Below are 57,671 nucleotides of genomic sequence, written 5' to 3'. Positions count from 1 at the left end.
CGTTCGCTCTGCAAGGCCACGATAGTCTCAGTAAAATGCAATTCAAAAGTTTCAGGGTGCGTCGCCTGCCAGACGATGCCCGTTCGAGCCTGGCTGCTCCGGTATTGGGTGCCTGGCATGACAGCCTCGTAGTGCTACAGGGCCGTCAGTTTGCTTTTATTGATTTAAATCCAAAGACCACTTTATCAGCAAAAGAACTTGCGGACTACTTTTATACTACCGGCATCAATGTTTCATTGGTAAGAAATCCTGCATCTGCCAAAGAACTTGCAGCAGCTAAAAGTCTCCCCCTTTTTACTGGCATAAAAGTGAATGCTACAAACCAGGCAACGGCTCAGTCATCAGCTGCTGATTATATTGTTGGCGAAAGCACTGATTTAAAGACGGCGCAAGCATTGCTTGGCGGAAATAAAATCAATATCTGGTCTGATAAGGGTAGAACGCTCAACAACCGTATGGCCGCAGAGCTTTTAGACCTGGCAAAGCAAAACAATATTGCTATAGAAATTGACAATGTGAGCCATAGTCCGTCACTGGAAATTATAAAGATGGCAAAAGCCAAAGGCTGCAAATTCACATTCGCAGGATTGGTGCCCGCTTCAAACATGCAAAAATCAATGTATGTGATGGAGGCTATAAAAGAAGCAGATCTCACTTATAAAGACCTTTATATTCCGAAATGGTAGAACTTTTTTTACTCGGCTTAATTCAAAGATTGGTTGTCAAGGTAAGTTTATAAATTCTCAAGCATCCAGCAACTGAACCCCAACCTTAGATTGTAGTTAGGGTAAATTAAAAAACATTATGGTGTGATGCGCATCAAATACCAGCACTAAATAAACACACATCATCCTGGCTCTTTATTAAACATAATTAGGCTTATAGGCCGAAGGGGCCCGTTGCTATTTGTTGCCTCTCCTTTGGCAACGGCTGTTGCCCTTGGCTACTGAGTGGCGTTGAGCTGTTGTCCTATAAATGATGCTTTGGGGCAACAGCTTAATGAAACTCAACGGTTTTCAACTGGTGTGCAAACGGTTTGCACATCATGCTAATGTTAACCCCTTTTGTATTCAGTTTATAAAGTTCTCTGACTTACTACAGGTTAAATGTGTTTCCGGTAAAATGAAAGCGCCTGTGCATCATACCTGCACAGGCGCTTTTAAGCCTTCTTTGGGAATCAAAAATCAAAGAAATCGCTCAGGAACGATTCCTTTTTCTTGTGCGGATGCTTTTTATGCGAGTCGTGGCCATGGTCGCCGTAGCGTTTATAGTCAGCCTCGTAGTTTTCTTTTTTGGCGTAATGGTCGGCGGAGCGCTCCAGGATCTTCTCCAGTTCGCCGCGGTCCAGCCAGATGCCACGGCAATTGGGGCAGTAATCAATCTCCACTCCGTTCTTCTCGCTCATCAAGAGCGTTTCGTTGCAGTTAGGGCATTTCATGGTTCGTCATTGCGTTGGTGTATGCTTCAATATAAGCAAAAGATGGCAAAGCACCGAGTTGCAGCGCCATTGAACATGTGTATTCCCGCTTGACGTAACCGGCTTATGAGATGCTATCTTCCTGCTTAGGAAAAGCTTTGTGTCATTTCCAGTAGATTGAGACTGGTTACATAGGGCGCCAGCGCCCTTCTGCTGTCCAGGCCTCGTACCAGGCTGATGTGATCGGTCTGTGGATTAGACCATACCTCCGCCAAGAAGCTTCCCATGTCATATAGCTCAATATGATACCCCCTTCTGCCGCGGTGGGCCAGCAAAGCGCCGTGTGCCATGACTATTTCCAATCTTCCGGCTAAGGAATGGCTGTTGAAGAGGGGGAGGTTCATGACACCCTATACGTAAGAAAGGAAAAGGGAAGCCAGTCTTACATGCATACAGCTTTATCCCTGAATAGGGGCTGTGATGCTAATCTTTTGGCCCCATAACGCAAGTTATGTTTAGCAGTAGTGTCTGTCTTCGTTATCCGCCAAGTACGGAAAAACAGCAGAGAAGCATAGCCGGGATGCTTAAAGCTTTAGGAAGAAGTTGCGTCTGAGGCTATAGAAACAGCCCCCTAACGGTACTGTTCTCGGGCAATATCCTCAGCTTTCTGTGCTGCTTATGGCAAGTCGGGTTTCCCTTTCTTAAAAAGGCTCCTTTCAAGCTTTACTGCTAAAAATACTAATGCCCCGGCAGCAACTGAGAGCAGCAGGTCTTGTGCCGACAAGGGAACAAGCTTGAAAAAGCCCTCCAGCCCGGGAAAGTATATGGCTATGAGCTGTAAGGCAACAGCAGACACGATGACGATGGCCATCAATGGGTTCGTTCTGACGGCAAGAGCCGAATGCCCTGTGGAGCGGAGGGCAAGGGCCTGAAAAACCTGGGAGAAGCCTATGGTGGCAAAGATCATCGTTTGCCAGGTCAGGTCTTCCGGATTTGAAGGGTTGTAGTAGTACACGGCCAGGCCAAGGGAGACCGCCGCGATGGTAGCGCCGACTATCGCCAGCTGCGGAAAGTCCCTTCTTCCAAGCGCCCCCTCCTCCGGGTTTCGCGGGGGCCTGCTCATGGTGTCTTTCTCAGCGGGTTCTGTGCCCAGGCCCAGCCCCAACAGACCGTCTGTAAGCAGGTTCAGCCACAGCAGCTGCAGGGGCTGCAGGGCCACTACCATTCCGAACAGGGGTGCCATGAGCATGACGATCACCTTACCTAAGTTTCCCGCCAGTGAGAACCGGATAAACCGGAGCAGGTTGTCGAAGATCACCCTCCCTTCCTCCACGGCAGCGACAATGGTCGCAAAGTTATCGTCCAGCAGCACCATGTCGGCCGCTTCCTTGGTCACATCAGTTCCGGTGATGCCCATCGCCACCCCAATATCCGCCTTCCTCAGGGCAGGAGCATCGTTGACCCCATCGCCGGTCATGGCCACTACTTCACCATTCAGCTGTAGGGCATGCACGATCCGTAGCTTGTCCTCGGGAGAGACGCGGGCATACACAGAGGTTCTGGCGGCTAAGGCCACAAGCTCCTGCTCGTCTGCCTTTTGCAGCCTTTCCCCGGTGATGGCATCCGCCTGGTCCGTAAAGTGCAGCTCCCTTCCGATAGCTGCGGCCGTAAGCGGGTGGTCGCCGGTGATCATGACCGGCCTGATGCCCGCGTGCCTGCACTGTTCAACCGCTGCCTTCACTTCCTGCCTGGGCGGGTCGATAATGCCGGCAAGGCCCACAAACACGAGGCCTTGCTCTGTGTCCGTGTCACTGCTGGGCTCACTCATCCTGCGAAAGGCCAGCCCAAGCACCCTCATCCCGTTTTGGGCCAGGTTAGAGTTCGCCTTGAGTATCCGTTCCTTCCATTCCGCATCAAGTGGCACCTGCCTGCCCCCTGCCCACACAAACTCAGAGACCCTGAGAAGGGAGTCAGGGGCCCCTTTGCAGCAAAGGAGAAAAGCGTTGTCCCCAAGCATATGAAAATACGCAGGCAACGCTCCAGTCACTTTGTGGATGGTGGACATCCTTTTCCTGGTACTGTCGAAAGGGATCTCATTTACCCTTGGGAGCGCTTCGTAGAGCTGTTCTTTGCTGATGCCTCTTTTAGCCCCGGCAATGAGCAGGGATGTCTCTGTAGGGTCCCCGATCACCTGCTCCGTGTATGGTTCAGCGCCTCTTTCGTACGTCGCGTCGTTGCACAGCACCCCTACGGCAAGGGCAAAATCCAGGCTGTCTGCTGTGGCAGCGTCGGCTTCCAACACAACACTGGGAGGTATCTCCACCGTCTGTTCCGGCAGCTCTATCACCGTGACGGTCATTTTGTTCTGCGTGAGGGTGCCGGTTTTGTCGGAGCAGATCACGGTGACGGAGCCAAGCGTCTCCACGGCGGGAAGCTTCCGGATCAGCGCGTTTCGCCGCAGCATCCTTTGGCCGCCCATCGCCAGCGTGATGGTGACCACCGCGGGCAGACCCTCCGGGACCACGGCCACCGCCACGCTGACGGCTGAGAGGAACATGTCCGCCGCCGTTTCTCCGGACAGTACGCCCACTGCAAATACAAGGGCGGCCGCCGCGGCCCCGAACAGGGCCAGCATTTTCCCGAGCCTGTCCAGTTTTTCCTGCAGCGGGGTTTTACCCGGTTCGACCGAGCTGATCATGTTGGCTATCTTGCCCAGCTCAGTTCCCATTCCGGTGGAGACAGCAACGCCCATGCCTCTTCCATACGTCACAACTGTGCCCATGTAGGCCATATTCCTTCGGTCGCCTAAGGGGGCGTCCTCTTTGGCAATTGGATCGGAATCTTTCTCAATGGGTTCTGACTCGCCTGTCAGCGCGGCCTCCTGTATCTTCAGGTTGAAGGAGCTCAAGACCCGAAGATCAGCGGGTATAACGTTCCCGGCCTCCAGTTCCACTACATCCCCGGGGACCAGATCGGTTGCGGATATTTCTTTAACCTTTCCGCCTCTTTTTACCCGCACTTTCGGCACCACCATGCGGTTCAGGGCCGCCATGGCCCGGTCAGCCCGATATTCCTGTATGAACCCGAGAAAGCCGAAGAGGAGCACGATGATCAGGATAGCCACGGCCTCTGTCGTCTTGCCCAGGAAAAGGGAAAGCAGCGCGGCGACGATCAGAATGACCACCATGGTTTCGGTGAACTGCTGTAGCAGCATCTTCAGGGGGCTCTTCCGCCTTTTTTCCTCCAGCCTGTTAGGCCCGTGTTCCCTCAAGCGAGCCTCAGCCTCACTGTCCTGCAGGCCCTCAGGTGAGGCATTGAATGCCCCTAAGACTTTCTCTTTGGGAGTCGTGTGCCAATTGCTCATTTTAGAACTATTTAAATCAGTATTATAAGTTTCGACTTTCAATGAAGTTGCCGATTGATTTGGTGATGAAGTTCGATTTTGATTTACCTGACAAGTACAGGAATTGTTTAGGATTCTGGTTGCTTAGCAGGAAAATTTAATAGAGGAACTCTCTGGCTTAATGATAATTAGTCCCGGAGCAGAGACGCCAGAAGCTATAATTGCATGAGCAGTTCCTGTATCAGAGGCACCAGGTTCAGACGCTAGGCTGGAGTCACCGTTCCGAACTGTGATGTGCTGAGAATTATTGTGTAATACCATTCATTAGCAATCATAGTCCGACCCGGAAAAATGCCTGACAGTAGGCTGACAGAAACCGGGCAAAGCAAAATCAAGTACAACTTGAAGGAAAAGGAAACATTAATGAAAGACTGGTCAAATGTTGATAGAAAAGAAGATTCCTTTCCGCTATGTCTTTAGAAAAATTAAGAATGATGTGTTCAGGGTGTTGCTCTTCTCAATTGCCTTTCACTTGCTGAAGCTCTTTTTCTCAGAACATCTGCCGCTTATTCCGTTCCAGCTTCCTACAATCCTGGGTATCTCCATTTCTCTTTTACTAGCTTTCAAACTTAACCAGTCCTATGACCGCTGGTGGGAGGCCCGGAAAGTATGGGGAGCGATTGTCAATGATTCACGTTCCCTTGTACTTCAGTTAAAGTCGTTCATGAATGAGGATCTCTTAGGTGTGGAGGGGGCTCTAGCTATAAAAAGATTGGCATACCGCCAGATTGCCTGGTGCTATTGCCTCGGGCAGTCGCTAAGGGGCCTGGAGCCGATTGCCGAAAAACAGAATGAACTGTTGCGGGAGGAGGACTTATCCTTTATTCGGACGCAGAGCAACAAGCCCTTTGCATTGCTGATGCTGCACGTGGGCGATCTAAAGGAGCTGCACCGGAAAGGAGCTGTAAACGATTTTCAGCAGGTGCAACTCGACAGCACCGTCGTACGGCTGTGTGATTCTATGGGGAAGGCAGAGCGCATCAATAACACCGTATTTCCGGTGACTTATGGCCTGTTCCTGCACTTCTTTATCTACCTCTTCCTGGTGATCCTGTCCCTGGGCCTGGTAGAGACCATTGGGTTGTACGAGATCCCTGTCCTGACGCTGATTGCCTCCACCTTCTTTCTGATCGAGAAGACGGCTAAGCACATGCAGGACCCCTTCCGCAACAAACCTACGGATACTTCGGTCACAGCGATCGCCCGTACCATCGAGATAAACATCAAACAGGTGCTGCAGGACAAAAACGTGCCTAAGCCTGTGCCTGCTGAGGAATTCTATATCATGTAATCAATCAGAAGTTATCTACATATGAGAACACATACGAAAGAGACGCAAAGCAGTATGACGCCTGACAAGGCAATCCAATTCCTGAAAGAGGGAAACGAACGCTTTATGAATAACTTAAAAACAAACAGAAACCTGCTTCAGCAGGTGAATGAGACATCTACGGGACAGTTTCCCTTCGCTGCTATTTTGAGCTGCATCGACTCTAGAACTTCGGCTGAGCTGGTCTTCGACCAAGGGCTTGGGGACGTCTTCAGTATCAGGGTTGCCGGCAACATCGTCAATGAGGATATTCTAGGGAGCATGGAGTTTGCCTGCAATGCCGCCGGTTCAAAGCTCATCATGGTGCTGGGGCATACCAAGTGCGGCGCCATTATAGGTGCCTGTAATCATGTAGAACTGGGTAATCTGACAGGCTTGTTAAAGAAGGTGGGGCCAGCTATCGAGCGAGAGACAGCCACTAAGACGGAACGGAATGGCAAAAACCTGGAGTTCGTAACACATGTAACGGAGAATAACGTGCACCTGGCAATTGAGCAGATCAGGAAGCAGAGTCCAATACTTACAGATATGGAGCGGGAGGGGGAGATAAGGATCATCGGGGGCATGTACGACGTGGAAACAGGCAGGGTAGACTTCTACGGAATCGGCTAAGGCAGCAGTACTTGGGCAGGAAGAAGGTAGCAGCAGGAAATTAAATCAAGGGAATTGAGGTAAAGGCCCTCTTCTGTCCTCTTGGTGAGGTAGGTTTTATTCAGTGCTGCATTTGCTCTAGCACATGGACTATTCCCACACTTGCTGCCCCTAAGCAGTAACACCACCCTAAACCACCGTTACCTGTGTTTCGACGTCTCATTATTCCCCGAATTTATGATATGGGCCTAAGCCGTGATCGGCAACGGACATCAACGGGCCAACATATTCAGAGCGGGGCAGTAGCCAGAAGCACACCCAAAAACAATACACCTACCGCCACTCTACAGGAACCTCTGCCAAAGCCTGGCAAACCGCAGCCATATCACGTGCCGGCTCCTTTTGCCGCAGGCACGAACTGGGCCGGCGCTTCCCCGGCCCGGCGCGGAAAGCAATCCGTCTCTCTGGACCCGGGAAAGGCTTCTTAAATCATAATAGAAAGGCAATAGCATAATTGTCACGGGCCTTGGCCCCACCGGGCCTGGTCAGAGGCGGTCGCTCCATACCCACTCGGCCGCCTCCCGGTATGTCTTGAACTGCTGGACCTCGATGTCTGCGCTGAGCCTGGCCTTTTCCTGGCGGGCCAGCTCCAGGAAGGTGGCCATGTTCTTTTCATCGGAGGTGATGCGGGCGACCTTCCTCAGGCAAGAGGAAGCCGCTACAGGCACCAGCTCGTTTAGCACCACCTTCAGGTCCTCCACGGGCACCTCCCCCAGGCGGCCCGTGTCCTGTATCCAGAACGCAATGCCGCTGTCCCGCAAGTACCCTGCGAAGATGGTGGCTGCCTCCCGGTACTCCTCCCTGCTGGGCCTGCGGACCCACTCCGAGTACAGGAGCCGCGCCCCCTCGTCCACGATCAGGTGCAGGTACGCGTTCCGGAGCTCGTGCATGCCTTGCGGCAGTGGGTTTGTCTCCATATTTATGGGTCGTAAGGCAGGCAAATGCGCGAGGCATGGCAGACACTGAATAACAGTACTATTATATATAAAAAAATTTAATACACAACAGCAATTGAATGTTTTAATTAAAAAGTAGTGTTCTGTGGCATCCTGAGCATTGCCCTGCGGCGTGGCCGCTTTGTGACAGATGGCGCGATGTCCATATAAATCAGCCGGTGTGCTTTATCCACGGCAGGGAAACTGGAGCGGGCACTACAGAAACAGCCAATGCTCCGCCACCTCCATGTCCAGGAACACTTCCATCTCAATGCTTCCGGCCAATGCCGGATCCTTCCGGATGGCCTCCTGAATCAGGGTGTCGGGGATAAGGTCCAGGCTCTGTGGCCTTACCACATAGGCCAGCCGGTGGCGCTTTGTGAGGTCAAAGGCGGGGAAGTGGTCTTTCACTGCCCAGTTTTGTTCAGCAATCAGGGCATAGCTCAATTTGCGCATGTCATGCAGCCACAGGGTGATCCCTGCTGCGCGGGCATGGCACAGGGCCTCACCGTACAGCTCCCTGAAAGGGGCGCCGCTGGTGTGTTGCAGCCAGGTGACCTTGATAAGCCCGTTCCCAGGGTCAGCCTCTACCTTCCCGTACTCGTTCGAGTGAATTTCAGTTAGTGCCATAGGTGTCACTGTTGGCCAACGGCACTGCCTGCTTAAGCTGCCGGTAGAAGCCAGAGTTCGGGTATGTGCGCCGAGAGCGCGAGGAGCAGCTCCCGCTTGCCCTCATCCTTTTTCCTGCCCTGCAGGAAAAAGGATGAGCCTAAACTCTTTATAACGGATATTATTAGAGAGTTGTGCAACAGCCTCCCCGGAATTCTGATACAGGCAGCTGCAGCAACAGCTCTTGACAGGTTCTGACAGGTTCTGACAGGTTTATACGGAATTCAACGGTAGCAAAGACAAGGTAGGGAAACACGTGCGTTAGCAACACAAAACAACACTTTGCAACAGCTGTCTGGCCTAATGGGGTCTTTTGGGACAGTTTACTGCAGCGGGACAGTGGACCAGCGTGGCCAGACAAGCAAATGAACCAGCTTAAACGCCTTTTGCAGCGGTTTTTGCTGCCTTCTCGCGCGCTCCGACGGGAAGTCGCCTCTTCTCAACCCTGTCCCTGTCGTAAACCGATGCGGAGCGTTGCCGGACGCCTTGGCGGCGTCTCACGTTGCGACAATCCTTAGATGAGAGAGCGGTTGTGGTCATAATGTAGGATGCGGGAATAAGTATGGCAGCAAGGGTGTTGACGGGAAGTCATGTGCGAGATCAAAGGGTGGCATTGCTGTTCAAATGTGCTGGGAATGCTGTGGTTGTGCGCACCTCATCAAGCTGCATCAGCGGGCCCCTTCCTCAAATAGCCATTCCAAGGCGCTTTCCCTGTCCGGGAAGGGTGCTACCTGAAAGATGGCAGCCAAAGCTTGCTTCTTCTCTATCTTATCACAGACGCTCTGGAGGTCCATCATCACCAGGCCCTCATCTGTCATAATACGGGCAATTTTCCTGACAGAGGAGGCGAGTTGGGGGAAAAAATCATGCACCAGCCAGTTCTGGTCAGCCAGCTCCACGTAATGGAGCCTGCGCGCGTCACTCAGCCAGTAGTGGCACCCATGTTCCTGTATAAGCTTAAAAGCGAGCGACACGCACCCTCTGTATTCTGTGCTGGAGAGGTGCCGGAGCCACTCCGTCTCGATATAGCCCTGTTTGGCGTCTATCTCAATTCGCATGCGCTCATCTCTGAAGACGGGCTCGGGGCATAGGTCAGGAACCATAAGTCTCTTAATTGAAATCAAGTATAACTAAAATTGTAATAGCTTGATATCCCCCCTCCGTATTCTAACTGCTGTTAATGCTTTAAGGTTATGCCTATGGAAAAGCATTGGCAGTAGCCTATTCAACACCTTTCTGCCCGGTTCGGCATCTATCAGCGCCGATTAACACCCTTCTGCACCTCTCCAGCACAGAATACAGAGGATGCGGCAGCTCAGGAGCCGCTGATGCTGGCTGTTGTTATAATCTTCTGTGCGACCTGCTACACTTCCGTTGCGTTGAATTACCGGAGCCCTTGGCTTGTCTCAGAATTCCCCAAGTTTATGAGATTTTGTAGGCAGCTACTATAGCTGTCGCGCCACTCCGCCGGCTGGAGTTGTTCCGGGTGCCCCCGCTCTACGAAGCAACAGGCTCCAAGGGCACCGCCTGTTTCTGCCCCTTCTTCGTGAACCTCTCCCGCAGACTGGTCATGGGCAACTCAAAGTAGGTGTAGAGGAGGGAGGAGAGGACAAGCGTTATCCCCAGGTAAGCGCCATAGAAAAAGGCCGAGGACAGGACGCTGTCCGGGCTGCCGAGCAGCGCCAGGAACCTGATGACCACGGACTGGTGCAATAGGTAGACCGAGTAAGAAACCAGGCTCACGTGCGTGACAGCTCTACTTACCAGCCCGGGGCTTTTAAGCCGCAGATGCGAGGCCGCCGGTAAAAGAAGCGCCAAAGAGACGTCCGTCATGGTAAAGTAAAGGGTCTTGGTGAAGAAGACGGGGGCGGCACTGCTGTAGACGTCCTGGTAATATATCCAGCAGGCGCAGGGGATGAGGCACGCCCCTGCCGCCAGGTAATAATACCTGCCTTTGGTGAAAAGGCCGCGGTAATAGAAGCTGAGCCAGCTGAAGAAGACCCCCGTCAGGATGGCGTCCAGCCGGAGCGGCATCATCTTCCTGATGCCGCTGTTCCAGGCCGGGTCGAATACCCCCACCACCGTGAGCCTGAGGGAAACGATGGCCACGAAGAAGAAGGCCAGGCCCAGCAGCGCTTTGCTCTTCACCGAGAGGCCGCTGCCTGAAAGCCCCCTGTCAAAGAGAAGGAGCACCAGGGGCAGGCTCAGGTAAAACCACTCCTCCACCGACAGGCTCCAGGCCTCGCCGAAGAACCCCGGCTGCGGGGTCACCGCGTTCTGGAGAAAGCCCAGGAATGGCAGATAGGTCGCCAGGCCATGGGAGGCGGACCCGAAGAGCTCGTGCGCCGCGATGTTGAGCGCCAGCACCAGGTAGTAGAGCGGGAGGGTCCTGCACCACCTCCGGACCCAGAAGTCCCTGATGAGCCCGAGGCCAAGCCGCTGTTCCTGCTCATACAGGTTCAGGAGGATGGTTCCGATCAGGAACCCGCTCAGGACAAAGAACAGCTCCACCCCGAAGTACCCGAATACATAGAAGAGCCTCTCCACGTGTACGGCAGGTGCCAGATAGGGGCTCCCGTGCTCAACCAGCACAAGCGCGATGGCCAGGAACCGGAGTAAGTCTAAACCGAAGAGGCGGGCCGAGTGCCCTCCCGCTGTGCTGCCCATAGGTGGAGATGAAGGTGTTGGCGCCTTGGTATGGCCCGTCAATAATATGAAATAATTTTAATATTGTAATACCATAATATAGTTTTTGTGTGTTTTGCACCGGCTGTCCCGGCAATCGGCCGAATCTCGATACTGAGAGAACCGGATCTGGAAGCCCCTCAGACACAGAAGCCCGGCGTGCGGGTATTCCCGCTTGGCCGTCTCCCGAATCAAAAGGGATTTCCTGTTTATGAGACGGGTTGATGGGACGGGTCACCTTCAAGGGTAGCACGAAGCATTAAAACCTGCAGCGCTGTGCCCTCTCCCCCTCTGCTTCATGAGGTCAATGTCCCTCATGAACCTAATGGGACTCATTAACCTCCTTCCTTTCTTTCCCCTTTCGTAATTCATCCTTCCGGCATCGCCCTGTCAGGAGTGTTTGGCCAGCAGCTTCCGCAGGCCAGCGTACTCGGGCTGCCCCAGCACGTCCAGCTCCCCCCCTGTCGCCAGCGCCAGGGCCCGGTGGCACTGGCCCAGCCGGTGGAGCATGGGCTGGATCTGCTGGTTGTAGTAGTTGAAGAAGTTGTAAATGTCCCGCACCGAGCAGGGCAGCTTGTAGCCGGCGGCCGAGGAGACGACGAGCACGCCCTCGTCCCGCACCGGCCCCACCACCAGGGAGCGGAAGCGGTGCTCTGTGTAGTTCTCATACTTATAGGAGTTGAGGTGCTGGAGCAGCTCGTGGGTGTGGACGTAGCGGGTGCGGTAGGCAGAGTTCGCGATTTTGCAGAGGCTGCTGGCAAGACTCCTCTGAAAGGAGCGGCTGCTGGGCCTGGAGCGGTCTTTGTTTTCAGGCGTGGGGCAGGGGATTGTTCCGCCGTCCAGGCTGAAGGGGTCTCATTAAACTCATCCTTCCCATTATCATCATTAACCTCCTGAATCAACTTAGTCTCATGAAGTACAAAGGGGAGAAGAGCGTATCGGGAAGCGCGCATCCTGTAAATGGAGTTATTCTATAGTTTCACTTACTCATCTCACGAAACAAAATCTGGATTTGAATCTTGAGACGGCAAAGTGGGAACCCCCGCCTATGGCATGCAGTGTTTGCGGGCGCTTCCGGCTCTGTCTTCCTGAAGCTCATTTTACCGGGGTTTTGCGGGACAACAATAAACTTGTCTCGTCCTAAAATGCATTGACCGGCCAAGGGTATAATGAAGGAAAATACGGGTATAACCAAATTCCCTCACACACCATGTACGTACACAAGGGCTTCACACGGATGGTAAATTTTAAAGGAGTTGTTACTTATGGAAAACAAACAGGATAAACCGGCCACCCGCCGCACAGGCAACCCGGCAGGCGCTGCGGCGAGAGCGGGGCGGCAAAAGCAGTCGGCCAGGCAGGCAAGCGCACCTGAAGAAAGAAAACCAGGCGCAGGCGGGGCAAACCCAGACTTTTTACAGGAGACCCTGTTTTGACGGTTGCCCGGGCGGCATAAACCTCATAACAGGCGTGATAGAACAAGAAAAGGCTCCCCATGATGAGGAGCCTTTTCTTGTTCTATCCTAACCTAGCGGCTTTTCTTTTATAGCAGAAATTCGTCCGTTTTCCGGGACGGCGGCTTTCTCCGGACAGGCCCTGATACAGCCGCGAAGATGCGAAAAGTGCTTTTCTGCGCCCCAGCATGACCAAGTCAGGCTAATCCAGCCATGACAGGCTCCAAACATCTTCTCCCAGCAGCGGCGGCCTCTTTTCATCTCATGATTCCGGCGTATCATTCGCTACCACTAATAGCTTGCTGTTCATGCACCTTCCGCTTAACAAGGTCATGCAGTTGCAGTTTTCTATCGCACCAGGCGATAGCCTATTTGTTCATCAACTCCAGCTTTGCGAAGAAATCATCAAACATCAGGTTCGTATCCAGATCGGTATATACCCGTATGTTCCGCCCCAGGTGGTTGTACTCATAGGCTCCCTCGTTATTTAACCGAGGAGCCACTTTATTGACGTACTCACTGGAGGAGGGATCAGCCTCAAAAGAGGACTGCAGCGCAGTCAGCAGTACCAGCGGGCTGTCGCCCATCACGTACGTTTCGCCAATGTTATAGCCATACCCCTCCAGCCGAATCATCAATTGCTCAATGGCGTCAGTTAAATAACGCCCTACCTTGCCCTGCGGCTTTACTTTTATCAGCAGTTGCGAATACGGCAACAAGGTTTGCCGGTAGGCGTCACGGGGTACCTGCCACAGCGGGATTCTGGACTTGTTAAAGATGACCTGGGCCGCAGGAATGTCTATGTTAAGGTTATACTCAGGGCTCGAATAGTTGGGCGGTGGCAGTGCCAGATCGCTGTACTCCGGACCGCCAATCCAGACCAAGGTCAGTTTATCCTCTATTTTCGGGTTCGTTAACACGGCAGAGGCAACCTCTGTAAGCCCTGCGCCACTTAGCAGGTACAGCGGTAAGTCGGTATCTGTACGCAAGGCTTCTTTGATGATAAAATCCACGGCTGCACTTTTCACTGGCGTACTGTCGTTCGGCATCGCAGTATTGGACCCGGCCAGGATCGGGATGTTTCCCTTTACCTTCATCAGGTTGACCAGTTCCCTGGCCTTTCCTGCCGCATTATCGGCCTGGGTTTTCGAGTTGTCAAAGCCGTCTCCCACCTTCAGGTGCGATCCGATGATGGCCCTTACTTCCACCGAGGGCGACAGCAACAGGTGCGCCAGCTGAAACAGGCCATCCGGGTCACCGCTGAAGTCATTGTCGACAATCACACGCATCCGGGGTGCCGCATTGACTCCGACAGGCTTTTTTTGACCGAAAGTGAGCAGGGGCTGCACGAACAGCAGCAGCAAACAAAGGAAAAGGCGGGGTTTCAGCACATGAATAAAATTTGTCTTCCCTAAAGTAAGCAAAAAGAGAAAAGTTTGGAACGCAGCTATCCAAGATAAAAAGTTTTACCTGACCCTTTATAAAGCTTCATCTCCTGCTGTAGGGTTGCTAAAAGCAGCAGAGCACTGAAGCATATCGGCGCCTGCGGACTTAGAAGCCCCTGCCCTGTTTCACTTGGTGTAAATCTATATCAGGACAAGAATTTGCAACAGTGCGCGAAGTCTGTGAAAGGGCCTGCTTTCGTGCCCTAGTAGCCGCACTTCAGGATGAGATGCCTTAGGCAGTGTTTTGGGGTATCAAATACTCGCCGTTTTAAGGGACAAGGCATGGTGCAAAGCAAGATTACCACACCAAGCTGATCAGGATAACCGCCGAGCAAATTGAAAATTGAGGCAGGAAACCGGCACTAAAATATTTTGTTCATCGTATTTTCTATGAAGCACCATACCCCGCCGTTGCCCCTGGACAGGCCCAATTCCACACCCCATGCTTATTGCTGTAATGGTTCCGACAGAAGCCTCCCCCATGACCCGAACCCGCCAACTGGCCGCCATCATGTTCACCGACATCGCCGGCTACACCGCCCTGATGGGCAGCGACGAGCAGAAGGCGTTTGAGCTGCTCAACCAGAACCGCCAGCTCCACAAGCCCCTCATCGAAAGGTATGGCGGCAGGTGGATCAAGGAAATGGGCGACGGGGTGCTGGCCAGCTTCCCCACCGTCACGGACGCGGTGAGCTGCGCCTGCGCCCTGGTGCAAGGCTGCGGGAAGGTGAACGGCCTGTGCCTGCGCATCGGCATTCACCTGGGTGAGGTGGTCTTCGAGGACGGGGACGTGTTCGGAGACGGGGTGAACATCGCCTCCCGCCTGCAGGCCCTGGCCCCGCCCGGAGGCATCTGGGTGTCGGAGGCCGTGTATCAGAACGTGGCCAACAAGAAAGACATCTCCACCAAGCTGGTAGGCGAGGAAACGCTCAGGCACGTGAGAGAGCCGGTGCGGGTCTACCAGGTGCAGCCGATGCGCCATAAACCAAAGCCGACGGAGCCTGACGCGCCCCGGAACGAACCGCCTAAAGCGGCTCCGCCCAAAAGCATTGCCGTGCTGCCCTTCGTCAACATGAGCAACGACCCGGAGCAGGAGTACTTCAGCGACGGGATAGCCGAGGAGATCATCAACTCGCTGGTGCACCTCAAGGACCTGAACGTGGCCGGCAGAACCTCCTCCTTCCAGTTCAAGGGCAAGAGCACAGATCTTCGGGAGCTGGGCCTGAAACTTGGCGTCAGCACGGTGCTGGAGGGCAGCGTGCGCAAACAGGGGAACAGGCTGCGCATTACTGCCCAGCTCATCAACGTGGAGAACGGCTTCCACCTCTGGAGCGAGAAGTACGACCGGAACATGGATGACATCTTCGCCATACAGGACGAGATCGCCCTGGCCATCACCGAGCAGCTGAAGGTGACCTTGTTTGGGAAGGACAAAGAGCTGATCACTAAAACCTACACGCAGGATGCCGAGGCCTACGAACTCTACCTGAAGGGAAGGTTTTACATCAGCAGGCGGGGAGGCTACACATTGATAGGCTTACAAAACTTCAAGCAAGCCATTGCCCTAGACCCCAATTATGCGCTGGCTTACGCGGGGTATGCGGACGCTTATCTGGTGTGCGCGGCATATGGTTTCTTCCGCGGCAAAGACGTGATGCAGGAGATCAGGCAGGCAGCAGAAACGGCCATAAGACTCGATAGTTCTCTTTGCGAACCCTACTGCTCGTTGGGCCATTATTACCCCTACTTTGAATGGAACTGGGCAGAGTCAAAACGGAATTTCACAAAATCACTAGAGCTCAACCCCAGGTTTGCCCAGGCGCATTCGCTGTATGGGCTGGCCTATCTGGCACAAGTGGAGGGAAACTTTGCGGAAGCGGAAAGGCATGGAAGGATAGCCGTCAAACTGGAGCCCCTGAGCGCCATTGATCATGCCGATCTAGCGTGGACGCTCTATTACGCCCGTAAATTTGAGGAGGCACTGGCTTTTGCCCTAACCGGGGTTGAGCTGGACCCCTACTCTTTCCTTTCCCACCGCCTGGCAGGCCTCTGCTATATGGCCTTGAACCGCTTTGAGGAAGCCATCTCAACTTTCAAGCATTTAGTTAAGATATCAAACCGGCACCAACAGGCTGTCAATGGGCTTATCTGGGCTTACTGCAGCAATGGGGATGTGGAAGAAGCAAACGTCCTGATGGATGAGCTGAAGGAAAGGGCCGTCACCGAATACATCGGGGGTTCTTACGTTGGCTTGTCTGCCGCCCACCTGGGTGACCTGGACACTGCTTTCCATTACCTGGAACAAGCGTGTGATGACAGAGAGCCGTACATTATTCAACTTAACCACTCACCTTCTGTACCTGCCTTGCTCCGGGAAGACCCGCGTTTCCAGAAGCTGCTGGACCGTATCGGTTTCCCAAAGTAATCCAGGTTGAAGAAAGGGCCGTTTCCTGACCAATTCGGTTCTTGTCTTTCATCTTGGAAATCTTTCATGGGCCAGGCATCTAAAAACGGTACATCTGTATAGCAACAAGGACTAAATCCCTCTCGAAGCACGAGGCATGGTATTCATCCTACGGTGGGTTACAAAACGCTTCAGGACTGTTTTATAATCAATCACTTGATAAGAAACATACCTAGCAAGTGATTCTGTTAAACATAAAAGCCGTTATAGAACAAGGAAGGCTCCCCGTGATGAGGAGTTTTCTCTTGTTTTAACCCATAACTGGTGATATATACACCAGAGGCTTTTCTTTTATATCAGAAATACGGCTGTATTTTGAGATGAATCCCGCGGTTGCACCCGAGTGCAACCGCGGGAGAACGAAGCGGTAATAGCGCTGGATCTGCCACTACACGCTTCCGCTGGCCTATCCGGCAGTGAATGCGCTTCTTCTTTGGGATGCAGCTGACACAGTAGAGGTGTTTACTTGTGCGGTGTCCTTTGGAAGCTAACCTGCTGCAAACCGTTCGCAAACCAAGGGAAGTTGTAACCGAGCCTAAAGCAGACGTATGAAGGTATCCATACAGTAAAAAATAGCCTTACAACCCCTTGAGCTGCTACCTGAGTACCTGACAGGTGAGCTTAAAGCATCAATGATCAGGTATTGACAAAAGACTGGCTCTAGCATGCATGCGATGCCTGCCTCTAAAAGCCCGGGGCCTGCTCCTCGGAAACAGTGACCAGGGGCAGCCTGACGGTGAACTCTGTGTACGCTCCCTCCTGAGCCTCCACTTCCAACTCGCCGCCGTGCCCCTTGGCGATGATGTCGTAGCTGATGGATAAGCCCAGGCCCGTGCCCTCACCGGTTGGCTTGGTGGTGAAGAAGGGCTGGAAGACTTTGCTTTTCACATGCTCGGCCATACCGACACCGTTGTCCCGCACCCGTATCTCGACCTGGCCTGGCAGCTGCCGGGTGCTCACACTCACTTTTGGCGCGTACGCCTTTCCGTCCCCGAGAACCTGCACCAACTTATGTTTCTGCTCCACGGCGTAGAAGGCGTTGTTGTAGAGATTAAGCAACACCTGCCCCAGTTCCTGTGGCACGGCTTGGGCCTGTTGCAGCTGCAGATCATAGTCTGTGTCGATGCTGCAGGCGAAGTTTTGGTGCTTTGACCTGAAGCCGGAGTAGGCCAGGCGAAGGTACTCATCGGCAAGTGCGTTGGCGTCCACAGCCTGCTTCTCCCCGCCAGAGGTGCGGGAGTGCTGGAGCATGCCTTTCACGATAGCGTCTGCGCGAAGGCCGTGGTGGTGGATCTTCTGAAGGTTCCGCCCTATCTCCTCCAGCAGTTCCCCTTCCAGGGGGCAATCCTGCCCTTTCTTTTTCTTTTCCTCCCGCAGCTCCTCCACCAGCTCCCCGGACACCTCCGAAAAGTTGTTGATGAAGTTCAGGGGGTTCTGGATTTCGTGGGCGATGCCGGCCGTTAGTTGCCCTAGGGAGGCCAGCTTCTCTTTTTGGATGAGTTGGGACTGCGCAGCCTTCAGCCGCACAAGGGACTCGTGCAGCGCCGCCGTGCGCTCCGCGACCCGGCCCTCCAGTTCTTCCTGCGACGCCTTCAGGGAGGCCGCCATTTTATTGAGGCTCCCGGCGAGCACCCCGACCTCGTCCCGATTGACGATGGGGACCGGGGCGTTGAAGTTACCCTCCTCGATCCGGCGGACCCCCTCCAGCAGCATTCCCAACGGCCGCAGCAGGCCATAGCGGTAAAAGCCGATGAAAGCGACAACGACAAACGCGGCCGCCGCAGGCAGCAGCCAAAAGAACACCGCCAGCTGTCGCTGCTGCTCCGCACTTTTGCCGTCCCAGTCTGATTCGGGGGGAGATGTGCCGTACAACAGGAACGGGAGCAAGCCCAGCAAGGCCAGGACAGTGGCAAGCGGCAGGGCCACCAGCTTGACCTGGAAGGTAGTCACCTCGCTGGCGTAGTTTAGGTGCACCACCAGCACGCCCAGGAGCAAAACCATCTGGCAGACCTGATAGGCGAAAGAGGCTCCCCCCATTCCTGCCAAGGCCCAAACCATGAAGGGAAGGTAACTGGCGAACAGGAGCGCCAGGGCCCTTAGAGACTGCGCACTGCGACCGGCTGCGTTCAGCAGATGGTACAGCGTATTTTCGCTGGAGGCACCGGACCGCCTGGAGGCAGACACCGTTCTCCTTACCAGCACCAAGACCGACCAGGCCTGGCACCCTGTGACCGTATAATACACCAAGGCCCAGGTAGAGAAGGTAGCGAATTTAATATTTGGGGCACCGGAAAGGGCGTGGCCAAGGAATACGGCAAGTAGAAGGGACTCAGCAAGAATAACTATGGTTGCCTCGCGGCGCATGGGGTTGCCCCCGTACGTGTAAGCACACCAGGTCCAGGTGAGAGCCCACACCGATGCCAGCGCCGCGTGGCTTACCCTGAACCAATTGTAGAGCGGCGGCCTGCTGGAGGTGACGCCTATGTCCACCAGGTACACCAGCAAGGCGGTACCCACGAAACCGACCATGAGCCAGGTGTCCCGTGTTTTGCCCCGCAGGCTTAAGAAGTACACCAAGATGAGGAATGCCAGGATAGACTCTGCCAATGTCGCGATAGAGGCAGGGTGCAGCCGGAAAGCCTCCCCGTCAAACAGCAGATTCAAAAAAGGCCGTTCCATTGCTTATTGCGCTTACACTATCAGAAGAAAACGTCAGCCAAGGACCATCATATTCAATGCAATCAAACTAAGTTGAATGAACCTAAAACCACCTATAGAGAATTCATACAGGCAAATTGACAAGCGAAATTTAAAAAGACTTACTGATGCTTACGTTTAAGTTAGCATAACAGCTGTTATAGAACGAGGAAGGCTCCCCGTGTTGAGGAGCCTTATTTTTAGCCTATAAGCTATTTTATGATAAGCAGGTGCAACAGTTTATCATTTAAGTCAACTTGCTCTGTAGTGAAGGAGAACAAGTTTCCACTTGGTGCGCCTTTGGAAACCAATGCTTATTCCTTCCCTGAGTATTGATGGATAAGGCGGTGCCTTGTAATCCCATTTAAAGATTTAAGAAACTTCGGCATTTTGTGCAGGGAGAACAAACTAAGTGCCGTTGAGTTCAGTCGCATAATTGGATTCGTGTTGTATAACGTCCCTTTTGCATCATACAAGTTGATGAACAAGTTGTATATCTTAAAAATAGATATACATTTGAAAAACAATATTTTATGAAAAAATTTATTTTTTTATTTATAATTTCTTTTGCCTTTCATCCTTTACTTGCACAAAAGGATAAGGAACTCTTCCTGCCCTTGGAGTTTAAGGAGGCATACAAAAAAGGGACAAGATTGAAGTCCGGCCAGGTTTCTGAAAAATACAGCCAGAATCGCGCTGTATACAGAATTAAAGCAACTGTCAACCCTATTACCCACCTACTTACCGGCCAGGCACAGATAACGTATTTCAATAATTCCCCAGACACGGTACGAGCTGTTACTTTCCATACTTACCATGACGTCTACAAACCAAACTCCCAAAAATCAACCCTTTTGAAAAACGCTGTTGATCCTCAAAATCACCAGGGAGTAATCATATACAAGCTACTACTGGGGCAGGAGCCTATCAACCTGAAAGATCCAAAGCAGGCCACCTACCAGGGTACCAATTATTCAGTACTGCTTAAAAAACCCTTATTACCCAAAACCACGCAAGAACTGACCATTCACTGGAACTATGTGATTCCCGGAGAAGGATTTGTACGTAGCGGCGCCATTGATAGCACCTCTATGATGGTGGGATACTGGTACCCCGAAATGGCCGTGCTGGATGATATAAACGGGTGGGATCGGATTGCCTTTGATGCCGCCACCGAGTTCTACCATGACTTTTCAGATTATGAAATCAGCTTAACCGTTCCTGATAATTTTACGGTATGGGCTTCGGTTGCGCCAGAAAACCCAAAGGATGTGTTCTCGCCAATGGTGCAGCAAAGGCTTGAACAGGCAAGGAAAAGTAAAAAATCAGTTCAGATCCTGACAGCAGCCGACTTCAAATCTACTTCAACAGGCACCACAACATGGAAATATGAGGCAAAAGGTTTTCCTGACTTTGCTTTCGCCCTGAGCGACCATTACCTCTGGGATGCGAGCATGTACCAGGATGAGCACGGCGAATTCTTTGTGCATACCGCCTACCCGGTAAAGCACCCCCAATTTATTTCTGTCATGCCTACTATACACACCTCCTTAGATGTATTTCACCATACTTTCCCAGTGTACCCTTTCCCTTACAAGCACTTCACTATTTTCAATGGATATACTTCTGGAGGCATGGAGTTTCCGGGCATGGCCAACAATCACGCGCAATCCGCTAAGATGGTTGAAAGTCGTTCTATAAAGGGTACCACAGACGAGGAGATGATTCTTGGTTTAACATTGCACGAAATGGCGCACATGTATTTTCCGTTTTTGATGGGGATTAATGAGAAAAAGTACGCGTGGATGGATGAAGGCTTTGCTCAATTTACCGGAACTTTCGCCAAGCCTATATTTCCATACACTCATCGGAATGGTCCCTCACTGGGGTCACAAAACATTGCACCGATGATGGTGCCTACTTACCAGCACTTAAGTAGTAATACAAACTCCTATACCATTAGCTCTGCAGCGTACCACTCCCTCTACAGTCTATTAGGAAAAGAGGAGTTCATGAAAGCGTTGCATGCCTTTATGGACGAATGGAAAAACAAGCACCCAACGCCTTATGATTTTATGTACAGCTTTAACACAGCATCAGGCAAGGACCTGAATTGGTTCTGGAAAAGGTGGTACTTTGACTGGGGGTATCCAGACCTGGGAATCACCACAGTAAAAGGGAACAACGTAGTGGTTGAAAACAAAGGAGGTAGACCCTTGGCATTTACTATTCTGAGGACATTTAAAGACGGAACAACATCAAAGCAGGAGGTAAGCCCATTGGTCTGGGAAAATTCATCCAGCTACACGCATAAGATGAAGTCATCTAAACAGCCGCTGGCCAAGGTAGAATTGATTTTGCAGTTAGGGGGCGATGTAGAATCGAAGGACAATGTCTGGATAAAGCCTTAGATCCTTTTGAATAACCCTGAAGCGGTAATGCCTTCCTGTTAGGATTTTTTGGGTTAATTTGGGTAGTTTCTAAAGCATGAAGTGTCTCGTCGTAACCTGTATCTTGGTCTCGGCTGTCTTGGCTAAGCCTTTCACCTCCCTCTAAAGTACCAAAACCCGCCCCCTCGATTCCAGGCTGTGGGGGCGGTTTCTCCCATAACTGCTTTTATGTTAAGCGGGGGTACTTTCTAGGCTGGGTGCAATGCGCAATGCGGATTACGTATTGCGCATTGCACATCAGCCTGAGGCGCTTTGGCCAGAACCGTTTTATTTAACATAAACCTATCCAAAGTGAACAAAAAAGTATATTTTTGTGTACATTATAGTGTACGTAAAAGATACATATGGACGCAATCACAGCAACAGCACTTAGAAAAAAAATGAAAAGTTACCTGGACAGGGTAAGCAAGACTGCTGAGACTATATTCGTAACGCGTGGCAATGAGGATGATTCTGTCGTGCTCATGCCTATGAGAGAATACAACTCTATCATGGAGACAGCGCATCTGCTAGGGTCACGAGCCAATCGCGAGGCGCTGGAGAAATCGATTGCCCAGCACAAGAGCGGGCAAGTAATGCCTTTTACCCTGCAGGGGGAGGAAGAGACACCGGGCAGCTAACATGACGGTAGCTTTTACCCAACAGGCCTGGCAAGAGTATTGCGAATGGCAGCAAGATGACATGGGCGCAATTGAGAAAATAAACGATTTAATTAAAGCTATTCAGAGGGAACCGTTCAAAGGCATCGGCAAGCCGGAACCCCTTAAAAATGAATTGAGGGGGTATTGGTCGCGCCGCATCACCGGTGAACACCGCTTGGTGTATGCCGTGGAAGGCAAAAGAGGTGTAGACCAAAAAATGACGATTGTCCAGTGCAAGTTCCATTACTGATGAAGTAAAGACCCTCTCAAGTACCAGAAAACCTATCACCGCCTCCCCTGCACAAGCTGGGCAGTGAACCGATGGCCGTGGAGCTGTAGTTGCTCAACGGCCCCCTTGTTAAAACCGGATATGAAAAAAGCGTTTGACAAGCATTAGGTACTAACCTAATGCGACATGAAAGGATCACACAAACTAAAAGCGGAAACGGATTCCCGCGCCTACAGCATACTGTTCTGGCATAGCGCGCTACGCCTCTGCTGCCCACCCCATAAGGGGTGCAACAAACGGGGGTATGAGAGATGCTCACCCGTGAGAAGCTGGAAACGCTACAGAAAGCAGCAGTGGAAGGAGTAGACAAAGAAGGCCCATTGATGATTTTACAGCCTCCTTGCTTCTGCCTCCTTTATTGGCCCGCGGCCCTTGATCTGTTTCACCTAGGTTTCATACATCCGCAGCGACTCAGATTCCGCAGGGAGCACAAAAACAGAAAAGGACACTCATTGCGTCCCTTTCCTAAAAGATGATTCGAATAAACGGAATCGTACTTCTGATTATAATTACGCCAGGCCTTCCGTTCAGTTGGGCCCTCATGAAGAAAGGCACTGTCCGCAGCAGGTATAGAACGTGCCGCAACCTGCACCACTTCCGAGCGCCCCCATCGCCAGGGTTAGCTCTTCCTTAGGGAAAAAGAAGGGCCTGCTCCGATGAACAGGCCCTTCCTGAAGGAAAGTCTTTACTCGGGCTAAGACAGGGTCTTAAAATAAGAAAACCTTGCTCACCCAGACAGGATTTCATTGCCAGCATGGGATATGGAAGGATAATGGTGCTTTTTTGAACATATTACTTTTACATAAACTATAATATATATATATATTATAGTTTATTTCATGAACCACTTCCTGCTGTTCTCCCTGCTCCTTGTCAGGACGGGGGTGAACATGCTCCGGAGCCACCCGAAGGAAGAGATAACCCCGATGCCCAGTACCCCATGCCGCACTTAGAAAAGATCCCCCAGCGCAGTAAAGCAAGTGTGAAAACCTTTGTGATAGCCTTGGTCGAGCTACACCTGTTCGCGGTGCTGTTCTTTGCCGTGGCATTGACCCTGTTCCACTTGGCCGGCCCGGCTCCGGCTGCCATTGTGCTGCCGCACGCCATGCTCGCTTCCTATGCCGCCGCCCTCCTTTTTGTGGCGGCCGACAGGCTCTTTTAATAGCGCCCAAAAAAGGCGCCTGTAACGGACACCTTGTGCTCTTCGGCTAAACCCCTGACTAACATCTTATAACTAAACTCCCCTAATATGGCGATTGCCCTTGCCTTAACCGCTTTGACAGTAATAGGAAGTATCCTCAGTGGCGCCCTGGCGCTGCTGCACTATGAACAGGATCCTGGAGAATGGGACCATAAGAAATCGGTAGTAGATACAGGACTAGCAGCCCCTGGCCCTTTGCATGGAGCGGTGCCGGAGGAGGGCTATTACAGGCAGGAAGCTGTTGTTGCGCCGGATCTAAGCCGGGAGAGGGGCAGAAAAAATATAAATCCCTATTTTTAGCCTATCATCCAATGATCGTTATTAGGGATAAAGTTTGGAGAATACTCGCTGATTCCAACGCCAATGAATGCTTCTCCAGCTTGATAGTGAAAAGGTATCAAAAATACGATCTATGTTTGAACCTGTTCCTTGTCTTTTCTACCTCATCCAGTATCGCAGTCTGGGCTGTTTGGGATCACCTCAACCTCTTGTGGGGTTCTATCTTGGAGCAAGCAGGTGGCTACCCTAGCAAAGCCTTATTTCCTGTTCCCCAAGTATATTAAAGTTTTCAGCGAGAAGAAGGGGCAGTGGCAAAGCTTGACCATCAAAACTGAGGAGTTGTGGCATCAAGTCGATAGAGAAGTGATATCAGAAGACGAAGCCTGGGAGTCGTATCCGGACATCCGGAAGAGAATGGCTACCTAAGATCAGATCCCTGAGGACATTATATTCTTCACGCACAAGAGTTTGCATAAAGAAGCTGAAGAGACTTGTAACAATTATTTAAACAAAGTATAGCATATGAGCAAACAAAGACCGTCTAAAAGGCCCACTCCTCCACAGGAAAGGCCGCAACCTATACCTGAACCAGACACAAAGAATTTCCCAGGCCACACTAACCCACCACCACCCACGCCAAAACAGAATAAATAAACTAAAGGGCCTTTCTTGATTTGCATCAGCTCTTCCGCAAGAGCGCTATACGATGGTATTACGGGAAAGAATGTTGCTATAGCAATATCTACGTTATGTAATTATTATTTTCCCAACCCCTGCGGCGTTCAGCTCAACTATCTGTTACATTTGTGGGTATGCAATCCGTGGCTGTTCATCATCATTCAATATGGAATACTTTTTCTTATTCTCCCTCTTGTTTCTTGCCGGAGCTGTCAATGTGCTTGAGTCAGAATAGAGCCCATAACCAGCTGGTACAAATGCTGCCAGTTCTAACCAGTTCTAAAGCAAATAGCCGCTACTCCATCCGCTCATCCAGATCGATGCGGGCAAGTTAGGGCGGCCGCTTCAAACCCAAGGATAAGCCCACGTTTCCTTCTCTGGTGCTTCAAAATAGTGCGCGCTATTGGCGGCTGGTCTTATCCGCATCTCCACGTTTCCCTTATTGGATAGGCTCTTCAGGCCCTCAAGGGTGACAAACCCTTTGCTAAACAAAAGAAAAGCCTCCTCATTTGAGCCAGGCCTTTCTATATGAAACAGGTTCGTTGTGCCAAGATAGGAAGAAATTGGCAAAGCCGTCTTGCAGTTTACTTTTTACCTGCCTGCAGCCATCTCTTTTGGGGCAAAAGCCGGCGAAGGAAAAGCGAAAGCACCGCATCTGCCGGGACCATGGCGCCCGCTGCTTCTGACCTCCTCCTCTCAGGCACTTCAAAAGAAGAAAACAAAAAAACACCCGGGCGCTTAGATAAGAAACACAGAAGCGCTACCTTCTAAGGCAGAAGGGCGGGCCGCTGAACCGTTCCCTTGCAAACGCCGCACGGCGCCGGGAGGTGCCGCCGGACCCGGATACGAAACACAAGACCCTGTCATGGCCAAAAGGTATTTTCCCGCAAAAAGACACCGCCGTTGTTTCAGCCGCCCGGTTTTGCTGCTGCTGGCGCTACTTACAGCCAGTCTCGCCCAGGCGCAGGACAAGCCCCCTTTCCCCGAGGGAACGAAGCGCGTCCTGTTCCTGGGTAACAGCATCACGTACGCCGGACGGTACATCTCCGACCTGGAGGCTTATTTTATCACCCGCTACCCGGGGCGGCAGTATGCGTTTATCAACCTCGGGCTGCCCAGCGAGACGGTGTCGGGGCTGAGCGAGCCCGGCCATGCGGAAGGCAGGTTTCCCCGCCCTGATCTGCACGAGCGGCTGGGCCGGGTGCTGGGCCGGGTGAAGCCCGATGTTGTGTTCGCCTGCTATGGCATGAACGACGGCATTTACCTGCCTTTCGACGAGGGGCGGTTTGCGGCGTTCCGCTCCGGCGTCAGGCGGCTGCACGCCGCACTGGAAAAGAGCGGGGCAAAAAGGATCATCCTCCTCACGCCGCCGGTGCATGATGACGCGGCGCTGGGCAAATACTCCCAGTGGCTGCTGGGCCAGCGGGATTCCCTTGGGTGGGAGGTGGCGGACATCCATACGCCCATGACCCGGCGCCTGGAAACGGGAAGGCTGGCGCAGCCCGGTTTCAGGCTGGCCGCTGACGGGGTGCATCCCGGGGAGGAGGGGCACTGGCTCATGGCCAGGGCCGTCCTGCTGTACCTGGGCGAAGAGGCGGCGCGCGCGCCCGATGCGCTCTCCGCGCTGGGGAGTCATCCCCGCGGGGCGGAAATCCATCAACTGGTGAGCCAACGGCAGGCTTTCATGAAAGACGCCTGGTTAAGGGAGACAGGCTTCAGGCGCCCCGGCATGGCACCCGGGATTCCTTTGTCGGAGGCGGAGCGAAGGTATGGTGAAATAGAAGCGCGCATCCGGGCTGCGGTAAAGGGCACGGCCCCTTGAGGGGGCACACAGCCGGGCGCGCAGGGGATCGCTTGCTATGGCGGAGATGACCCGAAAACATGCACCGGGTAATCACATGGGCTGGGCAGCCACCTTCAGAAGCCTGGGCATTCCCAAAGGATGGTTCTGCCTGTCCAGGTGTTTTCCGAACACATAAACCGTCACACAACAAGCAAGGCTCCCCCAGAATCCACCCTTCTTTTTAGTTTAAGCCCGCCTCCTTTCACCCCGGGAACCAGAAGAATCACAAGGCGCCATGAGGAGGCGGATGCAACGCAGGGCAGCCACCGGCGTTGCTTTCCGGGCACCCTCCCCACCGATAACCGGGAGATAGCGCTGTGAAAGCCTGGGAAAGCCTAAACCTGCAACTAAATGGTTGCGTATATCAAGCTGAATGAAGCGCGATGTTTTTCAGGCCATAGCCGACCCCACCCGCCGGGCCATCCTGGTGCTGCTCACAGCCCAGGCCATGACACCCAATGCCCTGGCGGAACAATTCCAAATGAGCCGGCAGGCTGTCTCCAAGCACATCAGGATCCTGAGAGAGTGTGAGGTGGTGGAACAGCAGAAAGCAGGCAGGGAGATCTATTACCACTCCAGGCTGGATAAGATGAAAGAAATAGACCGGTGGCTCGAACAGTTCAGGCAGCACTGGGACAGCCGTTTTAAGCAACTTGACCAAGTGTTAACCAACCTAAAAGCGAAACAAAATGAAACGTGATCTGCTCATGGACTTCTCCGTTGACAAGGAAAACAAGGCGATTTCAGTGAAGCGGGAATTCGCCGCCGCCCTGCCGCTGGTGTGGGAGGCCTACACCAAAAGCGAGATCCTGGACCAGTGGTGGGCCCCGAAGCCCTGGCGGGCCCGCACCAAGGCCATGGACTTCCGGGAGGGCGGATACTGGCTGTACGCCATGGTCGGCCCCGGAGGGGAAGAGCACTGGGCCAGGGCTGACTACCTCAAAATCGACCCCCACAAAAGCTTCAGCGCCAGGGACGGCTTTGCCGACGAGGAAGGCAACCTCAACCGGCAGATGCCGCAGTCCCGCTGGGACGTTGCCTTCAGCAGTGCGGCGGTGGGGACTTTGGTCACCAACCGGATAACCTTCGGCGACCTGCAGCACCTGGAGCAAACCCTGGCGATGGGCTTCAAGGAGGGGTTCGTGGCGGCGCTGGAGAACCTGGACGGATGGCTAAGCCGGCGATAAAAGGAGCCGCTTCCATTCGATGGGTCGCCGGCACGCCCACTTCCGGAGGCTTTTTCTTTCCTGCTAAAACCGGTCAGCAGCCAGCTCCAGGTTCGCCATCGCCCCTGCGAGGTTACCGCCCGAGACTGCATTGGCCACAGAGCGCATCCTGGAGGAGTTGTCGCCACAGGCAAAGATCCCCGGCACGGTCGTCCTGTGGGCCCCATCCACCTGGAGGTATCCTTGTTCCGTCAGGGCGCACCCCAGTGACAGGGGAATGCCGGTGTGTTGCCCGAACGGGATGCTTGCGTACAGCGCATCCACATGCAGCTTTGTCCCATCCTGAAAAAGGACCTGCTGCATATACCCGTTCAAATGGTCTATGCGCTTCACCTCCTTCTCAGACACAGGTATCCCGTGTGCCTTGAGTTTCGAGGTTTGCTCATCGGTAAAATCGGCTTTGCCGTTGGTGAGCACGGTCAGCTCGCCTGTGAGGTTGCTTACCAGTGATGCGAGGTGGAGCGCCCTGTCCCCATTGGCCATCACTGCGGTCCTGCGGTGGCGGTACTCGTAGCCGTGGCAGTAGGGGCAGTGAATCACCGATATCCCCCAGCAGGCTGCAAAGCCCGGGATGTCGGGCATTTTATCCCTTACCCCTGTCGCGAAGATCAGTTTCCTGCCACGGAGATGCCCCCCTGCCTGCGTCACGATTTCAAACCCGCTTTTCGTTTTTGCCCCTGCCAGGGCGATGCCTTCGAGGAAATGCACCGTTCGGTATTGCCCGACTTGCTGCCTGGCAAGGGAGGAGATTTCCTTCGGGGTCTTTCCGTCCTGGGTCAGGAAATTATGGGAATGCGGCGTTTGCCTGTTGCAGGGCTCACCGCTGTCGATTACCAGGGTCTCTCTCAGGGACCGCCCCAGCGCCATGGCTGCGGAAAGCCCGGCATAGCTCCCCCCTACGATGATCACATCAAACTCTTTTTTATGTCCTGCCATGCTATGCTTGCTTCGTTTGTGTTGCGAAAGGAAATGAAACGGCCGGGGAGGGGAGGTCAGGCCCTGCCTTTCGAATAAGGCGGGCCCGCTGTTCCCTCTGGTTGGCGTTGATTTGCCAAACATAGCAATAATCCCTGAATGTGCAACTATGTTGCGTTTAATTGCCTGGAAAATGAAACGCCTGAATACTGCTCCAAAGGAGGCCGAGCCGGGGTTCCTGCAGGCAAAGCGATGAGCCAGGACCCCATCGTGGGTAAAAGAGCGCCTCCGTTAGCCAGGGCCTCGTTCTATAGCGCCCTGAACCGTTTCTGTGAAGCCGGATCCGTGCCTAAAACCGTAGCAGAAGACGGCAGGCAGTACTTCGCTGTTTGGACGGACCGCAAAGGGAGGACGCGGCATGGGCCGGAAAACACGGGGCCGAACAAAACGCCCCGCCAAACTTCTTATTCCCCGGGCTTCAACCGCTCAGCCAGGCCCTGCAGGATCACCCTGAACTGCGTGCCGATGAGGTGCTCCGCCAACTCTAACTGCTCGGGGTCAACAGGTACCGTGCTCAGCAAAGCCATGGCCTGCTCCAGCGTCGCGTATAGCTGCTTTGCCTGCAGCAGTTCCAGGGAGGTCTCGGTGTGTTGCACCCAGCGCGTGAACAGTTGCCGGTTTCGCTCCCTGAGCGCCTTGGTCAACTCGGCGCATGCCTGTCTTAGCGCCTTGACCGTGACGCTGATCAGGTCGCGCATGCCCTCGGGGTCATCTGCCATCAGGTCATCGAACGTGGACAGATCAAAGGGAGCGTCCGGCCTTTGCGGGTGGGGTGCGGCGGCCTGCCCTGCGATGGGAAGTGCAGGAACGGGGCCATAGGAGGCAATCAGCCTGTAAAGCTCTTCAGGATTGAACGGCTTGGCCAATACGCCGTTTATCCCGGAGGCCGTCAGTTTTCCCTCGTAATCGGGCTGGGCAGACGCGGTCAGGGCAATGATCGGCACCTTGCTGCGTTTGCCCTCCCGCATGTTCCGGATCCTTCTGGCGGCCTCGTAGCCATCCATAACCGGCATCTGCAGGTCCATCAGGATCAGGTCGTACGCCTCCCGCCCCGCCTTCTCAACCCCTTCCTGCCCGTTGCCCGCCACATCGAACGCTACCCCCCAGTTCGCCAGGTACTGCGAGAGCACGTACACGTTGATCTTGTTGTCCTCCACCAGGAGCAGCCTGACGCCCCTGGCGGCCCCTGCCCGGCCCGCCTGCCGCGCTGCGCGGGGTGCCTCTTCGCTGATCTTAAGGCTGAGGGTGAAAGAGAAGCTGGAGCCCGTGCCAGGTTCGCTTTCCACCTTCAGCTCACTGCCGTACATGCCCAGTAGCCGCTGGCTGATAGCCAGCCCCAGGCCGGTTCCCCCGTACGCCCGGTCAATGCCGGCGCTGGCCTGGGCGAATTCCTCAAAGATAAGGCCCCGTTTATCGGGCGCGATCCCTATCCCGGTATCGGCTACCTCGAAAACGACAGGCACTGTCCCCGGGGTCTGCTCCTGCAGCGCCACGCGCACCGCAACGTGCCCCTGCTCAGTGAACTTGACGGCGTTGCTGAGCAGGTTGTTGAGCACCTGCACCAGCTTCAGGGAGTCCACGTACACCTGCTCCGGAACCCGCTCGTCTATCTTCAGGCGGATGGAAAGGCCTTTCTCCGCTGCCTTTGCCCCGAAGCCATGCAGCACGCTGCCGACCAGGTTCCTGATGTTGGTGCTTTCCTCCTGGAGGCTTACCCTGCCCGCCTCGATCTTACTGAAATCAAGGATGTTGTTGACCAGCCGGAGCAGGGTCTCCGTTGAGACCTCCAGCACGCTCAGGAGCTCCGCCTGCCGCGGGGAAAGTCCGGTATCACGCAACAGGTGCGCAATCCCCACGATGGCATTGATGGGCGTTCTGATCTCGTGGCTGACGGTAGCGAGAAACTCCGCCTTCACCCTGGCCCCCTCCTCGGCCTTCTTCCTGGCCCGGAGCAGCTCCAGCTCATACTTTTTCCGGTCTGTGATGTCAAAGACGGTGGTGCGCAAAAGGGCGGGTCGGCCATCGGCGTCTTTCACCAACCGGGTGTTCACCAGGACCGGGATTGTCTTTCCGGCCTGATGCCGCAGCGAAAGGTTAACCTCGCTGATGAACCCCTGCATCAGCAGCAAGGGATGGTAGTGCGTCTCGTAAAAAATGCTGTCGCCGACCGGAAGCAGGTCCTGTAGCCTTCTGACGAAGAGCAGCTGACTGGCATCGTATCCGAGCCATTTCAGGAAGGTGCCGTTGGTCTTGATGAACGTGCCGTCGGGCAGCGTGGAGAAGTAGCCGCAGGGGGCCTGGTCATAGAGGTCTTCGATCCGCTCCTCCAACAGCCCCTGGCGGGCCAGCCTGGTGATGTGCTCCTTATTCTCCACTGGCACCCTGTCCTAAAAAGCCCTTGATAGCGGCGATGGTTTGCTCCGGCTCACTCATGTGCGGGCAGTGCCCGGAGGCCCGTAGCAGGGCAAGCTCACTTCCCGCCACGGCCTGGTGCACGTACTGCCCCACGGCTGGCGGGGCGATGGCATCGTGGGTACACTGCAGAATGAGCGTCCTTGTTCTGACCCTGGGAAGATCCGCCCGGTTATCCGACAGGAAGGTGACCCGGGCAAATTGCCTCGCTATCTCCGGGTCAGCCCTGCAGAAGCTGCTAGCCAGCTCCTCCCCCAGCTCCGGCCTGTCCGGGTTGCCCATGATCACGGGGGCAGCCACGCTGGTCCACCCCAGGTAGTTGCTCTCCAGCGACTGCAGCATGCCGTCGATGTCCCGTTCGCTGAAGCCGCCCACGTAATCCCCCTGGCTGATGTAACAAGGCGAAGGGCTTACCATGACAAGGCGCTGGAAGAGACCCGGCTCCGCAATCACCGCCAGCACGCCGATCATCGCGCTGACCGAGTGCCCTACCAGTACCACATCCTTCAGGTTTAGCGCATGGCAGATCTCCAGGATGTCGGCGGCGTACCCCTGCAGCTGGCCATACTTGTCTTTCCTGTAGGCACGCGCATCCGACTTGCCGGCTCCCACGTAATCGAACACCACGACTTTATAGTCCTCTTCGAAAGCGGGGGTGATAAAGCGCCACATGTTCTGGTCGCAGCCGTAGCCGTGCGCAAAAACCATGGGTGTCTCCCCTTTGCCGAAAACCTTTACATTATGTCTCTTTAGTACCTCCATTCCCTGTTCCCCTGATGCAAGGCGGGGAGGGCTGAAGCGATTACCGACACCCCGCTTCAGGTGGGTGACGCTTCAGAAGCCCGGCCTTGACTCTCCCTTAGCTTTTTACGGAAACAAGGGCGGGCAAGTCACGCAGCCTGCTTCAAATTCGGGCCTCTCAGCCGTGGTGTTCGTTCATGTGGCACGGCCTTTCCCAGTTTCGCCGCGTTGCCGGCCCCGCCTTCCTTTTATGCGGGGACACCGCTCCTTTATCCTCAACAAGGCCAAGATAGCCCACTCCGGGGGCAACCGTGCCTTCCTCCATGCATACGGGATACCCATGGGGGGCAGCTACAGAGAGGAGATCCTCAGGGTGCTGGGATTTTAGAGGCCCACCGGAATAGAGGGCGACAAGGCGCTGCAGCTAAGGGCTTCTAAAAAGTTTAACATTTGAAAACAGGTCGGCGGAAGAAGTAGCGCTGCCTAAGGACGCACCAGGGTTTAGCGGCGCCCTCTCATAACATACTGCAGGCGGTCCTGCTAAACATAATCGTCGTTTGGGGCTTAAAGAAGGGCGTTCTCAGCCTCAACTTCGGAGTAGAGTGGTACGCTTGTAGGCTGGCCTCGCTTTTCCTTTATCCCCTATAGGGTTTCATGAACCGCCCCCTCTTCAACAGCCATTCCTTAGCCGCACGATTGGAAATCGGTTGGGCGCACGGCACGCTGCTGGCCCACCGCGGCAGAAGGGGGTACCGCATGGAGCGCTATGACATGGGGCGCTTCTTTGCGGAGGGGTGGTCTAACCCACGGACCGATTACATCAGCCTGGTACGCGGCCTGGACAGCAGAAGGGCGCTGGCGCCCTATGTAACAGACATCCATCTACTGGAAATGACACATAGCTTTTCCTAAAAGCAACCTGCTTGTTGGCTCATAAGCTGCTTTGTGTTCAACTCAGCTTTTAAACTGAAAATCAAGCTGCATCTCATTATTCCGGCGTTTTCTTGAGGTAATTCGTGTCAACCTATCGTAGGACAAGGCCTGCACACCCATGGGCTGCTGCAACACCTCAACGCCTACGGCTACGAGCACGCACCGAGCACCGGCAGAATCCATTCCCTAATGCCGTCCTGCCTGGCTGCTGGAGGACCCTGTCTTACTTGGGTTACGCTGATTACCTGAAAAGCTGAAGAGTGTGTTTACCGAGGAATACGGGGGTAGCGCCTGCTTAGCGAGTATGAGGGACCGAGGAAAGGCTACCAAAGGGAGAAGAAATGAGAAACTACGTCGCCTACTCCCGCGTCTCGACCAAGGCCCAGGGACAGAGCGGCCTTCGGGGTGCCCCGGGTGTCGCCTGGCTCCCCCACCCGTCCCAGTTACCCGTCTCTTTAAAATGAAACGCGCTTTGAGTCGGGTGACGGCCATTTGGGAACAGGCCGAGCTGGGCTCCTGCGCCTGAGGTGCTTGCGGTTCCGGGTTCCTAAATATCGTAAATCGGTGCTTCATGGGATTGCACCTCAACAAACTGAAACCAGCCATTGTACACCAGATGCACACAGAGAGGCCACACTCGAATCCGCTTTTCCTAACTTAAAGCTTGGCTGTAACAGTGTTTTCTGCTTTGGGATGAATAGCCAACGTCATCAACTCATTTCAAAAAACATAATAGGAACGGGTTCCGGCGAAAAGCATAAAGCCCTGCCTGTTCAGGGAGGGCTTTATGCTCATCAATAAATGATGGTTATCAGTTCATGCTGGCGAGCTATTTACATGAAGGGAATTTATACTTTCCTCTGCTACCCATGACCTACTACAAGAACGATCTATTGTCTTCGTTTCTACTTTCTAAGTTAAATTATTTAATTCCGTCAATTTATTGACTTTTGATTGTAGCCACCAAACCCCTACAGGAAAGAACCAAACGGCTAGTAGAAGTTTAAATAAGCTACTGTTTCTTTCTTCAACATCCCTTATTACTCTCGCAACAAAATAGATAATATAAATTATGCTGACCATTATAAGGATGTGGATTGGTATGATCCAATAAATCGCACGATCAAACAACGGCCTGTCTAAAAGTATAAGTGAAAGTGCTGATATATACATAAATGATAGCAGCATAGCAGCCTTGAACAATGTTAGATTAAGAAACCTTCTGTGTATAGAGTAATTGAAGAATGTCTCTCCTACTGCATTTGACCAAAAAAAGAAAACGATGCTTATTATAACCACGGATAAACTGTTTGCCACGTCGAAGGCGTAAGATCCAAATGGGAATATTTCTCTTATTAACGCAGGCAAAATAATGAGAGCAAACATCTGCCATGGTTTAAGTTTTAATAACTTGCTTTTCATTTTATTATTGATTGCTATCAGGCGTCCCCTGCTTCTCAATACCTACTAAGTTGGGTCCCCAAGGGGCTTAGTGCCCCAAAGTGTAAGAATGTCCCTGGCTGGCGCACGTGCAGTACTATCAATATAGTTATTTCCCTATCAAATAAACAAGACCCATTCTGCTTTCTGTACAAGTTAATGCATAATGGTAAACATAAGATTAAAGCAGTTTTATTTAGTAAATGATCCGCCCTTTATCCGCTAAACTAACTGCCAAAGGAGCGGCTGAAACCTTGTCCTGATTGCACTACCTGACGTGCCACCTTCAATCGGCGGGACTAGTATTGCAAGAGCGCTTTAACTGCATCACCTCCTTGTATTTCCTTTGCCATGCAATCTGCCAATGTAGCTGCATCCTCAAGTGAAGCATTGAATCCTGATGCAGTCAATGGCGTCGGTAAATGTGCTGCATCCCCAACAAGTGCTATGCGCTCCTTTACCAGGACTTCAGGCACATATTCAGCAATCGGAGTTGCTACAAGGTTACGGGTTCGAATGCTGTGTTGGATAGCAGCTAACCATGGTTGTGGCCATCTTTGATTTGCCTTATTCGACAGATTGTCTAAAGTTTCGGTGGGAATGTCTGCTCCTCTCAAGGAATGTTGTACAACGTTTCCTTTCACACATCCAAGTTGCCTTAGCAAATCGTTTTCTGTGTTGTCGTACCATGCCCAACCTAATCTTCTTTGTCCTACAGTCCGGGAACCATCAGCGCCGGCAACAACAGAACCAAGCAAAAAATCTCCCATGCCATTTGGCATAGTTACACCCGGATTAGGGCCAAGGCGGTATTGCTTGGGGATATGCTGCTCTTCCACCATTGCCTCCCAAATCAAGTAGCCAGCGAAAGTGGCATCAGGATGATGAGGTGCCAAATACCGACGCACGATACTTCGGTAACCATCAGCACCAATCAGGATTTATCCGCTGAATTTTTCGCCTTTATCCGTAATGACCCAGGCGGCTTCATCATCCTGGTGGACTATCTGAATACGGGTATCAAAACGCAAGTCGATCTGAGGATTAGTCTTTGCTTCACTACGCAAACGGGCTTCGATAGAGGACCATGCTTCCACAGACCTGACACCACCTGAAGCGGTTTTTCTAAGGTGTTTTGCGGTTGTTGACACATCTCTTTCCCCACTGTCCACCTGAAGAGCTGCACCACTGCGACGTTCGGCGCTTGCTCTCTCCAATATAGTTACTTTCAGTCCGGCGTTAACCAGGGCAATACCAGTCATCAGGCCGGAAAGCGAGGCTCCGATTAATAGTCAGACCGACACTAAGGTTCTGGACTGTCTCCTTCACAGTCTTGGTACCCGGTTCGAACAAGGAGGTAGCATCCTGACTCACCCGAAACCGCTTTTGCCCTTTCCCAAAAAACGGCGGAATGCTGAGACAAGTAAAAGATTGACCCGTCCTGATATACGTTGACAGTTGGTCAACATATTTCAGAAGAAGACCTGCCTTGATTTATCATTTAAAATTCTCTACATTCAGGTGTACAAGTAGTTACGTGAAAATCTTCATCTCCAGGCTAGGTAAATATCAGGGCTGTAATTCCAAAGAGTATGAAAATTTTTTACCACCTGGGACTCATCTGTTTGCTGTTCTTTCTAAGTATCAGCCATCCTCACCATACCCATTCCCAGCACCTGCGGTTCGAGCACCTGTCGGCCCGGCAGGGGCTGCCCACCAATTGGGTCTGGGCCCTTTGCCAGGACCGGGAAGGCTTCATGTGGTTCGGCACCTATGACGGGTTGTATAAGTACGACGGCCAAACGGCCACCAACTTCGTGTTGAACCCGGCTGACCCCAGTCATTCGCTACGCTCCAATCTTATCAGTGCCATCCACGAGGACCGGAAGGGCCGGCTGTGGGTGGGTACCTGGGGCGGCGGTCTGCACCAGGTGAACAAACGAACGGGGCAGGCAAAAGCCTTTCCCATCAACGCCCACAAATCCAGTCCCGGGGACCAACTCAATAGTATATACAATATATATGAAGATAAACAAGGCATCCTGTGGCTAGGGACCTCTCTGGGGATGGCCCGGTTCAATCCGGACACGCGGGCTTACAGGTTGTTTCCTACTCCCAACAGAAAAGGCATTAGTACGATTCGGGAAGATTCCCTAGGCAAGCTGTGGGCCGGTTCTTACCGGTTAGACCCCAAAACCGGCGAGTATTCCCTGTTCCCGCTGGTGACCCCTGCCGGCAACACATCAGCCAGCCCGCTGGGGTTTGCCATTGATGCCAAGGGCATCGCCTGGCTTGGAATAGAGGGTGGACTGTACCGGATGGATACCCACCGGCCCGGCCGGTACACGCCGTATAACCCCGATGGCTTAATAAACAAGTCCCTGATCCGGGTTCATGTGCATGATAAGTATCTGTGGCTGGGCAGCACGCAGGGGCTGCAAAAGGTAAACACCAGGACAGATGAAGTCGTCACCTACCGTTCTGACCCTTCGCAGCCTGGTAGCCTGAGCAATGAGTTCATATCCTCTCTATTTTGGGATAAAGACGAAAACCTCTGGGTAGGCCTGGTCAACGGCGTCAACAAGGCATCCACCAGGCCCAAACCGTTCAGGGCTTACCAGATTACGCCCACCCCTTCTGCTTTTCACCAGCTGGAAAACGAGATATTCTCGGTGGTGGAAGACAGGGACGGCACGATATGGGTGAGCAGCGCGGGCTACGGTCTGTACCGGATGGACCCCCAAAGGCAGTCCTTCGCCCGGGTGGTGGTCAATCCGCTGGACAAAGTGAACGCCGGGATGCGCTCGGGTGGGTGGCCCCTGCTGGAGGACCGGCAAGGCCGGCTTTGGGTAGGGACGGGAGATGAAAGGGGTTTGTACCGACTCGACCGGGCCAGCGGGGCATTCTTGGCGTACCCCTGCCGGTTTCCGGTCCGGATGCTGGACGAAGATGCCTCCGGAAGGATCTGGGTGGGGGGCGCCACGAGTGAGCTGGCTTCGTTTGATACCCTGACAAAGCAGTTTACCTATTACCAGACCAACGAAATGGATTCCACCAGCCTGATCTCCGGGTTTATCAATGACCTGATGGTGAGCCGGGAAGGGGACGTCTGGCTGGCGACCACCACGGGAGTGGGCCGGCTGAACCCGGTCACAGGGCGTTCTGTCCGGTATGAGCCTGATTACCGCTCCCCTGCCGGCGGCATCAACGACCCACACGCCATGGCCTTGTACGAGGACGAGGCCGGTATTATCTGGATCGGCACGCACGGGGGAGGCCTGAACCGACTGGACCCCAAAACCAACACCTTCACTTACTTCACCACCCGGCAGGGCCTACCCAGCAACCGGGTGATGAGCCTGATGGGAGACGAGAAGGGAAACCTTTGGCTGGGCACGGGCTATGGCTTAAGCCGCCTGGACCCCAGGACCAAAGCCGTTCGCAACTTTGACACGAGTGATGGCCTGCCGGGGAATGAGTTTCTGGAAAGGGGGAGCGTTTTCAGGCGCGGCGGGAAATTGCTTTTCGGGAGCAAGGATGGCCTGGTTGTCTTTCATCCCGATAGCATAAGGGACCGGGCTTCTCCACCGCCCGTGTATATCACGGACTTTGAGGTAATGGAAGAGAGCCTGCCCGTTCCGGATGGTGAAATTATGCTTCCTTATGATGAAAACTTTATCTCCTTCCGGTTTGTAGCCATCAACTATGATGCGCCCGATAAAAACCGCTATGCCTACCGATTAGAGGGGTTAGACAAGGAATGGGTAAACAGCGGCAGTGGGAGGTTGGCCCATTACACCGATCTGGACCCTGGCACCTACCATTTTGGCGTGAAAGCCAGCAGCGATGGCAGCACCTGGAACGAGAAGGGGAAGCTGCTGACCATCATCATTCTGCCGCCCTGGTGGCGCACCTGGTGGGCTTACGCTTTCTACGCGCTTTGCCTCGTTGCGATTGTTTTAGCTGTGGACAGATCCCAGCGGAGGAGGCTGCTCCAAAAGGAACGGGAGAAGGCAAGGGAACGGGAACTGGCGCAAGCCCACGAGATTGAGGAGGCCTACAAGGAGCTGAAACAAACCCAGCTTCAACTCATCCAAGCGGAGAAGATGGCCTCGCTGGGCGAGCTCACCGCCGGCATCGCCCATGAGATCCAGAACCCGCTCAACTTCGTCAACAACTTCTCGGAAGTGAACAAAGAACTGATCGGTGAAATGAAGCAGGAACTCAAGGCGGGCAACGGAGAAGAGGTGCTGGCCATAGCAGATGCCCTGGAAAGAAACCTGGAGAAAGTAAACCACCACGGCCAGCGCGCCGATGCTATCGTGAAGGGCATGCTCCAGCACTCCCGCACCAGCGCCGGGCAAAAGGAACCCACTGACCTCAATGCCCTGGTGGAGGAGTACCTGCGCCTGGCCTACTCCGGCTTCAGGGCCAAGCACAAGGACTTTTTCTGCACCCTCGACACTGCCTATGGCCAATGCCTTGAAAAGGTGGAGGTGGTGCCCCAGGAGCTGGGGCGGGTGCTTCTGAACCTGTTTAACAATGCCTTCTACGCCGTGCGGCAGAAGCAGCTGCTGGGGCTGATGGAATACGAGCCGAAGGTGGCGGCCAGCACGGCAACACAGCATGGGAAAGTGGAGATACGGGTGTGGGACAACGGCACGGGGATACCGGAGAGGGTGCAGTCAAAGGTTTTCCAGCCCTTCTTCACCACCAAACCCACCGGCCAGGGAACCGGGCTGGGGCTTTCGCTCTCCTTCGACATTGTCACCAAGGGGCACGGCGGGGAGCTGGCCGTGGCCTCTGAGGAAGGAGAATGGACGGCGTTTACCGTCACGCTTCCTTCTGTTCCTGTAGCCAAAGAGCCTACGCTGCATACAGCCTCTCACTAAACATAACACCCGTTAAGACACCACCTCTATTCTATTTTCCCCCGGTGTTTTTTCCGTTATTCAGCAAATAAATCCGTTAGTTTTCTAAACATGGGATTTATGTAATATACAAGTATAAATATATAACACATCATAGCCTGATCGCTCCCATCTTTGTCATATCATAACTGCTGTGCATAATATAAGATGCACACAACCGCCAGTAACGGAACATTCTTAATTTACCGCATTGAATTTAAAAAGACTATTGACATCCCTTGCCATGGCATCGGTTGTTGTGATTGCCGGATGTAAAGAAGATACATTCATTGAAAGTTTAGGGGTTTGTCCCGTTGTTTTAACGACAACCCCTACAGACGGAGCCACTGATGTGCCACGCGAATCCGAGGTTACAGTTACCTTCAACGAGGAAATGAACCCTGAGACAATTACCCAAACCTCCTTCACCTTATTAGGAGCAGAAAAAGTTTCAGGCGCAATAACCTATAACACGAAAACCAACACCTTAACATTTGTTCCGGAAAACAAGCTGGCATACGCCACAACGTATACTGGCAGAGTAGCCACATCCGTAAAAGACAAGTTGGGAAATGCCCTGCAAAGAGATTATGTCTGGACGTTCAGTACCGGCGCACTTGTATCGCCGGTGGTTATTTCTACAGATCCGGCTATCAATGCAACGGGTATCGTGCTGAATAAAGCCATAGCTGCTTCCTTTAGTGTTCCCATGGACCCTTCGACGCTGAACACGACAACATTCACCGTAAAGCAAGGTGCAACAGCAGTTGCAGGAGCAGTAACCTACTCTGGCACAACGGCTTTTTTTACGCCTTCCAGTAACCTGGCTGCCAACACGGTTTATACCGGAACCATTACAACTGGTGCCAAAAACACAGAAGGAAACCCTTTGGTGAGCAACTATGAGTGGACCTTTAGGACTAAACCTAACACCGTACCCACTGTTACCGCTACCGACCCTGCTAATCAGGCTACTATTGTTACTCTTAACAAAGTGATCACTGCCAGTTTCAGCGAAGGTATGAATCCTTTAACCATGACGGCGGCTTCCTTTACTTTGAAAACAGGAACAACAACCGTGGCTGGCGACATCAGCTACACCGGCACTACGGCCAGTTTCACTCCTGCCAGCAACTTGTCACCCAACACAACCTACACGGCTACCATCACTACGGCAGCTAAGAGCACACATGAGGTTACCTTAGCCGACAACTATGAGTGGACCTTTACGACGGTAGCCAATAATCCTTCGGAACCAGAGACACCGGCAACACCACAAATGGGAGTTGATCTGAAAACTGCGGGCCGGTTCGGCATCTTTGCAGGTGTAGGCATCAGTAACAATGCAGGGTTTAGCGAAATCAGAAACCTGGATGTAGGTATAACACCGGGTGTCCGCTCATCTGTAACCGGCTTCCCGCCAGCAATTGTTGTAAACGGCGCCATCTATGCGTCCGATGATATTGCACCTCCGGGCACTGCCGCCATGCTGTTACAGGCGAAGCAGGATCTGCTGGAAGCTTACCTTTTTGCTGAAGGCGCCTCTTCTCCGGCACCTGCCACAGTAGCCGGCGACCAGGGTGGAAAAACGCTTGCACCGGGTATTTACAAATCCACCTCGACGCTGTTGATACAGGCCGGCGATCTTACGCTGGATGCACAAGGCGACCCGAATGCAGTATGGATCTTCCAGATAGCTTCAGACTTTACCACAGTGGGTGGCGCAGGCGGTAATATCATACTGACTGGCGGCGCACAGGCTAAGAACATCTTCTGGCAAACAGGCAGCTCTGCCACCATCGGCGACGGTACATCCTTTAAAGGAAATGTGCTTGCCCTGACCTCTATCACCATGAACTCGGGTGCCAGAGCAGTAGGTAGAATGCTGGCGCTGAATGGCGCAGTAGTCATGACCAACACCAACATCATCGAGAAGCCTTAATCAACACGACAATGATCCTCAAAAATAAAATTACCGGATCGCGCCAAGCGTGGTCCGGCTCTAAGCTTACGCTCACAAGCCTAGCGCTAAGTACCTTACTTGTCACCGGAATACAGGCACAAACACAGGCTCAGGATGCTCCGTTCACGAAACCATCGTGGTGGTTTGGCGCAGCCGCCGGTGCAAACTTCAACTTCTACAACGGTTCAACTCAGCAGCTGAACGCTCAGCTAACGCCGCCGGTAGCGTTTCATGAAGGCAACGGCATCGGTCTTTTCGCGGCACCGCTTATTGAATACCGCCGTCCGGAGTCAAGATGGGGGCTTATGCTGCAAACAGGCTACGACAGCCGCAGAGGCACCTTTGATCAGCAAATAACGCCGTGTGATTGCCCTGTAGACCTGAGCACGAAGCTTAGCTACATCACCGTGGAGCCGAGCCTGCGCTTCGCCCCTTTCAAAGCATCAGGTTTCTATTTGACGGGTGGCCCGCGACTGGCTTTTAATGTGAAAAAGGAGTTCAGGTACGAACTGGGCGTTAACCCGGCTTACCCGGATCAGGAAAAGAACCCTGTGGTGAATGGTGACCTGAGCAATGTCAAACAAACGCTTCTTTCGATGCAGGTTGGCGCGGGCTACGACATTCCGCTCAACTCACAGGATAACCGCAACCAGTTGGTACTTTCTCCTTTCGTAACGTACCAACCCTACTTTGGCCAGTCGCCACGCAGCCTCGAAACCATGACGGTTAATACCTTACGGGTAGGTGCCGCCCTTAAATTCGGAAGAGGAAAGCCAAACACACCAGTAGCTGCAAGCGATGTGCAGTTCTCGGTTAACTCGCCCACCAACATCGCGAAAGACCGTAGGGTAAGAGAAACCTTCCCGCTTCGTAACTATGTGTTCTTCAATCTGGGCTCTACTGCCATCCCAGGCCGTTATGTACTTTTGGAGAAAAGCCAGGTTAATGACTTTAAAGAAGATCAGCTGGAAGTGTTCACGCCTAAAACACTGGCTGGACGCTCAGATCGCGAAATGACAGTTTATTACAATGTGCTAAATATTCTGGGTGACCGTTTGGGCAGGGATTCATCAGCCACTATAACGTTGGTTGGCTCGTCTGAGAATGGCCCTCAGGAAGGCAAAGTAATGGCTGAAACTGTGAAAAGCTATTTGGTGAACACGTTTGGTATCGAGGCTTCACGCATCACTGTTGAAGGACGCAACAAACCTAAACTGCCATCGGAACAACCGGGTGGCACAAAAGAACTGGAACTGCTTCGTGAGGGCGACCGTCGTGTGTCAATAGAAAGTAATTCACAGGCTCTGCTGATGGAGTTCCAGAGTGGCCCGGAAGCTGCACTAAAACCAGTGGAGATTATAGCCATACAGGAAGCCCCGCTTGACAGTTATATTACATTTACTGTAGCTGGCTCTGATAAGGCATACACTTCCTGGTCTATGGAGATAACAGATGACAAAGGCACCGTTAAGTACTTTGGCCCCTTCATGCAGGACAGTGTAAGAATGCCCGGCACATCCATTTTAGGTGACCGCCCGAAAGGCACATACCTGGTCACCATGCTGGGCACGAAAGAAGATGGCACTGTTGAGAAGAAAGTGGCTACTGTAGACATGGTGCTCTGGACCCCGGCAAAAGACGAAGAAGGCCAGCGTTACAGTGTGCTCTATGAGTTCAACGATTCCAAGGCTATCAGCACCTATGAGAAATACCTGACTGAGATCGTGACCCCTAAAATACCACAAGGTGGCAAGGTTATCATCCATGGCCATACAGACATCATTGGGGATGGTACGAGCAACAGGAATCTTTCTTTAGCGCGGGCTAGTGATGTGAAGAGAATCATCGAAAGCAGCCTGGCTAAAGCAGGCAGAAAGGATGTAACCTTTGAAGTGCAGGGATTTGGCGAGGAACAGGAACTGGCTCCTTTCAATAACACATTTCCGGAAGAGCGCTTTTATAACCGAACCGTTTTAATTGACATTATTCCCGGAAAATAAGACTCCGTTTATTTCTTAAAAGCTGCCTGGTTTATATCAGGCAGCTTTTTTTGATTAAAAATGTGCAAATATTAAAATCTGTTGTTCTGTTTTTGGAGCGTTGTTCATCTGTGTTACTTCTACCCGATCGAAAGCACAAGAGATAGGAGCCATCATGTTAGCATAGGCGAATTTATGGTTGTAAGAATGCTGTGGGTGAGCAATTTGAGTTTTACAGCCGCTCATGAAAACTTCTTTGAAGATGCATGAGAATCGTAGCTGTGGAATGGTCACTACCAAAGCACCGCTCCTCCACATAACATCTGTTGTGATAGGTGATATGAACTCCATTAGAAATTTATATCAAAAATTCCCCCTTTTTGGGACGAAGCAAGGCAGCAAAACTCCTCGTGCCGGAGCAGCAGGCTTGGAAGACGCCTGTTCGTTCTTTTAAAAATTTGCAGTCCTGCTCCTTTGCTACTTAACTGTCAATTATTCGGGTGCTGTTGTGAAAATGATCGGTGATGCGGGCGGCCTTGGTGATGTTTGGGGCGATAGGCGAATTCAACCGGGGGCACACTGAAGAACTGATTTTGAAAATCGGCTTGCATACCGGGCATTGTATTGCCGTTACAGTGAATGACCGACTGGTTTATTTTGGCTAAACAGTTAACATTGCAGCGCGCATACAGCAGTTGGCAGAGGCAAACGAGATCTGTATCAGTCATAACGTTCATGCGCACGATGGGAGAGCTGAACTTTTAAAACCAACATCGGTTCTGTCCTTCCAATCCAATTTGAAAGGTGTCAGTGGCCTGCTGCAACTCTACAGGATTTCATCGCGGTGAACAGACGGGTTTCATTCAAGACGGTCAACTTGTTTCAGGACGAGGCACGAATCAGCAACAGCGGAGCAACAATCCAGCAATACTTTTCAGCCCGGCGGCTCCCGCACTCAAGTGCGGGCTCTACATCTCAAATACTTGCCGTTTTAAGGGACAAGACATACAATATATTATCCTGCCGCCCCACGGCGTGTCACGGCAGGAAGTCCACCCTTACCTGCACCCGCTCCCCGTCAACTGGCGTAAGGAGCGTGACCTCCACCAGGTCGCCCTCATGGAAGTAGGCGGCGATGCCCTTGATGATGCCCACGGCCACGCCCGCCATCCGGCGCCGGGAGTGGTAGTCGACGATCAGCTGCCTGGCGCCCTTCTTTGTCACCAGCAGCATCGGCGGGTTGGCCCGGCTGTCCTCCCGCTTCACGGCCGCGTGCATAGCCCCTTCCGTGTGCAGCAGCATGTCATAGGTGCGCCACTCGGGCTGGATATACTTGCGGTAGACCAGCAGCAGGTCCGGCACCAGGGCCTCCCCGTACTGCTCCATCAGCTTGTGGGGCGGCGTCCCGGTCAGCCTGGAGGCCGCCCCCACAATGGCGGCCATCTCCCCGGTGGGGTACCTCCCGTCCATCTGGTAGGGCGCGTGCTTTATTCCTGCCTCCTGTAGCAGGTTTACCCAGGTGCTGTAGCCGTGCCCGCCTTCTATGAACCGTTTGAGCAACACGAACATCGAGCCGTGCATCGTGTCCTCACTAACTGTGCTTTTCTCCATGGGAAGGTGACAATAGGTACAGGCGAATAGTTTAGGTAAAGAGGTTCCGGTGAAGCCGGGCTAGGGTTTAGCTTGCAGCCACTCCACCGCGGGGGCCGCCTCCGCGAAGGGTCGAACCTCCATCGGAAAATGGATGCCCTCGAAAATGCCGTGGATGATCCGCTCCCTTTGCGAGCCGGGCGTGACAAGGCGCGCTACTTTCTGCAGGCGGGTTGTGGCCAAACTGCCGTAGAACTCGGCAATGACAGGGACATAGATTTCCTGCCCCACCCCGATGGCTGTCTCCCTTGCGTCCAGCAGCACCCTTTTCACGTCGTAGTTCCGCACGTGCTCCACGACGGTGACCAGGCAGCGCCTCATCTCCGGCATGACCACGTCGTTGACCGAAGGCATGGCGAAGGAGAGGATGTCGGAGGCCGGGTCATAGTCCAGCCTGATGAAGCCGTTCTTGAAAATTATCATCTCGCCTTACCCTTTGCCGGCAATATACGACACTTTTCTCTGAGTGGCCTTGGAAAATGGTTTGGATGCCACCTGGTTTTTGCCTGCTGCCCTTGATTAAAACCATGACACCTCATGATAAATGATATAAATCCCGTTAGAAGCCTATCTCAAAATTCAGCCCTTCTCCGGAATAGGTTATCTCAGGAAAGAACATCGTCAGAGAAGTGCTGCATAGTACATACGCTGTGTTGCATACATGACATGTTCAGCATGGTTTTCCATAATTTCAAACAGAAGCCGAAAGGCATTAAAAGCAAAGGCCGTCCCTAGGGGAACAGCCTTTGCTTGAGAATGATAAATAGGCGGTGACGCAACTAGTGCATGCTGGATATGCCCAGGCCAGCCAATACACGGCTTCTTACATTCAACGCCCCTATGATACGGTTGATTGGCGTAGGTTCCATTCTGATTAGGGTCGGGATCGCTATAATTCCCATTTCCTCGGCCTTATCCGGGTCTTTCTGAATGTCAATTATTTCGAGTCGATAATTCCCGTTTAAGTTTTCCTTGCAGATCTTAAGAAGAGTATCCACGGCCTCAATTGAATTAAGGCTGTGTCCGTTAATGAAGAGCTGAAATACATGCATGCCCATTTTTAATTTTTTGGCTAAAATCGCCGGTAAACGCCGGCAAAGAAAGTGATCTGCGATGAATCTCTATTCGAGCTTTATAAGCATCGGATTACCCGTCAGAATGCCGCTGATGCCTTCGAAGTGCTTTCCTATCTTAGCCCCTTCATCCGTGATGGAGAACTTACGGATAGAAGAATCGTGCCTGGAGCCACGCATCTTAAGCACCGCTATGCTGCGTTGCATCTCTCCAGCCATCTCTACGTAGCGCAGCAGGATAATAGAATCGGTTATGGGGGAGATGTTGCCTTCCGTATCTGATGTGCCGCCTGCCAGCAAAGGCGTATTGGACGTAAACATGCCGGTAATTTCCTGGTGCTTCAGGTAAGAGGTGAAGGCAATGATAAACTCCCGGAAACCTTTGTCGGAAGAGGCGCGCGACAAAGCGGATAAACTGTCGATCGCGATCCTGTTGGGTTTAAAGTTCTTCACAACTTCCTGGATGTTGATGAAGTGATCCTCCAGCGAGGAGATCTCCGGGTAAACGCAGATCACTTTCAGAAGCCCTTCGCCTTCCAGTTGCTTAAAATCGATGCCCCACCCGGCTGCGTTACGGTAGAGCTGCTCGCTGCTCTCTTCAAATGCCATGAGCAGGCAGCGCTCCTTTTTCTTCCGGATGCCATTTACAAAGTTGGCCACCAGTAAGGTCTTACCAGCTCCGATCGCCCCGGATATCAGATTGATAGAGCCTTTGTAAAAACCGCCGTTTATCATATCGTCCAGGGCCGGTATGCCAGAAGTTACGCGCTCGTTAGAGGAGCCATGCTTCAGGTTCATGGCCGAGAGCGGGATAATGACAATGGCCTTCTCAGGGTTGATGGTAAACGGGTTTTCGCCCTTTTCGTGATCGCTTCCCCTGAATTTCAGAATCTCGATAGTTCTTCTGCGCTTCTCATTAGAGAGCACATTACGAAGAATGACCACGTTGTCTGTCAGGAATTCTTCCACACCGAAGCGGGTAATCTTGCCGTATTCCTCCAGGCGTTCCGCTGTGATGACAGACGTTGCCCCCAAACGGGAAAGAGTCAGGGCCACCTGTATCAATTCTCGCCTGATGGTATGCATCTCTTCATGGAACTGTGTGAAAATGCTGCCTATCGAATCTATGACGACCCGTTGCGCCTTGCATTTCTCTACAGCCCTCTCCAGCCTGATGCGGAAAGCGCTCAGGTCAAAATCCCCGACAGCTATTATATTCTCTTCTTTCGGGGCGGCATCCACGAATATCCATTTCCCTTCTTTTTCCCAGGTGTCAATGTCCCAGTTCAGGCTTTTCAGGTTTTTCCGGATATCGTCCACCTGTTCTTCAAACGTGACAAAAACGCCCGGCTGATCGAACAGCTGAATGCCCAGTGCCAGAAACTGGGCGCCAAACAGTGTTTTTGCGCTGCCGGAGGAACCAGCCACAAGGGTTGTGCGCCCAATAGGCAAGCCGCCGTGAGAAATATGATCAAAAGATGTGTTTCCTGTTTCTAGTTTTTTCAGGTTCATAGGTAGTGGTAAGCGGTTTGGAAGTAGAGGCATGGCGCTGGAGCCACAGGCCGGGTGTTACCATGGCAGGCTTTGCAAATGAACTTTATGAAGCGTTCAGGCAGATGTTCACGCCTAAAACAGCGACACGCTTCATGAGGGACAGTCAGACACAGTGAATACACCCCTGTAGTATGAAATATTCAAACCACAGGGGTGTACAAAGGTGAGGGAATGCAAGGGAAGATCTTTACATACTTATTCTAGTATGTTTCAAATTTTACAGGTTTTCGAGCACGCTCTCGCGTTTCTCTTTCAGGTGCCTGTAAAACGAAGGGGAAAGCCCGGTCACTTTTTTAAATTGGCTGGATAAATGGGCGACGCTGCTGTAATGCAGGCGATGGGCGATCTCCGTAAGGCTGAGCTCATCATAAAACAGCAGCTCTTTCACTCTTTCAATTTTATGGATGATGATGAACTGCTGAATGGTGATGCCTTTTACCTCGGAGAAGATGTTAGCCAGGTAGTTGTAGTTGTAGCCCAATTTCTCGCTAATATAAATGGAGTAATTCACCTTCGGCTGTTCCTCAGAAGAATAGATCATGTCAGTGATCAGCGTCTTTATCTTGTCGATCAGCTTGCTTTTGCTGTCATCGAGTAACTCAAGGCCAGCTTTGCTTAGGTTTTGTTTGAGCTGCTCAAGCTGAATGTCGGTAATGTCTTTCTGTATTTCCACTATGCCCAGGTCAACCACCACATACTCTGACTGCAATCCTAGGTTTATAAGCTCTTGCTGCACCAATGCTTTGCAGCGGTTACTGACCATGTACTTAATATATAATTTCATTTGTCTTTGTTAAGCGCATACTCAGATCAGGGGCAAGGCACGACTTTGCTGCTGGGAAGGTGATTAGAATCAAGTGCGAGGGGAAGAGCAAAGGGATCAGGATTTCACAAGCCAATGTATTAGAGTTCTTTCTATGACATTGTCGCTGCAACATTAATTCATTTACCTCTAAGATACGGTAAGAAATGGAGGATATAGTGTATGGAGGGGCAATCTTTTAATTTGATCCCTCTTCATTTTCCAAGGTATTCAGTCCAACTGTGGGACTAACTCTTGCTCGCTCTCCAGGTGAGGCGACTGGCAGAAGCATTTTACCTTGTCGCTTTGTGCTTAGGCGCTCCCCTCTTATCTTTAACCATGGAGCAACCACCCAAGAAGTCACGGGCACACAGAAAGCTGATAGAACTGAACGATGAGCTGGAGAACTATTTCAGCAGCACCATCATTCCGCAGCTTTTTGTCGATGCCGACATGATCCTTCGCAAGTTCACCCCGCCCGCCATGAGACACTTCAGGCTTTCGGCCGATGACATAGGCAGGCACATGGACGAGGTGGCCGGCAACGTCCGCTTCCCTACCATCATCGAGAACATCGAAGAGGTGATTAAGAGCAGCAAGGATATAGAGAAGGAAATCCAGACCACCGACAAAAGGTGGTACCAGATGAACATCCTGCCCTACATCATCCGGAAAGAGAACAAAACCAATGGCGTCATCATCACCTTCATCGACATCAACGACCGCATCGAGGTGCTGAGGCAGTATGAGAGGCTCAACAAGCGCTACGAGAACATCATCTTCTCGCTCACCCACGACATCCAAGGCCCCCTCTCCAACATGGAGGGCCTGGTAGACGTGTTGAAGGGAGCATGCGCCGGGGAAGCAGACACAGCCCCCCTTATGGACATGCTGAGCCTTTCGGTGAGCAACCTGCGCAAGACTGTCGTGGAACTTGCCGACATCGGGGAGGGCGACACCGACACCGACTTCGCCAAGGCGGCGGAGCGGGTGAACTTCGGGAACATAATAGAAGACGCCCAACTTGCCCACAAAGACAAGATATATGGAACAGGGGCACAGATAAAGACCGAGATAAACGTACCCGAGATAAACCTGTCCCGCAAGAACGGCAGGAGCATTGTCTACAACCTGCTCAGCAATGCCATCAAGTACAAGGCACCGGACAGAGCACCCAAGATACGCATCAAGACCGAAGTGTCAGAGGGCTATACCCTGCTCTCCGTCAGCGACAATGGGGTGGGTATAGGGGAGGACAAGCGGCCGGCACTGCCGGGCGAGGCCGGGGTCATTCTTCGTCAGGCAGTGCAGGTAAAACAGGCACTCTGCGGCCTGGAAAGCATTTAGCCGCTGCACTTCCACCCTGCTGATATAGTCGTATAGAAAGGACACGGGCAATATTACGTGTTTCTATTTTCCCCGGGGGCCGCATCAGTAGGTGTTTCCCTATGGATGAATACGGAAACTGCCGGTGCCACTACTGATATCGGGCAGGGTTTGAAGCAAGGGACGGGGTATTGCGTATTTCACGTCTATAGGCCAGCCCCCGTGACGCACTGGCTTTCACTACCGGAATAACTTTGTGCAGGTGATAAAGCAGATTAAAAGGGTACTGCTTGTGGATGACGACGGGACATGCCTGTTCTTATCAGAGCGGCTGCTCGGAAAGCTCTTCCCGGGGGCGGAGATTCAAACCGCCCCCGGGAAGAGCGGCGGCGTTGGATTTGCTGCGGGAGGGCGTCGAAGCAGGGCGGCTGCCGCAGCTTGTCATCTCTGACATCAATATGCCGTTGATGGGCGGCCTGACCTTCATGCGGGAGTTGGAAAGGCAGGATCTCCTTGACTTTGGCAGTACGTGGCTGGTGCTCAGCAGCAGCAGCCTGCTATTCAGAAACATGGACAGGGCGGGAGTGAACCCGAAAGGGAGTTACGTTCCCAAGCCTCTGACGAAAGAGAAGCTCCGTTCCGGGTTAGGTTGTTGCCATCACCAACGTGCGCTCAACCTCTTTGCCCTTTTGTAATTAGCATAAGTTTTGCGCCCAATAATCTTCAACCAGGATGCCGTATAAAACCTCGTGTGTTAAAGGTTTGGAAAGGAAACCCGCAGTGACCCTTCCTGAAATATGTTGCCATCAATTCCTTCTTCTCTAAGAAGGCGGGCCCTCCTGTGTGAGCCACCGCAGGGCCTCAATCCTTTTAGAAAAGAACTGAAATTCCAGCGGCGCCTCAAGGGCTGCCGCTATTTCCCGGTAGGCCGAGGCGATGCGCCGCTCCCGGACGGCGCTGCCGGTCCCGACGCAGGCGATCCTGCGGACCGAGGTCGGCAGCAACCCTACGGCCAGCTGCCCCAGCATGCCCTTGTACGCGGCCTCGGTCAGGTCCTGCGTGTTGTCGGCGAAGTTGAGCAGGAGGCGTGTGACAGGGCGCTCCCGGGCACAGGCCACAACGGCGATGAAAGCCTTCCTGACCTCCTCGGCGGCGTACGGCCTTTGCCCTTGCCAGGCAGCGTACAGAATCCCCGTGCCCCTGGTGCAATCAAGCTTAATCAAATCGTCGCTGTAGAGTCGCATGCTTCAAGATAGCTATCACTGTAGATACGTTATCCGCCCTGACATGGCTGCTGCTGCTGCTCAGAGGGCGGGCCCTAACCGGATGCTGAACAGGAACCGGATAGGGCCCGAAGCTGTCTAACCCAAAATCGGCGGCAGGCGCTGCCCGCATGCCCTGCTCATCGCCCGTCGCTGTGCATTAGCCTGTGTCACAGGAGGCAACCACGTGAAGAGATACCAGCCTGTTCAGCTGGCGAAGCCCCGCGGTGTTTGCTGCAGAAGCGTTGTTAAAAGCGTGATTTAACACGGCATTGCCGACAGGTGCCTTCCGGTTCCGGCCTGCGTTTCCTCCTCATTGACTCTTCCTGCAGTTCCATGCGGTGTGCCTCGTGCACGACCCGCTCCAGGACAGCGTCCGCGATCGACTTCTCGCCGATCACCGCATGCCGCTTGCCCAACCGGGCTGGGTCAATGCCCAGTGCGTCTGCCACCTCTTTTACCGAACCCCTGGCATAGGAGAGGCCAAGGGCCATCCGCTTGAAGGAGGCATCAACTACCCGTCGTTCTATAATAGGCAGATGTAACATTTCACTTACATCTGCCTATCAAAAGCCTCCAGCCAAATGGGACAAGTCTAATACCAAATAGTGTAAAGAACCTTCCATAGCTATTTTCTGTTCTTTTGGTATGGGAAGAGCGAAGAAGACCAACATTCGCCTGTGCCTCTTTTACCTACGGTCTCGTACTGATATATAGCGAGCTTGCTTGTCAGCGTGCTTCAGAGGCCCAAATTGGGATGCGGGCTTGAGGGAGCCGCTAAACCATGTTGTGTTCCCCCGCCCATGCACCGCAAAGAAATAGACTTCAGGCAGCCGGCGATTCTGATCGCCGGCGGTCTTCTTGTGGCCTTTATCATCTATAGCCACCTCTGCTCCAAAGCCGTGCTCAGGGGCTACTACACCATCGGGGTTATACTCAACAACCTGGAGCTGACCCCTGAGGACCTGGAGGTGGTCCAGCTGGTCATCAAACGAAAGGTAGACCAGATAAACGAGCAGGGAGGCATAGAAGGCAGGGAGTTAAGGGTCAAGTACCTGGATGACAGGGGCAGCACGCAGGTGGCCAGGCAGGTGGTGGAGGAAACCGTAGAGGACGAGCGCATGATCGGGTATGTGGGGTGCTGGAGCTCGACCAGGGCCGATGCCGTCTCAGAGGTAGTCGGCCCCGCCAGGGTGCCGTTCATAGGCGGCTATGCCCTCACGACCCTATTCGAGGACTACCCTACCATGTTCACAGCAGAGCTGGGGATCAAGGATGTGGCCGCCAGGTTCGATCTGCTGCTGAAAAAGTACAAAAGGCCCGCCTTCATCGGCAAAACAGGGGACCTGTACACCATCGCCCTGCTGGAGCGCATGCGTGAGCTGGAAAAGGAAGACCCCTCCGTCAGGGTGGTGCTGGAAAAATGGTACCCGGCAACGCACACCTTCACGGCCGCCGAACACGACACGCTCAGCAGCCTGCTGGCAAGGGAGGAAGCAGACTTCCTGCTCCTGTCCTTTGAGAGCGGCATCACCTCGGCCTTGTTGAGCCGGATACGCCAGGCAGGCATCGGCATCCCCGTTTTCACAGCCCTCGGGGACCTGGGCTTTGTCGTGTCGCAGGCGGAAGGCGGGCTGGCCGGTGAGCTGTACGACTTGAATGTGGTGGGCATACCCGGCACGCTCAACCTGCGGATGCAGGAGCAGATTCCATCTTTCATGGACGGCGCGAGCCCCGGCGGGGCGCTTGAGGTGCAGCTTAACTTCGGCGCCCGCCTGGCCGACAGCATCGGGATTCTGGCGGAGGCCGCCAGATCAGGGGAAGGCGCAGCCGGGGAGGGCATCCGGGAGCGGATCAACACGGGGCTGGAGAGGTACAGGGACGGCGGCCGCATTTACCGGGGGTGGTTCGATGACTGGCATTTTACGGAGGACAGGGCCATCGCCGGGGACGTGCTGCTCGCCTGGAAGCCGCCCACCCTGGCGCGCCACATACTGGCACCGGAGCAGTACATGCGCCTGAATGACACGCTGCAGGAGGTGCCCGTGCTTTTTACGCACCTTGACATGGTGGAGATAAACCGGGTGAGCGACATAGAGGGCAGCTTCTACGCCACCTTCTACCTGGAACTCACCTCCACCGGCAGAGTGGCCCTGCAGCAAATAGACTTCACAAACGCCGCCCGAAGCGAAACAAGCCACCAACCCCTCTTGGACATTAAGCCGGTCCGGGTAAAGGAGCCGGACGGGGAGCCGCCGCTCTACAGCTACATGTACAAGGTCTCCGGCAAGTTCCTGTTTGAGCCCGACCTGAAGAGCTACCCATTCGACAAACAAAAGTTCTCCATACATTTCCAGCCGGCCAGCGCCACGCAGCCGTTCCTGGTGCAGCCCTCCACCACCGCCCTCAACGACTCCGTTTTCGGTATCAAAGGCTGGCACTACAGCGGCCAGTACGTGGGCTACGACCACGACATCGTCAGTTTCGTAAACACCTTCACCGATGAGCGGCACACCCTGCCGTACTACAAGTTCAGCTACACCTTCGTGCTTGCCAGAGCCCGGGCGGACTTCTTCCTGAAGGTGCTTGTGCCCCTCCTTGTGATCCTTGTCGTGACTTACTTCTCGGTTTTCATCCCGCTGCTCAGGTTCGAGACGCTGGAGGCGATACAGGTCACCTCGCTGCTGGCCTCCATTGCGCTGTACTTTTCGGCATACAAGCCGGAGATGGAGTATGCCACCATCTCCGACAAGATCTTTATCTTCACCTACATCATGATTACCTCGCTGATAGGCACCTCCATACTCCAGTTCGTCAAAAGCAAGAAGCATGACACCGAGAGTAAGGTCGCTAAAATCTACCAGCGCTATATCTTCCCCGCCCTCATCGTGCTGTTCACGCTCCTGATCGTTTCCTGAGGCTGTCCCGGTTCCGGGGTTCTTCGGCAACAAGCGAAGCCGCTCAGCCCCTCTGTTGGGGTGCCTGTTCTTTGTACCGGCTCGCTTTTTGTGCCAGGCGGTCGCCTTCCGCTGAGCCTAACGGGCGGCACATCCGTGATTTCGCGTCATGGGGGCGGCAGGCAATCGGTTATGTAGGTTTGCAGCCCTGGAAAGCCGGCCACATAGGCGGTGAGCCACAGGAACGCTTCAGGAAGAGACAGCGTAACACGTCCTAAATGCGTTGACCATTAGTGCGCTTGTAAAATAACCTGAATATCTTCTGGGCCGATCGGCTTATGAATAAATCCTTTCACTAATGGGCTTTCGTTGGCTTTGGCGATATCTGAGGTGTCGAGCGATGAGGTTAAAATATAAGTGCGGCATTTCTCAAGTGCGCTCACATCGGGCAGCTGCTCAAAAGCCTCCAAGAACTCCCACCCGTCTACACCGGGCATGTTGAGGTCTAGGAAAATAATGTCCGGCAAGTCCTCCAGGCTGGCTTTGCCGAGCATCTCCAAGGCTTCCTCGGCCGACAGAAAGGGATGAATGCTGGCCTCAACCCCCTCCATCTCGAAAGACCGCTGCGTCAGGAAAATACTTATCGGATCATCGTCGACTATGAATATCTTCATTACAAACCGGCTTTGAAATGAATGGTGAAAGTGGTGCCGGCGCTTGGCTCACTTTGCACTTTTATATAGCCTCCGATTGCCTCCACGTGGGTTTTCACTAAGAACAGGCCAATGCCGCGCCCCTCCCCACTGCCGTGAAAGCGTTTGTACAGCTTAAAGACATCATTCCCAAACCTGTTCATATCAAACCCTGACCCGTTGTCTGAAAACTGCATTACTTTTTCAAGCTCCGCTGTTCTGTAAGAGGTGACATTTATCTGCAGCGCACGCTCAGAAGACCGGTACTTGATGGCATTGCTTATCAGATTGTGAAAGATGCTGTACAGATAGGCCTGGCTTGCCCGCACCGTAAAACCGGGATCGATTTGAACGCTCAGGCGGCCGCCGCAGGCCGCGAGCTCAGTGGCCAGGTCCTGCCCCGCCTGGCGGCACACGTCCGCCAGTGCGATAGGCTCCGGATCGGCGAGGCGCTGTCGGTCCCGAATGGATAAAACCATGTTTATGTCTGTTAAAACGGCATCCAGTTTTTCAACGCTTGTTGTCAGGTAGGTTGTATATTGCTGGAAAAGATCGGTCCCAGGCTCTACTTTAGGCAGATGCCTCACCAATCCAAGCAGGTTCGCCACGGGGGCGCGGAGGTTATGCGACACAATGTACGTGAACTGCCGCAGGTCGCGGTTGTGCCGGTACAGGTCCTGGGCAAGGCGGTGTTGCTTGGCTTCAGCCTCCTTGTGTTCAGTTATGTCGTGTACCATGCCAACCAGGCGCAGGCAGTTGCCCTGGTCATCGAGAACGGGCACCACACTGACCTCCCCTGTTTTCTGCCCGGTCGGGTAGTCAGAAACCTCTTGCCAGGAAACCTGCTCCTTTGTCTGGATGGCTTCCCGGTATTTTTCCCTCACCAAAGCCAAAGAAGGCTCCGGGATTATGTCATGCACATAGCTGCCTATCACACGCTCCACGGGCAAGCCCGTCGTAACCTGAAACGCCCGGTTGGCAAACGAAAACCTGTACAGACCGGGGGCCTCGATCTCCAGCACGAATAAAACGTTTGCCAAGCTGTCAAAGATCACCTCCAGCGACTGGTGAGCTGTGGGCGCAGGGCGAGCGGGCCGGGCTGACAAGGCGGTGTCCGGAAAATCCATTCCGCCCGGCACCGCCAGCGCAAGCACCAGGTAAACTGTCTGGTCATTGTCGACTATGGGGTATATTTCCAAAAGACCGCCCCGCTGGCCATAGTGCGCTTTCCTGCCTGGTAAAAGAAAGCGCTCCACCTTTAGCTTGGTCGGGGATCTGGAGCTTACGACCTGTTGAAACGTCTGGACTAACCTTTCCTCAGGCAGGCCGGTCAAATCGGCAATTGCTGCCTGGGCGGAAAAGATGCCCTGGTGGAGTAAATCCTCTTCCGTCCCGCCGCACCAGTCGCAGTAGGCGGCGTTCACGGCCACTAACGTATAATCCGGTTGACAGGACAGGACCAGGTGCGGCGTACCTGAATAGGCATAAGCCGCACTGATTTCATTTATGTGTAGCATCGGTGGTAGTTATAGGACCCGCTCTAATCCATGATCATTCGATAAAACCTAAGAGTCTCCATGGAAATTCAAAACCGTGTTTGTTCAGCCATATAGCGTAATGCCGTTACAGCCCGGCAAGCTTTCGGAGCAAGGAGCAGCACAGGGCCCTAAACTCGTATCCCCATGTCAAATTAGCAAACGGAAATCCCGAAACGGGAAAGGCATTCCTGTCCTCCCCCATCCCGTAACGCCGCCCCTACTTGCAAATCAAGGCATGGCTCCTGTGTAATTTTCCGCAAGAGAAATCAAGCTGGCTCTATGCATGCCTTTCCCAATCACAGCCTAATTGGGGCCTATTGCCAGTGGTGGTTCATGAAGGCTGGTTCCCGCTTTCACTAATACGAATTTCCGGCCAGCGGTTCCTGTGTGTCCCAGCCGCGGCGGGCCAAAAAAACTGTAAACATAGCCGCATATTATGAAACTTAATACTTATATATAAGTATATTTTTATTCAAGTGAAGCAAATAAGCCAGAAGGATCGATCCTACTCTTCTGCCTGCTGTTCATGAGAGGGATGGCAGGCATGCTCAGGCGCGCTTCGGGGAAAGGCCTGGAGGACCCGGCGACCGAGTGGGCCGTGCGGTGCCACCGCCTTCCTTTGGGTGCCGACGATTTGCCGCAACAGGGCATGGGGTTCGAAACAAAATAGAGAGTGGTATAAAAATGAAAACAGTTGAGCTGGTAGCGTTCAGGAAATGGTTCCTGAGAACATACCCTAACCGGAAGATGGTGTTGCGGCGGGTCTATGTGGAGGAGTGGAGAAAGGAGAAAGCGCGGTAAGGCAAAGCCTGGCCAGAGCGGGTGCCCGCTCTTTGTCTCCAGCCTGGCCTGCAGCAACGCTGCTGCCGGGTAGCGTCATCTTGCACCTGTTTAATTTGTATTGCCGGAGGGGCCACTACGTGTCACGGGCAAGCCTTCACCGCACGGATTGCGGCGCCCACTCCATTCCCCATTTAAACAAGATATTCCCTTTGATCCTTCAACCTAGCGCACGGCGGCGCGTTATGCCGCCCGACAGTGTGTTCTCAGCCATGAAAAGCCGGATAAGGCTCGTATTTAAAGTCAACATCAGCCTCCTTACAACCTGAGCCCCCCGCGTTCTGGCCGCGTGTCTGGCATTCATTGCCTCTGTCGGCAATGAATGCCAGGCAGCAGGATCCAAAAAAGAACAGCCTCAGGAAGCTTTTCGACCTGGATATATTAGAAATCATTCGAATCTCCATCCCTTACAGCTTTGTTAATTTCAGTGCTTTGATAGCCAGCTCCCCTTTCACCTCCCCTGCCGGGCTTATTTTCAGCCGGTGAACACCTGCCGGCATATGAACGGTCGCGAGCACTACTTCAGGCCACTGCATTTCCTCCACTTCGCCTCTTGGGACACGATCTTTATTAAGGACCTGCACCGCCTGTCGCGGACCTTCAATCTTTTTATAGTAGGTCTTGCCATCCAGCTCCAGGGCCATCACAAGCGGCTTTTCCAATGAGAGCTGCATGCTGATCCTGTATTGTGTCGGGCGCTTCGCCACCACCTCCCATACGGCTGAATCGGAAGCATCATTCCAGTTAACCAGCCAGTCGTTCGCCCAGCCTTCTCCTCCCTTAAACGCCACCTGCCCATAAAGGCTTGCCTCGGGTGCCGGAAGCCAGGTGAGCGGGGCCGGGGAACCTCCCAGCTGGACCAGGGGCGGCTCTACCCCATTGCCGGTTACCTCGCCGAACCATTCCCGGTACTTCCGGATGTACTCG

48 protein-coding genes (2 of these 48 cut by a window edge) are annotated in these 57,671 nt (G+C 53.3%); 22 read left to right on the top strand and 26 right to left on the bottom strand.

All coding sequences use genetic code 11. The features are described from left to right. Window positions 1–686, top strand: partial view of a DUF1080 domain-containing protein gene (locus ABD920_RS09880; RefSeq protein WP_345158683.1) — the 3' portion only. The gene continues 592 nt to the left of window position 1, outside the view; 686 of the gene's 1,278 nt are visible here — the last part of the coding sequence; its start codon lies beyond the left edge, outside the window; the stop codon is at window positions 684–686. Window positions 687–1,177: 491 nt separating this feature from the next. Here ABD920_RS09880 and ABD920_RS09875 read toward each other — a convergent pair whose 3' ends face one another. From ABD920_RS09875 to ABD920_RS09865, 3 genes are all read right to left on the bottom strand, one after another. Continuing rightward, entirely contained in the window at window positions 1,178–1,438 is a 261-nt protein-coding gene (locus ABD920_RS09875; RefSeq protein WP_345158681.1) for a TFIIB-type zinc ribbon-containing protein, read from the bottom strand. A gap of 125 nt (window positions 1,439–1,563) precedes the next feature. Further along, window positions 1,564–1,821 (bottom strand): hypothetical protein, encoded by a 258-nt coding sequence (locus tag ABD920_RS09870; RefSeq protein ID WP_345158679.1) that lies wholly within the window; start codon window positions 1,819–1,821, stop codon window positions 1,564–1,566. 272 nt (window positions 1,822–2,093) lie between these two features. Continuing rightward, a complete protein-coding gene (locus ABD920_RS09865) occupies window positions 2,094–4,781 on the bottom strand; it encodes a cation-translocating P-type ATPase (protein WP_345158678.1) in 2,688 nt (895 codons plus the stop codon). A 418-nt stretch (window positions 4,782–5,199) separates the two neighbouring features. Between ABD920_RS09865 and ABD920_RS09860 the strand changes: the two genes are divergently transcribed. Beyond that, entirely contained in the window at window positions 5,200–6,111 is a 912-nt protein-coding gene (locus ABD920_RS09860) for a bestrophin family protein (protein ID WP_345158677.1), read from the top strand. Window positions 6,112–6,132: 21 nt separating this feature from the next. Then, complete coding sequence (locus tag ABD920_RS09855) at window positions 6,133–6,762, top strand: carbonic anhydrase family protein (RefSeq protein WP_345158675.1); 630 nt, start codon at window positions 6,133–6,135, stop codon at window positions 6,760–6,762. A 524-nt stretch (window positions 6,763–7,286) separates the two neighbouring features. Here ABD920_RS09855 and ABD920_RS09850 read toward each other — a convergent pair. From ABD920_RS09850 to ABD920_RS09830, 5 genes are all read right to left on the bottom strand, one after another. Continuing rightward, window positions 7,287–7,718 carry a hypothetical protein gene (locus tag ABD920_RS09850; RefSeq protein WP_345158674.1) on the bottom strand — a complete coding sequence of 144 codons (432 nt, stop codon included), beginning with the start codon at window positions 7,716–7,718 and terminating at the stop codon, window positions 7,287–7,289. 234 nt (window positions 7,719–7,952) lie between these two features. Then, window positions 7,953–8,366 (bottom strand): hypothetical protein, encoded by a 414-nt coding sequence (locus ABD920_RS09845; RefSeq protein ID WP_345158673.1) that lies wholly within the window; start codon window positions 8,364–8,366, stop codon window positions 7,953–7,955. Between the two features lie 707 nt (window positions 8,367–9,073). Continuing rightward, window positions 9,074–9,508 carry a hypothetical protein gene (locus ABD920_RS09840; RefSeq protein ID WP_345158672.1) on the bottom strand — a complete coding sequence of 145 codons (435 nt, stop codon included), beginning with the start codon at window positions 9,506–9,508 and terminating at the stop codon, window positions 9,074–9,076. A 394-nt stretch (window positions 9,509–9,902) separates the two neighbouring features. Continuing rightward, window positions 9,903–11,072 (bottom strand): acyltransferase family protein, encoded by a 1,170-nt coding sequence (locus tag ABD920_RS09835; RefSeq protein ID WP_345158671.1) that lies wholly within the window; start codon window positions 11,070–11,072, stop codon window positions 9,903–9,905. 408 nt (window positions 11,073–11,480) lie between these two features. Then, a complete protein-coding gene (locus ABD920_RS09830; protein WP_345158670.1) occupies window positions 11,481–11,696 on the bottom strand; it encodes a hypothetical protein in 216 nt (71 codons plus the stop codon). A 659-nt stretch (window positions 11,697–12,355) separates the two neighbouring features. Between ABD920_RS09830 and ABD920_RS09825 the strand changes: the two genes are divergently transcribed. After that, the gene (locus ABD920_RS09825; protein WP_345158669.1) at window positions 12,356–12,526 is read left to right on the top strand and encodes a hypothetical protein; all 171 of its coding nucleotides are present in this window, start codon (window positions 12,356–12,358) and stop codon (window positions 12,524–12,526) included. A 386-nt stretch (window positions 12,527–12,912) separates the two neighbouring features. On the opposite strand, the gene ABD920_RS09820 is transcribed toward ABD920_RS09825, so the two are convergent. Further along, entirely contained in the window at window positions 12,913–13,935 is a 1,023-nt protein-coding gene (locus ABD920_RS09820; RefSeq protein ID WP_345158668.1) for a nucleoside hydrolase, read from the bottom strand. A 535-nt stretch (window positions 13,936–14,470) separates the two neighbouring features. On the opposite strand from ABD920_RS09820, the gene ABD920_RS09815 reads away from it, so the two are divergent. Continuing rightward, on the top strand, window positions 14,471–16,414 hold the full coding sequence (locus ABD920_RS09815) for an adenylate/guanylate cyclase domain-containing protein (RefSeq protein WP_345158667.1): 1,944 nt from the start codon (window positions 14,471–14,473) through the stop codon (window positions 16,412–16,414). Between the two features lie 723 nt (window positions 16,415–17,137). Here ABD920_RS09815 and ABD920_RS09810 read toward each other — a convergent pair. After that, on the bottom strand, window positions 17,138–19,132 hold the full coding sequence (locus tag ABD920_RS09810) for a sensor histidine kinase (protein ID WP_345158665.1): 1,995 nt from the start codon (window positions 19,130–19,132) through the stop codon (window positions 17,138–17,140). A 551-nt stretch (window positions 19,133–19,683) separates the two neighbouring features. Between ABD920_RS09810 and ABD920_RS09805 the strand changes: the two genes are divergently transcribed. From ABD920_RS09805 to ABD920_RS09770, 8 genes are all read left to right on the top strand, one after another. After that, window positions 19,684–21,561 (top strand): M1 family metallopeptidase, encoded by a 1,878-nt coding sequence (locus tag ABD920_RS09805; protein ID WP_345158663.1) that lies wholly within the window; start codon window positions 19,684–19,686, stop codon window positions 21,559–21,561. A 383-nt stretch (window positions 21,562–21,944) separates the two neighbouring features. Then, window positions 21,945–22,220, top strand: a complete 276-nt coding sequence (locus ABD920_RS09800) for a type II toxin-antitoxin system Phd/YefM family antitoxin (protein WP_345158662.1) — start codon at window positions 21,945–21,947, stop codon at window positions 22,218–22,220. A 1-nt stretch (window position 22,221) separates the two neighbouring features. Next, window positions 22,222–22,491 (top strand): Txe/YoeB family addiction module toxin, encoded by a 270-nt coding sequence (locus ABD920_RS09795; RefSeq protein WP_345158661.1) that lies wholly within the window; start codon window positions 22,222–22,224, stop codon window positions 22,489–22,491. 979 nt (window positions 22,492–23,470) lie between these two features. Beyond that, window positions 23,471–23,692: a hypothetical protein gene (locus ABD920_RS09790; RefSeq protein WP_345158660.1), complete on the top strand. Its 222-nt coding sequence runs from the start codon at window positions 23,471–23,473 to the stop codon at window positions 23,690–23,692. A 555-nt stretch (window positions 23,693–24,247) separates the two neighbouring features. Further along, the gene (locus ABD920_RS09785) at window positions 24,248–24,436 is read left to right on the top strand and encodes a hypothetical protein (RefSeq protein WP_345158659.1); all 189 of its coding nucleotides are present in this window, start codon (window positions 24,248–24,250) and stop codon (window positions 24,434–24,436) included. 1,117 nt (window positions 24,437–25,553) lie between these two features. Further along, on the top strand, window positions 25,554–26,510 hold the full coding sequence (locus tag ABD920_RS09780) for an SGNH/GDSL hydrolase family protein (RefSeq protein WP_345158657.1): 957 nt from the start codon (window positions 25,554–25,556) through the stop codon (window positions 26,508–26,510). A gap of 394 nt (window positions 26,511–26,904) precedes the next feature. Next, window positions 26,905–27,231 (top strand): ArsR/SmtB family transcription factor, encoded by a 327-nt coding sequence (locus tag ABD920_RS09775; RefSeq protein WP_345158655.1) that lies wholly within the window; start codon window positions 26,905–26,907, stop codon window positions 27,229–27,231. Continuing rightward, window positions 27,221–27,718 (top strand): SRPBCC family protein, encoded by a 498-nt coding sequence (locus ABD920_RS09770; RefSeq protein ID WP_345158653.1) that lies wholly within the window; start codon window positions 27,221–27,223, stop codon window positions 27,716–27,718. Before ABD920_RS09775 ends, ABD920_RS09770 begins: the two co-directional genes overlap by 11 nt. Window positions 27,719–27,781: 63 nt before the next feature. Here the strand turns inward: ABD920_RS09770 and ABD920_RS09765 are convergent, their stop codons facing one another. From ABD920_RS09765 to ABD920_RS09755, 3 genes are all read right to left on the bottom strand, one after another. Further along, window positions 27,782–28,693, bottom strand: a complete 912-nt coding sequence (locus tag ABD920_RS09765) for an NAD(P)/FAD-dependent oxidoreductase (RefSeq protein ID WP_345158651.1) — start codon at window positions 28,691–28,693, stop codon at window positions 27,782–27,784. A gap of 443 nt (window positions 28,694–29,136) precedes the next feature. Further along, on the bottom strand, window positions 29,137–31,107 hold the full coding sequence (locus ABD920_RS09760) for a PAS domain-containing hybrid sensor histidine kinase/response regulator (protein ID WP_345158650.1): 1,971 nt from the start codon (window positions 31,105–31,107) through the stop codon (window positions 29,137–29,139). Further along, on the bottom strand, window positions 31,097–31,906 hold the full coding sequence (locus ABD920_RS09755) for an alpha/beta fold hydrolase (RefSeq protein ID WP_345158648.1): 810 nt from the start codon (window positions 31,904–31,906) through the stop codon (window positions 31,097–31,099). The genes ABD920_RS09760 and ABD920_RS09755 overlap by 11 nt, the downstream gene beginning before the upstream one ends. 633 nt (window positions 31,907–32,539) lie before the next feature. On the opposite strand from ABD920_RS09755, the gene ABD920_RS09750 reads away from it, so the two are divergent. Together ABD920_RS09750 and ABD920_RS09745 are read left to right on the top strand one after the other, a co-directional pair. Beyond that, complete coding sequence (locus ABD920_RS09750; RefSeq protein ID WP_345158646.1) at window positions 32,540–32,797, top strand: hypothetical protein; 258 nt, start codon at window positions 32,540–32,542, stop codon at window positions 32,795–32,797. 362 nt (window positions 32,798–33,159) lie between these two features. Continuing rightward, on the top strand, window positions 33,160–33,282 hold the full coding sequence (locus ABD920_RS09745) for a hypothetical protein (RefSeq protein ID WP_345158644.1): 123 nt from the start codon (window positions 33,160–33,162) through the stop codon (window positions 33,280–33,282). 1,275 nt (window positions 33,283–34,557) lie between these two features. On the opposite strand, the gene ABD920_RS09740 is transcribed toward ABD920_RS09745, so the two are convergent. Further along, a complete protein-coding gene (locus ABD920_RS09740; protein WP_425568596.1) occupies window positions 34,558–35,166 on the bottom strand; it encodes an FAD-dependent monooxygenase in 609 nt (202 codons plus the stop codon). 33 nt (window positions 35,167–35,199) lie between these two features. Continuing rightward, the gene (locus ABD920_RS09735) at window positions 35,200–35,520 is read right to left on the bottom strand and encodes a hypothetical protein (protein WP_345158641.1); all 321 of its coding nucleotides are present in this window, start codon (window positions 35,518–35,520) and stop codon (window positions 35,200–35,202) included. A gap of 330 nt (window positions 35,521–35,850) precedes the next feature. Between ABD920_RS09735 and ABD920_RS09730 the strand changes: the two genes are divergently transcribed. From ABD920_RS09730 to ABD920_RS24960, 4 genes are all read left to right on the top strand, one after another. Further along, the gene (locus ABD920_RS09730) at window positions 35,851–39,150 is read left to right on the top strand and encodes a sensor histidine kinase (RefSeq protein WP_345158639.1); all 3,300 of its coding nucleotides are present in this window, start codon (window positions 35,851–35,853) and stop codon (window positions 39,148–39,150) included. A gap of 262 nt (window positions 39,151–39,412) precedes the next feature. Then, window positions 39,413–41,110, top strand: a complete 1,698-nt coding sequence (locus ABD920_RS09725; RefSeq protein ID WP_345158638.1) for an Ig-like domain-containing protein — start codon at window positions 39,413–39,415, stop codon at window positions 41,108–41,110. Between the two features lie 11 nt (window positions 41,111–41,121). Further along, a complete protein-coding gene (locus ABD920_RS09720) occupies window positions 41,122–43,131 on the top strand; it encodes an outer membrane beta-barrel protein (RefSeq protein ID WP_345158637.1) in 2,010 nt (669 codons plus the stop codon). A gap of 503 nt (window positions 43,132–43,634) precedes the next feature. Then, a complete protein-coding gene (locus ABD920_RS24960; protein ID WP_425568595.1) occupies window positions 43,635–43,775 on the top strand; it encodes a hypothetical protein in 141 nt (46 codons plus the stop codon). Between the two features lie 373 nt (window positions 43,776–44,148). On the opposite strand, the gene ABD920_RS09715 is transcribed toward ABD920_RS24960, so the two are convergent. The 5 genes from ABD920_RS09715 to ABD920_RS09700 all read right to left on the bottom strand — a co-directional run bounded on the left by ABD920_RS09715 (window position 44,149) and on the right by ABD920_RS09700 (window position 48,171). Further along, a complete protein-coding gene (locus tag ABD920_RS09715; RefSeq protein ID WP_345158636.1) occupies window positions 44,149–44,721 on the bottom strand; it encodes a heme NO-binding domain-containing protein in 573 nt (190 codons plus the stop codon). 60 nt (window positions 44,722–44,781) lie between these two features. Next, entirely contained in the window at window positions 44,782–45,183 is a 402-nt protein-coding gene (locus tag ABD920_RS09710; RefSeq protein WP_345158634.1) for a hypothetical protein, read from the bottom strand. 356 nt (window positions 45,184–45,539) lie between these two features. After that, complete coding sequence (locus ABD920_RS24955; RefSeq protein ID WP_425568600.1) at window positions 45,540–45,812, bottom strand: circadian clock KaiB family protein; 273 nt, start codon at window positions 45,810–45,812, stop codon at window positions 45,540–45,542. Between the two features lie 69 nt (window positions 45,813–45,881). Then, window positions 45,882–47,345 carry a circadian clock protein KaiC gene (gene kaiC / locus ABD920_RS09705; protein WP_345158632.1) on the bottom strand — a complete coding sequence of 488 codons (1,464 nt, stop codon included), beginning with the start codon at window positions 47,343–47,345 and terminating at the stop codon, window positions 45,882–45,884. 259 nt (window positions 47,346–47,604) lie between these two features. Further along, window positions 47,605–48,171, bottom strand: a complete 567-nt coding sequence (locus ABD920_RS09700; RefSeq protein ID WP_345158630.1) for a helix-turn-helix domain-containing protein — start codon at window positions 48,169–48,171, stop codon at window positions 47,605–47,607. Between the two features lie 357 nt (window positions 48,172–48,528). Here ABD920_RS09700 and ABD920_RS09695 point away from each other — a divergent pair, with 357 nt between their 5' ends. Further along, window positions 48,529–49,536, top strand: a complete 1,008-nt coding sequence (locus tag ABD920_RS09695; protein ID WP_345158629.1) for a PAS domain-containing protein — start codon at window positions 48,529–48,531, stop codon at window positions 49,534–49,536. 301 nt (window positions 49,537–49,837) lie between these two features. Here ABD920_RS09695 and ABD920_RS09690 read toward each other — a convergent pair whose 3' ends face one another. The 3 genes from ABD920_RS09690 to ABD920_RS09680 form a co-directional block, all read right to left on the bottom strand. After that, window positions 49,838–50,086: a hypothetical protein gene (locus ABD920_RS09690; protein WP_345158627.1), complete on the bottom strand. Its 249-nt coding sequence runs from the start codon at window positions 50,084–50,086 to the stop codon at window positions 49,838–49,840. Between the two features lie 250 nt (window positions 50,087–50,336). After that, window positions 50,337–50,759, bottom strand: a complete 423-nt coding sequence (locus ABD920_RS09685) for a hypothetical protein (RefSeq protein WP_345158626.1) — start codon at window positions 50,757–50,759, stop codon at window positions 50,337–50,339. A 266-nt stretch (window positions 50,760–51,025) separates the two neighbouring features. Beyond that, a complete protein-coding gene (locus ABD920_RS09680) occupies window positions 51,026–51,325 on the bottom strand; it encodes an ATP-binding protein (protein WP_345158625.1) in 300 nt (99 codons plus the stop codon). Between the two features lie 255 nt (window positions 51,326–51,580). On the opposite strand from ABD920_RS09680, the gene ABD920_RS09675 reads away from it, so the two are divergent. Further along, the gene (locus ABD920_RS09675) at window positions 51,581–53,695 is read left to right on the top strand and encodes an ABC transporter substrate-binding protein (protein WP_345158624.1); all 2,115 of its coding nucleotides are present in this window, start codon (window positions 51,581–51,583) and stop codon (window positions 53,693–53,695) included. A 269-nt stretch (window positions 53,696–53,964) separates the two neighbouring features. Here the strand turns inward: ABD920_RS09675 and ABD920_RS09670 are convergent, their stop codons facing one another. Further along, window positions 53,965–54,348, bottom strand: coding sequence for a response regulator (locus ABD920_RS09670; protein WP_345158623.1), 384 nt, complete (start codon window positions 54,346–54,348; stop codon window positions 53,965–53,967). After that, window positions 54,348–55,883 (bottom strand): sensor histidine kinase, encoded by a 1,536-nt coding sequence (locus ABD920_RS09665; protein WP_345158621.1) that lies wholly within the window; start codon window positions 55,881–55,883, stop codon window positions 54,348–54,350. The genes ABD920_RS09670 and ABD920_RS09665 overlap by 1 nt, the downstream gene beginning before the upstream one ends. A gap of 547 nt (window positions 55,884–56,430) precedes the next feature. Between ABD920_RS09665 and ABD920_RS09660 the strand changes: the two genes are divergently transcribed. Further along, window positions 56,431–56,574 carry a hypothetical protein gene (locus tag ABD920_RS09660; RefSeq protein ID WP_345158619.1) on the top strand — a complete coding sequence of 48 codons (144 nt, stop codon included), beginning with the start codon at window positions 56,431–56,433 and terminating at the stop codon, window positions 56,572–56,574. A gap of 577 nt (window positions 56,575–57,151) precedes the next feature. Here the strand turns inward: ABD920_RS09660 and ABD920_RS09655 are convergent. Continuing rightward, a protein-coding gene (locus ABD920_RS09655; protein WP_345158618.1) for an arylsulfatase crosses the window boundary here: on the bottom strand, window positions 57,152–57,671 show its 3' portion. It continues 1,235 nt past the right edge of the window; the window shows 520 of its 1,755 coding nt (coding positions 1,236–1,755); its start codon lies beyond the right edge, outside the window; its stop codon occupies window positions 57,152–57,154.

This window comes from Pontibacter saemangeumensis (assembly GCF_039541895.1).
Taxonomy (GTDB): domain Bacteria; phylum Bacteroidota; class Bacteroidia; order Cytophagales; family Hymenobacteraceae; genus Pontibacter; species Pontibacter saemangeumensis.
The sequence above is the reverse complement of the archived record's forward strand: the minus strand, read 5'-3'. Positions and strand labels throughout refer to the sequence as shown.

What these genes read in the sequence shown, in the direction of transcription:
- ABD920_RS09875 (WP_345158681.1), bottom strand. Translation starts at nt 1,438, where the DNA reads ATGAAATGCCCTAACTGCAACGAAACGCTCTTGATGAGCGAGAAGAAC.
- ABD920_RS09870 (WP_345158679.1), bottom strand. Translation starts at nt 1,821, where the DNA reads ATGAACCTCCCCCTCTTCAACAGCCATTCCTTAGCCGGAAGATTGGAA.
- ABD920_RS09865 (WP_345158678.1), bottom strand. Translation starts at nt 4,781, where the DNA reads ATGAGCAATTGGCACACGACTCCCAAAGAGAAAGTCTTAGGGGCATTC.
- ABD920_RS09860 (WP_345158677.1), top strand. Translation starts at nt 5,200, where the DNA reads ATGTTGATAGAAAAGAAGATTCCTTTCCGCTATGTCTTTAGAAAAATT.
- ABD920_RS09855 (WP_345158675.1), top strand. Translation starts at nt 6,133, where the DNA reads ATGAGAACACATACGAAAGAGACGCAAAGCAGTATGACGCCTGACAAG.
- ABD920_RS09850 (WP_345158674.1), bottom strand. Translation starts at nt 7,718, where the DNA reads ATGGAGACAAACCCACTGCCGCAAGGCATGCACGAGCTCCGGAACGCG.
- ABD920_RS09845 (WP_345158673.1), bottom strand. Translation starts at nt 8,366, where the DNA reads ATGGCACTAACTGAAATTCACTCGAACGAGTACGGGAAGGTAGAGGCT.
- ABD920_RS09840 (WP_345158672.1), bottom strand. Translation starts at nt 9,508, where the DNA reads ATGGTTCCTGACCTATGCCCCGAGCCCGTCTTCAGAGATGAGCGCATG.
- ABD920_RS09835 (WP_345158671.1), bottom strand. Translation starts at nt 11,072, where the DNA reads ATGGGCAGCACAGCGGGAGGGCACTCGGCCCGCCTCTTCGGTTTAGAC.
- ABD920_RS09825 (WP_345158669.1), top strand. Translation starts at nt 12,356, where the DNA reads ATGGAAAACAAACAGGATAAACCGGCCACCCGCCGCACAGGCAACCCG.
- ABD920_RS09815 (WP_345158667.1), top strand. Translation starts at nt 14,471, where the DNA reads ATGACCCGAACCCGCCAACTGGCCGCCATCATGTTCACCGACATCGCC.
- ABD920_RS09810 (WP_345158665.1), bottom strand. Translation starts at nt 19,132, where the DNA reads ATGGAACGGCCTTTTTTGAATCTGCTGTTTGACGGGGAGGCTTTCCGG.
- ABD920_RS09805 (WP_345158663.1), top strand. Translation starts at nt 19,684, where the DNA reads ATGAAAAAATTTATTTTTTTATTTATAATTTCTTTTGCCTTTCATCCT.
- ABD920_RS09800 (WP_345158662.1), top strand. Translation starts at nt 21,945, where the DNA reads ATGGACGCAATCACAGCAACAGCACTTAGAAAAAAAATGAAAAGTTAC.
- ABD920_RS09795 (WP_345158661.1), top strand. Translation starts at nt 22,222, where the DNA reads ATGACGGTAGCTTTTACCCAACAGGCCTGGCAAGAGTATTGCGAATGG.
- ABD920_RS09790 (WP_345158660.1), top strand. Translation starts at nt 23,471, where the DNA reads ATGCCGCACTTAGAAAAGATCCCCCAGCGCAGTAAAGCAAGTGTGAAA.
- ABD920_RS09780 (WP_345158657.1), top strand. Translation starts at nt 25,554, where the DNA reads ATGGCCAAAAGGTATTTTCCCGCAAAAAGACACCGCCGTTGTTTCAGC.
- ABD920_RS09775 (WP_345158655.1), top strand. Translation starts at nt 26,905, where the DNA reads ATGAAGCGCGATGTTTTTCAGGCCATAGCCGACCCCACCCGCCGGGCC.
- ABD920_RS09770 (WP_345158653.1), top strand. Translation starts at nt 27,221, where the DNA reads ATGAAACGTGATCTGCTCATGGACTTCTCCGTTGACAAGGAAAACAAG.
- ABD920_RS09765 (WP_345158651.1), bottom strand. Translation starts at nt 28,693, where the DNA reads ATGGCAGGACATAAAAAAGAGTTTGATGTGATCATCGTAGGGGGGAGC.
- ABD920_RS09755 (WP_345158648.1), bottom strand. Translation starts at nt 31,906, where the DNA reads ATGGAGGTACTAAAGAGACATAATGTAAAGGTTTTCGGCAAAGGGGAG.
- ABD920_RS09750 (WP_345158646.1), top strand. Translation starts at nt 32,540, where the DNA reads ATGAACCGCCCCCTCTTCAACAGCCATTCCTTAGCCGCACGATTGGAA.
- ABD920_RS09745 (WP_345158644.1), top strand. Translation starts at nt 33,160, where the DNA reads ATGAGAAACTACGTCGCCTACTCCCGCGTCTCGACCAAGGCCCAGGGA.
- ABD920_RS09735 (WP_345158641.1), bottom strand. Translation starts at nt 35,520, where the DNA reads ATGACTGGTATTGCCCTGGTTAACGCCGGACTGAAAGTAACTATATTG.
- ABD920_RS09730 (WP_345158639.1), top strand. Translation starts at nt 35,851, where the DNA reads ATGAAAATTTTTTACCACCTGGGACTCATCTGTTTGCTGTTCTTTCTA.
- ABD920_RS09725 (WP_345158638.1), top strand. Translation starts at nt 39,413, where the DNA reads ATGGCATCGGTTGTTGTGATTGCCGGATGTAAAGAAGATACATTCATT.
- ABD920_RS09720 (WP_345158637.1), top strand. Translation starts at nt 41,122, where the DNA reads ATGATCCTCAAAAATAAAATTACCGGATCGCGCCAAGCGTGGTCCGGC.
- ABD920_RS24960 (WP_425568595.1), top strand. Translation starts at nt 43,635, where the DNA reads ATGCGGGCGGCCTTGGTGATGTTTGGGGCGATAGGCGAATTCAACCGG.
- ABD920_RS09715 (WP_345158636.1), bottom strand. Translation starts at nt 44,721, where the DNA reads ATGGAGAAAAGCACAGTTAGTGAGGACACGATGCACGGCTCGATGTTC.
- ABD920_RS09710 (WP_345158634.1), bottom strand. Translation starts at nt 45,183, where the DNA reads ATGATAATTTTCAAGAACGGCTTCATCAGGCTGGACTATGACCCGGCC.
- ABD920_RS24955 (WP_425568600.1), bottom strand. Translation starts at nt 45,812, where the DNA reads ATGCATGTATTTCAGCTCTTCATTAACGGACACAGCCTTAATTCAATT.
- kaiC (WP_345158632.1), bottom strand. Translation starts at nt 47,345, where the DNA reads ATGAACCTGAAAAAACTAGAAACAGGAAACACATCTTTTGATCATATT.
- ABD920_RS09700 (WP_345158630.1), bottom strand. Translation starts at nt 48,171, where the DNA reads ATGAAATTATATATTAAGTACATGGTCAGTAACCGCTGCAAAGCATTG.
- ABD920_RS09695 (WP_345158629.1), top strand. Translation starts at nt 48,529, where the DNA reads ATGGAGCAACCACCCAAGAAGTCACGGGCACACAGAAAGCTGATAGAA.
- ABD920_RS09690 (WP_345158627.1), bottom strand. Translation starts at nt 50,086, where the DNA reads ATGTTTCTGAATAGCAGGCTGCTGCTGCTGAGCACCAGCCACGTACTG.
- ABD920_RS09685 (WP_345158626.1), bottom strand. Translation starts at nt 50,759, where the DNA reads ATGCGACTCTACAGCGACGATTTGATTAAGCTTGATTGCACCAGGGGC.
- ABD920_RS09680 (WP_345158625.1), bottom strand. Translation starts at nt 51,325, where the DNA reads ATGTTACATCTGCCTATTATAGAACGACGGGTAGTTGATGCCTCCTTC.
- ABD920_RS09675 (WP_345158624.1), top strand. Translation starts at nt 51,581, where the DNA reads ATGCACCGCAAAGAAATAGACTTCAGGCAGCCGGCGATTCTGATCGCC.
- ABD920_RS09670 (WP_345158623.1), bottom strand. Translation starts at nt 54,348, where the DNA reads ATGAAGATATTCATAGTCGACGATGATCCGATAAGTATTTTCCTGACG.
- ABD920_RS09665 (WP_345158621.1), bottom strand. Translation starts at nt 55,883, where the DNA reads ATGCTACACATAAATGAAATCAGTGCGGCTTATGCCTATTCAGGTACG.
- ABD920_RS09660 (WP_345158619.1), top strand. Translation starts at nt 56,431, where the DNA reads ATGAGAGGGATGGCAGGCATGCTCAGGCGCGCTTCGGGGAAAGGCCTG.